Source organism: Streptococcus sp. 2_1_36FAA, from assembly GCF_000161955.2.
Taxonomy (GTDB): Bacteria; Bacillota; Bacilli; order Lactobacillales; family Streptococcaceae; genus Streptococcus; species Streptococcus gordonii.
This window is the reverse complement of record NZ_KI391974.1, coordinates 57,672-115,342: the sequence shown is the minus strand read 5'-3', so window position 1 is coordinate 115,342 and position 57,671 is coordinate 57,672. Positions and strand designations below refer to the sequence as shown.

The 57,671-nt window shown below is 39.5% G+C and carries 52 protein-coding genes and 1 pseudogene (2 of these 53 cut by a window edge); 35 read left to right on the top strand and 18 right to left on the bottom strand.

Features of this window, described 5'->3' with window-relative positions:
• From HMPREF0847_RS02980 to HMPREF0847_RS02860, 24 genes and pseudogenes are all read left to right on the top strand, one after another.
• A protein-coding gene (locus tag HMPREF0847_RS02980; RefSeq protein WP_008808714.1) for a LysR family transcriptional regulator crosses the window boundary here: on the top strand, positions 1-326 show its 3' portion. The gene continues 583 nt to the left of window position 1, outside the view; the window shows 326 of its 909 coding nt (coding positions 584-909); its start codon lies beyond the left edge, outside the window; the stop codon is at positions 324-326.
• Complete coding sequence (gene lspA, locus HMPREF0847_RS02975) at positions 323-790, top strand: signal peptidase II (RefSeq protein WP_008808713.1); 468 nt, start codon at positions 323-325, stop codon at positions 788-790. The genes HMPREF0847_RS02980 and lspA overlap by 4 nt, the downstream gene beginning before the upstream one ends.
• Positions 774-1,664 carry an RluA family pseudouridine synthase gene (locus tag HMPREF0847_RS02970; protein ID WP_008808712.1) on the top strand — a complete coding sequence of 297 codons (891 nt, stop codon included), beginning with the start codon at positions 774-776 and terminating at the stop codon, positions 1,662-1,664. Before lspA ends, HMPREF0847_RS02970 begins: the two co-directional genes overlap by 17 nt.
• 457 nt (positions 1,665-2,121) lie before the next feature.
• A complete protein-coding gene (locus HMPREF0847_RS02960) occupies positions 2,122-2,886 on the top strand; it encodes a (S)-acetoin forming diacetyl reductase (RefSeq protein WP_008808711.1) in 765 nt (254 codons plus the stop codon).
• A 256-nt stretch (positions 2,887-3,142) separates the two neighbouring features.
• Positions 3,143-4,252: a glutamate 5-kinase gene (gene proB, locus HMPREF0847_RS02955; RefSeq protein ID WP_008808710.1), complete on the top strand. Its 1,110-nt coding sequence runs from the start codon at positions 3,143-3,145 to the stop codon at positions 4,250-4,252.
• A gap of 21 nt (positions 4,253-4,273) precedes the next feature.
• Entirely contained in the window at positions 4,274-5,536 is a 1,263-nt protein-coding gene (locus tag HMPREF0847_RS02950; RefSeq protein WP_008808709.1) for a glutamate-5-semialdehyde dehydrogenase, read from the top strand.
• Between the two features lie 2 nt (positions 5,537-5,538).
• A complete protein-coding gene (gene proC / locus HMPREF0847_RS02945; RefSeq protein WP_008808708.1) occupies positions 5,539-6,345 on the top strand; it encodes a pyrroline-5-carboxylate reductase in 807 nt (268 codons plus the stop codon).
• A gap of 65 nt (positions 6,346-6,410) precedes the next feature.
• Positions 6,411-6,749 carry a zinc ribbon domain-containing protein YjdM gene (locus tag HMPREF0847_RS02940; protein WP_008808707.1) on the top strand — a complete coding sequence of 113 codons (339 nt, stop codon included), beginning with the start codon at positions 6,411-6,413 and terminating at the stop codon, positions 6,747-6,749.
• Positions 6,750-6,756: 7 nt separating this feature from the next.
• A complete protein-coding gene (locus tag HMPREF0847_RS02935; RefSeq protein ID WP_008808706.1) occupies positions 6,757-7,389 on the top strand; it encodes a Pr6Pr family membrane protein in 633 nt (210 codons plus the stop codon).
• A 260-nt stretch (positions 7,390-7,649) separates the two neighbouring features.
• A pseudogene (locus HMPREF0847_RS11325) lies at positions 7,650-7,814 on the top strand (bifunctional pyr operon transcriptional regulator/uracil phosphoribosyltransferase PyrR); the annotation flags it as partial.
• A 166-nt stretch (positions 7,815-7,980) separates the two neighbouring features.
• A complete protein-coding gene (locus HMPREF0847_RS02925) occupies positions 7,981-9,057 on the top strand; it encodes a carbamoyl phosphate synthase small subunit (RefSeq protein WP_020992634.1) in 1,077 nt (358 codons plus the stop codon).
• Positions 9,058-9,080: 23 nt separating this feature from the next.
• Positions 9,081-12,260 (top strand): carbamoyl-phosphate synthase large subunit, encoded by a 3,180-nt coding sequence (carB, locus tag HMPREF0847_RS02920; RefSeq protein WP_008808703.1) that lies wholly within the window; start codon positions 9,081-9,083, stop codon positions 12,258-12,260.
• Positions 12,261-13,143: 883 nt separating this feature from the next.
• Positions 13,144-13,665, top strand: coding sequence for a bifunctional pyr operon transcriptional regulator/uracil phosphoribosyltransferase PyrR (gene pyrR / locus HMPREF0847_RS02915; RefSeq protein WP_008808701.1), 522 nt, complete (start codon positions 13,144-13,146; stop codon positions 13,663-13,665).
• Positions 13,666-13,673: 8 nt separating this feature from the next.
• On the top strand, positions 13,674-14,957 hold the full coding sequence (locus tag HMPREF0847_RS02910) for a uracil-xanthine permease family protein (protein ID WP_008808700.1): 1,284 nt from the start codon (positions 13,674-13,676) through the stop codon (positions 14,955-14,957).
• Between the two features lie 103 nt (positions 14,958-15,060).
• Positions 15,061-15,981 (top strand): aspartate carbamoyltransferase catalytic subunit, encoded by a 921-nt coding sequence (locus HMPREF0847_RS02905; protein WP_008808699.1) that lies wholly within the window; start codon positions 15,061-15,063, stop codon positions 15,979-15,981.
• Positions 15,982-16,194: 213 nt separating this feature from the next.
• On the top strand, positions 16,195-18,450 hold the full coding sequence (locus HMPREF0847_RS02900; protein WP_008808698.1) for a CAP domain-containing protein: 2,256 nt from the start codon (positions 16,195-16,197) through the stop codon (positions 18,448-18,450).
• Positions 18,451-18,590: 140 nt separating this feature from the next.
• The gene (locus HMPREF0847_RS02895) at positions 18,591-19,334 is read left to right on the top strand and encodes a DeoR/GlpR family DNA-binding transcription regulator (RefSeq protein WP_008808697.1); all 744 of its coding nucleotides are present in this window, start codon (positions 18,591-18,593) and stop codon (positions 19,332-19,334) included.
• Positions 19,331-20,242, top strand: a complete 912-nt coding sequence (gene pfkB / locus HMPREF0847_RS02890; RefSeq protein WP_008808696.1) for a 1-phosphofructokinase — start codon at positions 19,331-19,333, stop codon at positions 20,240-20,242. The genes HMPREF0847_RS02895 and pfkB overlap by 4 nt, the downstream gene beginning before the upstream one ends.
• On the top strand, positions 20,239-22,200 hold the full coding sequence (locus tag HMPREF0847_RS02885) for a PTS fructose transporter subunit IIABC (protein WP_008808695.1): 1,962 nt from the start codon (positions 20,239-20,241) through the stop codon (positions 22,198-22,200). The genes pfkB and HMPREF0847_RS02885 overlap by 4 nt, the downstream gene beginning before the upstream one ends.
• 151 nt (positions 22,201-22,351) lie before the next feature.
• On the top strand, positions 22,352-22,726 hold the full coding sequence (locus HMPREF0847_RS02880; protein WP_008808694.1) for a DUF1149 family protein: 375 nt from the start codon (positions 22,352-22,354) through the stop codon (positions 22,724-22,726).
• The gene (locus HMPREF0847_RS02875) at positions 22,727-23,578 is read left to right on the top strand and encodes a DegV family protein (protein ID WP_008808693.1); all 852 of its coding nucleotides are present in this window, start codon (positions 22,727-22,729) and stop codon (positions 23,576-23,578) included. It abuts the gene before it with no gap.
• A 30-nt stretch (positions 23,579-23,608) separates the two neighbouring features.
• Positions 23,609-24,376: a 4-hydroxy-tetrahydrodipicolinate reductase gene (gene dapB, locus HMPREF0847_RS02870; RefSeq protein WP_008808692.1), complete on the top strand. Its 768-nt coding sequence runs from the start codon at positions 23,609-23,611 to the stop codon at positions 24,374-24,376.
• On the top strand, positions 24,373-25,572 hold the full coding sequence (locus tag HMPREF0847_RS02865; protein ID WP_008808691.1) for a CCA tRNA nucleotidyltransferase: 1,200 nt from the start codon (positions 24,373-24,375) through the stop codon (positions 25,570-25,572). Before dapB ends, HMPREF0847_RS02865 begins: the two co-directional genes overlap by 4 nt.
• The gene (locus HMPREF0847_RS02860; RefSeq protein WP_008808690.1) at positions 25,569-27,434 is read left to right on the top strand and encodes an ABC-F family ATP-binding cassette domain-containing protein; all 1,866 of its coding nucleotides are present in this window, start codon (positions 25,569-25,571) and stop codon (positions 27,432-27,434) included. The genes HMPREF0847_RS02865 and HMPREF0847_RS02860 overlap by 4 nt, the downstream gene beginning before the upstream one ends.
• A 63-nt stretch (positions 27,435-27,497) precedes the next feature.
• On the opposite strand, the gene guaA is transcribed toward HMPREF0847_RS02860, so the two are convergent.
• Positions 27,498-29,054, bottom strand: coding sequence for a glutamine-hydrolyzing GMP synthase (gene guaA, locus HMPREF0847_RS02855; RefSeq protein WP_008808689.1), 1,557 nt, complete (start codon positions 29,052-29,054; stop codon positions 27,498-27,500).
• Positions 29,055-29,197: 143 nt separating this feature from the next.
• Between guaA and HMPREF0847_RS02850 the strand changes: the two genes are divergently transcribed.
• The 9 genes from HMPREF0847_RS02850 to HMPREF0847_RS02810 all read left to right on the top strand — a co-directional run bounded on the left by HMPREF0847_RS02850 (position 29,198) and on the right by HMPREF0847_RS02810 (position 38,504).
• Entirely contained in the window at positions 29,198-29,896 is a 699-nt protein-coding gene (locus HMPREF0847_RS02850) for a GntR family transcriptional regulator (RefSeq protein WP_008808688.1), read from the top strand.
• 159 nt (positions 29,897-30,055) lie between these two features.
• Positions 30,056-30,388 carry a putative DNA-binding protein gene (locus HMPREF0847_RS02845; protein ID WP_008808687.1) on the top strand — a complete coding sequence of 111 codons (333 nt, stop codon included), beginning with the start codon at positions 30,056-30,058 and terminating at the stop codon, positions 30,386-30,388.
• Positions 30,389-30,390: 2 nt separating this feature from the next.
• Entirely contained in the window at positions 30,391-30,606 is a 216-nt protein-coding gene (locus HMPREF0847_RS02840; RefSeq protein WP_037622298.1) for a hypothetical protein, read from the top strand.
• Between the two features lie 28 nt (positions 30,607-30,634).
• Positions 30,635-32,209: a signal recognition particle protein gene (ffh, locus tag HMPREF0847_RS02835; protein WP_008808686.1), complete on the top strand. Its 1,575-nt coding sequence runs from the start codon at positions 30,635-30,637 to the stop codon at positions 32,207-32,209.
• 77 nt (positions 32,210-32,286) lie between these two features.
• The gene (locus HMPREF0847_RS02830; RefSeq protein WP_020992633.1) at positions 32,287-33,090 is read left to right on the top strand and encodes an alpha/beta hydrolase; all 804 of its coding nucleotides are present in this window, start codon (positions 32,287-32,289) and stop codon (positions 33,088-33,090) included.
• A 437-nt stretch (positions 33,091-33,527) separates the two neighbouring features.
• Positions 33,528-34,148 (top strand): tetratricopeptide repeat protein, encoded by a 621-nt coding sequence (locus HMPREF0847_RS02825; RefSeq protein ID WP_008808684.1) that lies wholly within the window; start codon positions 33,528-33,530, stop codon positions 34,146-34,148.
• A 950-nt stretch (positions 34,149-35,098) separates the two neighbouring features.
• Positions 35,099-36,247 carry an ATP-binding protein gene (locus tag HMPREF0847_RS02820; RefSeq protein WP_008808683.1) on the top strand — a complete coding sequence of 383 codons (1,149 nt, stop codon included), beginning with the start codon at positions 35,099-35,101 and terminating at the stop codon, positions 36,245-36,247.
• Between the two features lie 13 nt (positions 36,248-36,260).
• A complete protein-coding gene (locus tag HMPREF0847_RS02815) occupies positions 36,261-37,256 on the top strand; it encodes a DUF5677 domain-containing protein (RefSeq protein WP_008808682.1) in 996 nt (331 codons plus the stop codon).
• Between the two features lie 264 nt (positions 37,257-37,520).
• Positions 37,521-38,504 carry an Abi family protein gene (locus HMPREF0847_RS02810; protein ID WP_008808681.1) on the top strand — a complete coding sequence of 328 codons (984 nt, stop codon included), beginning with the start codon at positions 37,521-37,523 and terminating at the stop codon, positions 38,502-38,504.
• A 148-nt stretch (positions 38,505-38,652) separates the two neighbouring features.
• On the opposite strand, the gene HMPREF0847_RS02805 is transcribed toward HMPREF0847_RS02810, so the two are convergent.
• Positions 38,653-39,480 carry a hypothetical protein gene (locus HMPREF0847_RS02805; protein ID WP_008808680.1) on the bottom strand — a complete coding sequence of 276 codons (828 nt, stop codon included), beginning with the start codon at positions 39,478-39,480 and terminating at the stop codon, positions 38,653-38,655.
• A 117-nt stretch (positions 39,481-39,597) separates the two neighbouring features.
• Here HMPREF0847_RS02805 and HMPREF0847_RS02800 point away from each other — a divergent pair, with 117 nt between their 5' ends.
• Both HMPREF0847_RS02800 and xerS read left to right on the top strand, forming a co-directional pair.
• A complete protein-coding gene (locus HMPREF0847_RS02800) occupies positions 39,598-39,993 on the top strand; it encodes a hypothetical protein (protein WP_008808679.1) in 396 nt (131 codons plus the stop codon).
• A gap of 453 nt (positions 39,994-40,446) precedes the next feature.
• A complete protein-coding gene (gene xerS / locus HMPREF0847_RS02795) occupies positions 40,447-41,517 on the top strand; it encodes a tyrosine recombinase XerS (RefSeq protein ID WP_008808678.1) in 1,071 nt (356 codons plus the stop codon).
• 159 nt (positions 41,518-41,676) lie between these two features.
• Here xerS and HMPREF0847_RS02790 read toward each other — a convergent pair whose 3' ends face one another.
• From HMPREF0847_RS02790 to HMPREF0847_RS02715, 16 genes are all read right to left on the bottom strand, one after another.
• Entirely contained in the window at positions 41,677-42,666 is a 990-nt protein-coding gene (locus HMPREF0847_RS02790; RefSeq protein ID WP_008808677.1) for a lipoate--protein ligase, read from the bottom strand.
• A 66-nt stretch (positions 42,667-42,732) separates the two neighbouring features.
• Positions 42,733-44,436, bottom strand: coding sequence for a dihydrolipoyl dehydrogenase (lpdA, locus tag HMPREF0847_RS02785; protein WP_008808676.1), 1,704 nt, complete (start codon positions 44,434-44,436; stop codon positions 42,733-42,735).
• Between the two features lie 78 nt (positions 44,437-44,514).
• Positions 44,515-45,558 (bottom strand): dihydrolipoamide acetyltransferase, encoded by a 1,044-nt coding sequence (locus HMPREF0847_RS02780; protein WP_008808675.1) that lies wholly within the window; start codon positions 45,556-45,558, stop codon positions 44,515-44,517.
• Positions 45,559-45,970: 412 nt separating this feature from the next.
• On the bottom strand, positions 45,971-46,963 hold the full coding sequence (locus tag HMPREF0847_RS02775; protein ID WP_008808674.1) for an alpha-ketoacid dehydrogenase subunit beta: 993 nt from the start codon (positions 46,961-46,963) through the stop codon (positions 45,971-45,973).
• Positions 46,964-46,979: 16 nt separating this feature from the next.
• Complete coding sequence (locus HMPREF0847_RS02770; RefSeq protein WP_008808673.1) at positions 46,980-47,948, bottom strand: thiamine pyrophosphate-dependent dehydrogenase E1 component subunit alpha; 969 nt, start codon at positions 47,946-47,948, stop codon at positions 46,980-46,982.
• Between the two features lie 216 nt (positions 47,949-48,164).
• Positions 48,165-49,331, bottom strand: a complete 1,167-nt coding sequence (locus HMPREF0847_RS02765) for an ATP-grasp domain-containing protein (protein WP_008808672.1) — start codon at positions 49,329-49,331, stop codon at positions 48,165-48,167.
• A 12-nt stretch (positions 49,332-49,343) separates the two neighbouring features.
• Positions 49,344-50,084 carry an esterase family protein gene (locus tag HMPREF0847_RS02760; protein WP_020992631.1) on the bottom strand — a complete coding sequence of 247 codons (741 nt, stop codon included), beginning with the start codon at positions 50,082-50,084 and terminating at the stop codon, positions 49,344-49,346.
• A 49-nt stretch (positions 50,085-50,133) separates the two neighbouring features.
• Positions 50,134-50,958, bottom strand: coding sequence for an alpha/beta hydrolase (locus HMPREF0847_RS02755; protein ID WP_008808670.1), 825 nt, complete (start codon positions 50,956-50,958; stop codon positions 50,134-50,136).
• A 93-nt stretch (positions 50,959-51,051) separates the two neighbouring features.
• Positions 51,052-51,849 (bottom strand): formate/nitrite transporter family protein, encoded by a 798-nt coding sequence (locus HMPREF0847_RS02750; protein ID WP_008808669.1) that lies wholly within the window; start codon positions 51,847-51,849, stop codon positions 51,052-51,054.
• A gap of 128 nt (positions 51,850-51,977) precedes the next feature.
• Complete coding sequence (locus HMPREF0847_RS02745; protein WP_008808668.1) at positions 51,978-52,667, bottom strand: glucosaminidase domain-containing protein; 690 nt, start codon at positions 52,665-52,667, stop codon at positions 51,978-51,980.
• Between the two features lie 134 nt (positions 52,668-52,801).
• Entirely contained in the window at positions 52,802-53,395 is a 594-nt protein-coding gene (gene yihA / locus HMPREF0847_RS02740; RefSeq protein ID WP_008808667.1) for a ribosome biogenesis GTP-binding protein YihA/YsxC, read from the bottom strand.
• 9 nt (positions 53,396-53,404) lie between these two features.
• The gene (gene clpX, locus HMPREF0847_RS02735) at positions 53,405-54,634 is read right to left on the bottom strand and encodes an ATP-dependent Clp protease ATP-binding subunit ClpX (RefSeq protein ID WP_008808666.1); all 1,230 of its coding nucleotides are present in this window, start codon (positions 54,632-54,634) and stop codon (positions 53,405-53,407) included.
• A 209-nt stretch (positions 54,635-54,843) separates the two neighbouring features.
• Entirely contained in the window at positions 54,844-55,356 is a 513-nt protein-coding gene (locus tag HMPREF0847_RS02730; RefSeq protein WP_008808665.1) for a dihydrofolate reductase, read from the bottom strand.
• 145 nt (positions 55,357-55,501) lie between these two features.
• Positions 55,502-56,002, bottom strand: a complete 501-nt coding sequence (locus tag HMPREF0847_RS02725) for a hypothetical protein (RefSeq protein WP_008808664.1) — start codon at positions 56,000-56,002, stop codon at positions 55,502-55,504.
• A gap of 130 nt (positions 56,003-56,132) precedes the next feature.
• A complete protein-coding gene (locus HMPREF0847_RS02720) occupies positions 56,133-56,972 on the bottom strand; it encodes a thymidylate synthase (protein ID WP_008808663.1) in 840 nt (279 codons plus the stop codon).
• A 99-nt stretch (positions 56,973-57,071) separates the two neighbouring features.
• Positions 57,072-57,671 carry the 3' portion of an ROK family glucokinase gene (locus HMPREF0847_RS02715; protein ID WP_008808662.1) on the bottom strand. The gene runs 360 nt beyond the window's last position, so the window shows 600 of its 960 coding nt (coding positions 361-960); the start codon falls outside the window, past its right edge — the gene reads right to left on this strand; its stop codon occupies positions 57,072-57,074.

The window sequence follows — 57,671 nt, the reverse complement described above, 5'->3', positions numbered from 1 at the left end:
ACCTACCTACTGTTCGATTTACTCAAGAAAAAGATGAGTATCTCTATTATTCTGAAAACTTGGTGGATACCAGCGCTAGTTCCCAGATGTTTAATGTGACCGACCGTGCTACATTGAATGGTATTTTAGAAAGAACAGATGCCTATGCGACTGGATCAGGTTTCTTGGATAGTAATAGTGTGAATGGCATTACAGTGATTCCAGTCAAGGATGCTTTAGATAATAAAATGGTTTATGTCAAACGGTCTGAGGTTGAACTATCTCAAGTTGGAGAGGCATTTGTAGCTGTTATGAAAGAATATTTTGAGAAGAAGAGAAAAGTATGAGAAGAAAAATAACCATTCCCCTTACGATTGGCTTGCTGATTATTTTAGATCAGTTGGTTAAGTGGGCTGTTGTCAGCAATATCAAATTAGGTGAGGTCAAAGGATTTATTCCTTCAATCATGAGCCTAACATATCTCCAAAACACAGGAGCTGCTTTTTCTATTTTAGAGAATCAGCAGTGGCTTTTTACAATTATCACACTCCTTGTGATTGGTGGAGCGATCTGGTATTTGATAAAAAATATAAAAGGTTCATTTTGGCTTATCAGTGGGTTGACCTTGATTATTGCAGGTGGTTTAGGTAATTTTATTGATCGCTTGCGCCAAGGTTTTGTTGTCGATATGTTCCAAGTTGATTTTATCAATTTTGCAGTCTTTAATGTTGCGGATACCTATCTAACTTTTGGAGTTTTAATCATGCTCCTAGTCATCATAAAGGAAGAAACTAATGGAAGTGAAAGTTGAGCAGGCTGGGGCGCGTTTAGATAAAGCCGTTGCTGATTTAACTGATTTGTCAAGAAGCCTAGCTAACGAGCAAATTAAGACAGGCAAGATTTTAGTGAATGGCTTGGTAAAAAAAGCTAAGTACACTGTTAAAGAGGGCGATGTCATTTCTTACGAACTACCAGAGGTTGAGGAAGTTGAGTATGTTCCTGAGGATATTCCATTAGAAATCGTCTATCAAGATGAGGACGTGGCAGTTGTCAATAAACCTCAGGGAATGGTAGTTCATCCTTCTGCAGGTCATACAAGCGGTACGCTAGTCAACGCTCTTATGTATCACATCAAAGACCTGTCTGGCATCAATGGTGTTCTCCGGCCCGGGATTGTCCATCGGATCGACAAGGACACTTCAGGGCTTCTCATGATTGCAAAAAATGACCAAGCCCATGTGGCTCTGGCTGATGAGCTCAAGGATAAGAAATCCCTACGCAAGTATTGGGCTATTGTTCATGGAAATCTACCTAATGACCGTGGAGTGATTGAAGCACCGATTGGCCGCAGCGAAAAAGACCGCAAGAAGCAGGCTGTGACGGCCAAAGGCAAGTCAGCTCTGACGCGTTTCCAAGTCTTGGAACGTTTTGGTGACTATAGCTTGGTTGAGCTTCAGTTGGAAACAGGACGAACTCATCAAATCCGCGTTCACATGGCCTACATCGGACACCCTGTAGCTGGAGATGAGGTCTATGGACCTCGTAAGACTTTAAAAGGACATGGCCAATTTTTGCACGCGCGAACGCTGGGCTTTACCCATCCTCGAACTGGTGAAGTGTTGGAATTTACAGCTGAAGTGCCAGCAATTTTCCAAGAAACCTTGAAAAAGCTACGTCAAGAATAATCAGATTCATTCATTATTAAAATACAAAACAGTCCCTAGGAGCTTTTGAAGCTGCTTGAGGCTGTTTTTTTATATTAAAGAGGAGAAATTAATCATGTGCCAAGTTAAATTTCCCTATCACCCGAATATCTATCAATTAGAGTTTAGCCCAATCAAGCCTAATCAAGATAGTTTAGTTATGACATATCGGAACTGTGCTTTATCCCCAAATTTCATAACCAAAAAAATTAAAGTAATGCTACAAGTTCCTAATATACCTGCTACAAGATACATCATAGGATTTATCAATAATCTATAAAACTGCAAAAATTTGACACAGTTTTCACATAGTTGTATAATCGTACCATAGCTCTGACAGAAGTTTCATAATGAAATTTTTTGCCATAACTAACTTGTAAACCCTTTGCTGTTCAGCTATGAACGTGTCGCGGTATCATGGATACCAAGGAGGAATCATATGTCAAAAGTTGCTATTGTTACAGGTGCAGGTCAAGGGATTGGTTTTGCGATTGCAAAGCGCTTGGTTCAAGATGGATTTAAAGTCGGACTATTGGACTATAATGCGGAAACTGTTGAAAAGGCTGTTGCAGAGTTATCTGCTACTAAGACCTTTGCTGTAGTTGCAGATGTGTCTAAACAAGCAGAGGTAGCTGCCGCCTTCCAAAAAGTCGTTGATCATTTTGGGGATTTAAATGTTGTTGTCAATAATGCTGGTGTAGCACCAACAACACCACTTGATACCATCACAGAAGAACAATTTACACGTACTTTTGCCATTAACGTAGGTGGCGTCATTTGGGGATCTCAAGCTGCTCAAGCACAATTTAAGGCTCTTGGCCATGGAGGCAAGATTATCAACGCTACATCTCAGGCAGGTGTTGTGGGAAATCCAAATTTGACAGTCTACGGTGGTACGAAATTTGCGGTTCGTGGAATCACTCAAACATTAGCGCGTGATTTAGCCGACTCTGGAATTACAGTTAATGCTTATGCGCCAGGTATCGTGAAGACACCAATGATGTTTGATATCGCTCATGAAGTTGGTAAAAATGCTGGCAAAGATGATGAGTGGGGCATGCAAACATTCGCTAAAGATATCACACTGAAACGTCTCTCTGAACCAGAAGATGTTGCAGCAGCTGTTAGCTTCCTAGCAGGTCCTGATTCAAACTACATTACTGGTCAAACTATTATCGTTGATGGTGGTATGCAATTCCATTAAGAAATGTTCAAAAGATTTGTTCAAAACTGTGATCGATTGGTCGCAGTTTTTTACGTCATTTATAGAAAAGATTTTAGTTAGTTGAAGCTATTTTATCAAAGATAGCTTTAAAATCGACGAACATTTATTTAAGGCTCGCTGTATACCGTTCAAGTAAAATAACTTCCTTCAACCCCTCGACCGCTTCAATCACGGTCGTTTTTATTTTCCGTAAATCATGGTATAATAAGACAATCTAGCAGTGAAGGAAAAGGAAATGAAAGCAAAGCGAATCGTATTTAAAGTGGGAACTTCGTCATTGACAAATGCAGATGGCAGTCTGTCACGCGCCAAGGTAAAGGAAATTACTCGGCAGTTGGCACTCCTCCATGAGGCGGGGCATGAGTTAATCTTGGTCTCATCAGGAGCTGTTGCGGCAGGTTTTTCTTCTCTGGGCTTTAAAAAGCGACCGACCAAGGTGGCTGACAAACAGGCTTCAGCTGCTGTTGGACAGGGTTTGCTTTTGGAGGAATATACAACCAATCTTCTTTTGAAGCAAATCATTTCTGCTCAGATTCTTTTGACGCAGGATGATTTTGCAGATAAGAGGCGTTACAAGAATGCTCATCAGGCCTTGTCTGTATTGCTGAATCGCGGTGCTATTCCTATCATCAATGAAAATGACACGGTGGCTATCGAGGAGCTCAAGGTCGGGGATAATGATACACTGAGTGCTCAGGTGGCAGCTATGGTTCAGGCGGACCTCCTAGTGCTCTTGACAGATGTCGATGGACTCTACACGGCCAATCCCTCTATCGATCCAGATGCTCGTCGACTGGAAAAGATTGAGAAGATTAGCTCTGAGCTGATTGATATGGCGGGCGGTGCAGGAACGAGCAACGGGACTGGTGGTATGCTGACAAAGATAAAAGCAGCAACTCTTGCGACCATGTCTGGCGTTCCAGTCTATATCTGCTCTTCACTCAAGACTGATGCTCTGCTGGAAGCTGCGGAGAAGACCAAGGATGGCAGTCTCTTTTTGGCCCAGGAAAAAGGTCTAAAAACGCAGAAGCAATGGCTTGCTTTCTATGCTAAAAGTCAAGGGGAAATCTATGTAGACCAAGGAGCAGCCGACGCTCTCAGAAACAATGGTAAAAGTTTGTTGGTGTCTGGTCTTGTATCTGTATCGGGTAGCTTTGCCTATCAAGATACAGTAACGGTTTACGAAGAAGGTAGCGGAACTATTCTTGGTAAAGGGCGCGTGCGTTTTGGCAAGTCTGCTCTTAAAGATATGCTCAAGTCAAATAAACCTAAAGGTGTTGTCATTCATCGGGATGACTGGATTTCTCTGACACCGGAGTTAAATGATTTATTTGCAGAATTTTAGAAGACGAGGAAAGGAGAAGCTATGACCTCAACACAAGCGATTTTTGAAAAGGTTCAGAAAGTCAAGAAGACGATCAATACGGCCACAACGGCTGAGAAAAACAATGCTTTGGAAGAAATGGCAAAGCAGCTCTGGCTTTCTCGTGCAGACGTTTTGGCGGCCAATGAATTGGATATGACTGTAGCAAAAGGTAAGATTTCAGATGTGATGCTGGACCGTCTCTATCTGGATGAGAATCGGATTGCTGCCATGGCAGAGGGCATTCGCCAGTTGATTGGCTTGGAGGATCCTGTAGGGGAAGTCTTGGAAAGGACTGAGCTTGATAACGGTCTTGTCATCAGTAAAAAGCGGGTGGCTATGGGCATAATTGGTATTATCTACGAGAGCCGGCCTAATGTCACCTCTGACGCTGCGGCTCTTGCCCTAAAGAGTGGTAGCGCAGTCGTTCTCAGAAGTGGCAAGGATGCCTATCAGACAGCGCTTGCTATTGTCACAGCTTTGAAAAAAGGTTTGGCTCAGACGGCGATTTCACCAGATTGTATCCAGTTGGTTTCTGATACCAGCCGGGCTTCCGCCCAGGCCATGATGAAGGCCAAGGGATATCTGGATTTGCTCATTCCTCGTGGTGGCGCGGGTTTGATTCAGGCAGTCGTGGAAAATGCGACTGTGCCGGTTATTGAGACGGGTACTGGAATTGTCCATATCTATGTAGATAAGGATGCTGATCAAGCCAAGGCTTTGGCGATTATTGAGAATGCCAAGACCAGTCGCCCCTCTGTCTGCAATGCCATGGAAGTTCTACTAGTTCATCAAGAGATTGCAGCTGCATTTTTACCACGTTTGCAGAAGATGCTGGTGACAGATCGTGAGAAAGCGCAAGAAAACCCTGTTGAATTGCGTTTGGATGAGAAAGCAGCTCAGTATATCTCGGGCTCGCAAGCTAGACCAGAAGATTTTGATACCGAATTTTTGGACTATATCTTAGCGGTCAAGCTGGTTTCCTCGCTAGAAGAAGCGGTGGAGCATATTGAGGTTCACAGCACCCATCACTCGGATGCCATTGTGACAGAGAAGGCTGCAGCGGCAGCTTACTTCACAGAGCAGGTGGATAGCGCAGCGGTTTATGTCAATGCTTCAACTCGTTTTACAGACGGCGGTCAATTTGGACTCGGCTGCGAAATGGGGATTTCTACTCAGAAACTGCATGCCAGAGGTCCTATGGGACTGAAAGAGTTGACCAGCTATAAGTATGTCATTCAAGGGGATGGTCAAGTGAGGAAATAAAGATGAAAATTGGATTTATCGGTTTGGGAAATATGGGTGGCAGTTTAGCTCGCCTAGTTGCCCAAGATGAAAGATATAGAAGCGAATTACTACTAGCTAACCGAAGTAGGAACAAGGCTGAAAAGATTGCTACGGAAGTTGGTGGGCAGCCAGTCAGTAATGAAGAAGTTTTTTCTCAGGCAGAGGTGATTTTCCTTGGCATCAAACCAGCTCAATTTGCTGACTTGCTGGCTGAGTATCAGGAAATTCTAGAAAAACGGGATTCTCTTCTGCTGGTTTCGATGGCTGCTGGTCTGAGCTTGGAGCTATTAGAAAAATTATCACCTCGCCACCATCGTTGGATTCGGATGATGCCTAATACACCAGTAGCCGTAGGTGAGGGTGTTATTAGCTATGTCTTATCCCAGCAGGCGAATCAAGTAGACGAAGACTTGTTGCGTGAGCTTCTGTCTTCAGCTGGTCTTTTGATCAAACTAGAGGAAAAACAATTAGATGCGGCAACAGCTCTTGCCGGCTGTGGACCAGCCTTCGTCTATCTCTTTATAGAGGCTTTAGCGGATGCTGGTGTCAGAGCAGGACTCAGTCGCGATATATCGCTTGAACTGGCCAATCAAACCCTTTTAGGTGCTGCCAAGCTAAGTCAGGTTAGTGGGCAACATCCGGCTCAACTCAAAGACCAGGTCTGCAGTCCGGCAGGTTCGACCATCGTCGGGGTAGCTAGTCTGGAAGAAAATGCCTTTCGAGGAACGGTCATGGATGCTGTTCAAGCTGCCTACAAGAGGACGCAGGAATTAGGAAAAAAATCCTAATCAGTTTGTCAAAAGTTGCAGAATAGAGTATAATAAATCAGTATATTTTTAAAAGGGAGAAAATAATGAACACTTTACCAAATTGTCCAAAATGTAACTCAGAATATGTCTATGAAGATGGTGCACTTTTAATTTGCCCAGAATGTGCTTATGAATGGAACCCAGCTGAAGTCCAAGAGGTAGAAGAAGGAGTAGTAGCTATCGATGCCAATGGCAATAAGTTAGCTGATGGTGACACTGTTACCCTAATCAAGGACTTGAAAGTCAAAGGTGCACCTAAAGATCTCAAACAAGGTACACGCGTGAAAAATATCCGCATTGTAGAAGGTGACCACAATATTGACTGTAAGATTGACGGCTTCGGTGCGATGAAGCTCAAGTCAGAGTTTGTAAAGAAAATCTGAGGTAAGTATGAATCGTAGATTGATTTTTACATATCGTATCATACTCTTTTTTCTAAGCTTTCTTGGAGTATATCTTGAAATTTCCAAATATGGCTGGGGTATGCTCATGTATTATACAGTCTTGTCAAATCTTTTAGTTTTGCTTTTTACTGGTTACCTTATCTATCTCATGACAAGAACAGATGATAAATGGCAATCAGCGGGAGTACTTAGAGTCAAGGGCGGTGTGACCATGTCCATCATGATTACTTGCGTGGTTTACCATCTTTTACTGGCCCCAATTGCGACAGACTTTTATCGTCTAGAGAATTTTCTTTGTCATTATATAGTTCCACTTGCTTTTCTTTTGGATACTTTAGTTTTTGACAAAGCCCGTCAATACCGTTGGTTTGATCCTATTTCTTGGACAAGCGTCCCTTTGATTTACATGATTTTTTCACTGATTAACGGTTTTGTTCTCAAGATTGATATTCCAAGATCCAAGGACAATCCGTTTCCTTACTTTTTTCTAAATGTCTTTAAACACAAATGGCCCTATGTCATCAAGATGTGCTTAATCATCTTTGTAGCCTATCTGGTCTTTGGATTTATCTTTTACGCTGTAAAATCATTCTCTTTTTCAAAGAAGAAAGCTTCTTAAAAAGAGACAAATGATAAATTAAACACAATTTTGTGATTACCTATGCATAAAAATACATTTTTCTCTTGAATTAGTTTTTAATTTGTGATAGAGTATTAACAATTGAATAATCCTTTAATTCTATCCAGAGAGATAGACAAGGAGCAAGTAAAAAGATGGGTGGAGTGTAAGCAAGTGCGTCTTGTTTTAGCTTGCCTGATTAGATTTTTCTGAGGTCTCCTTGTATGAGGAGGCTTTTTCTGTTGTTTGAGGAGGAATGAATGAAAACAAAAGAAGTTGTTGATGACATCACCATGAATCGTGCGATTACGCGGATTACCTATGAAATCATTGAGCGCAGCAAGGACCTAAACCAAGTTGTTTTGGCTGGCATTAAGACCCGTGGGGTTCACTTGGCTTATCGCATTCAGAAGCGACTGACTCAGTGTCTTTGTTAGAATGGCTATTATTGAAGCAGTTCTGAAAGGACGACAATAATCTCGGACAGTGAGCCGGGAGTGGGTGAAGCTATGCGAAGCAATCCTACTCCCCATTATTATATTTCTTATGTGGATGGTCATAGGTGGTCTGCATCTTAGACAGGAGGGAACAATGGTAAAGAGACTTTTAATATTAGAAAATGGCATGATTTTCGAAGGGGAGGCTTTTGGAGCAGATCTTCTCGTAACAGGCGAAATCGTCTTTAACACGGGCATGACAGGCTATCAGGAATCAATTACGGATCAGTCTTATAACGGCCAGATTTTGACCTTTACTTATCCCTTAGTTGGAAATTATGGTGTTAATCGGGACGACTATGAATCTATTCTGCCGACCTGTAAGGGAGTCGTGGTCTATGAGTATGCACGACGTGCCAGCAATTGGCGACAGCAATTATCTTTGGATGAGTTCCTCAAAATCAAGAAGATACCAGGAATCTCAGGGATTGATACAAGAGCACTAACTAGGATTATACGCCAACATGGAACCATGCGGGCAACCATTGCCAACGCGAATGGTAGTATTGAGCGTTTACAAGACCAGCTTCAGTCTATCGTTCTGCCAACTGATAACATTAAGCAGGTTTCTACCAAGCAGTCTTATCCTGCTCCGGGAACTGGTCGAAACGTGGTATTGGTGGACTTTGGTCTCAAGCATTCTATCCTGCGGGAGTTAGCCAAACGCAATTGCAGCGTGACAGTGGTACCTTATGATATAAGCGCTGAGGAAATTCTCCAGCTTAATCCTGACGGGGTTATGTTGTCAAATGGACCGGGAAATCCAGAAGATGTACCTGAGGCTTTGGACATGATTCGCGGTGTTCAAGGCAAGATTCCAATTTTCGGAATTTGTATGGGGCATCAGCTCTTCTCCATGGCTAACGGTGCAAAGACGCATAAGATGAAGTTCGGCCACCGTGGCTTCAACCACGCAGTTCGTGAAATTGCGACAGGCCGAGTTGACTTTACTAGTCAAAATCATGGCTATGCAGTCAGTCGTGAGGGGTTGCCGGAATGCCTGATTGTGACTCATGAAGAAATCAATGATAAGTCTGTCGAAGGTGTGCGCCATCGGGATTATCCTGCTTTTTCTGTGCAGTTCCACCCAGATGCTGCGCCGGGACCGCATGATGCAGATTATCTCTTTGATGAATTTATGGAAATGATGGATGCCCATCAGGCTTACTAGGAAGCAAGATTGAGAGGTGCACTATGCCAAAACGTAAAGATATTCAGAAAATTATGGTCATCGGTTCTGGTCCTATCGTCATCGGCCAGGCTGCGGAGTTTGACTATGCTGGGACTCAAGCTTGCCTGTCCTTGAAAGAAGAGGGTTACAGTGTTGTCTTGGTTAATTCTAACCCAGCAACCATCATGACGGACAAGGAAATTGCGGACAGGGTTTATATCGAGCCTATCACGCTGGAGTTTGTTGCGCGGATATTGCGTAAGGAGCGGCCAGATGCTCTTCTGCCTACTTTGGGCGGCCAGACCGGACTCAATATGGCCATGGAACTATCCAAGTCAGGACTTTTAGAAGAGCTGGGAGTGGAACTCTTGGGAACTAAGTTATCAGCTATTGACCAAGCGGAAGACCGAGACCTCTTCAAGCAGCTGATGGAAGAGCTAGGCCAGCCCATCCCTGAGTCAGAAATTGTCAATACAGTTGATGAAGCGCTGGAATTTGCGGATGGCATCGGCTATCCAGTCATTGTCCGTCCGGCATTTACACTTGGAGGAACTGGCGGCGGTATCTGTAGCAATGAAGAAGAGCTACAGGAAATCGCAGGAAACGGCCTCAAACTCTCTCCAGTGACTCAGTGTCTGATCGAGCGTTCTATAGCGGGCTTTAAGGAAATCGAATACGAAGTCATGCGGGATGGTGCAGACAATGCGCTTGTCGTATGTAATATGGAAAACTTTGATCCAGTCGGCATCCACACAGGTGATTCTATCGTTTTTGCACCTAGTCAGACCATCTCAGACTATGAATACCAGATGTTGCGGGACGCCAGTCTCAAGATTATTCGAGCGCTGAAGATTGAGGGCGGCTGTAATGTACAGCTGGCTCTGGACCCGCATAGTTTCAAATACTATGTTATCGAGGTCAATCCACGGGTTTCCCGCTCATCAGCCCTTGCCTCTAAGGCGACCGGCTATCCGATTGCCAAGCTGGCGGCTAAAATCGCAGTCGGGCTCACATTGGATGAAATCATCAATCCGGTGACAGGCTCTACTTATGCTATGTTTGAGCCAGCTCTGGACTATGTGGTAGCTAAAATTCCACGCTTTCCATTTGATAAATTTGAGCAGGGTGAGCGCCGTCTGGGAACCCAGATGAAGGCGACAGGGGAAGTTATGGCTATTGGCCGTAATATCGAGGAAAGTCTGCTCAAGGCCTGCCGCTCTCTGGAGGTTGGTGTGGACCACAACGAGCTGCCTGCTCTCAGTCAAGTAAGTGACGATGAGCTGATGAGGAAGATTGTCAAGGCGCAAGATGACCGACTTTTCTATATTTCAGAGGCCATTCGCCGTGGTTACAGTCCGGATGAAATTGCTGAGCTGACCAAGATTGATGTCTTTTTCCTGGATAAGCTGCTCCATATTTTCGAAATTGAGCAGGAGCTGGCCAGTCATATAGGAGATAGCTATGTGCTTAAGAAAGCCAAGCAAAGTGGCTTTGCGGATACTAAGATTGCTGCCTTGTGGGACATGACAACCGAGCAGGTGCGTCGCATCCGACAGGAGCAGAAGATTGTGCCGGTTTATAAGATGGTGGATACCTGTGCTGCTGAGTTCGAGTCTGCGACGCCTTATTTCTACTCCACCTATGGCTTTGAAAATGAATCTGTCAAATCCAGCAAGGAATCAGTTCTGGTGCTGGGCTCTGGTCCTATCCGAATTGGGCAGGGGGTCGAGTTTGACTATGCGACGGTTCATTCTGTAAAGGCTATTCAGGCAGCTGGCTATGAAGCGATTATTATGAACAGCAATCCAGAGACTGTTTCGACTGACTTTTCTGTTTCTGACAAGCTCTATTTTGAGCCGCTGACCTTTGAAGATGTCATGAATGTCATTGAGCTGGAACAGCCTAAAGGGGTTATCGTTCAGTTTGGCGGGCAGACAGCCATTAATCTAGCAGAGCCACTTTCTAAGGCTGGTGTGAAGATCTTAGGTACTCAAGTGGCAGACTTGGATCGGGCTGAGGATCGGGATCTCTTTGAGCAAGCGCTGAAGGAGCTTGATATTCCGCAGCCACCAGGTCAGACAGCCACTAATGAAGAGGAGGCAGTAGAGGCTGCTCGTAAGATTGGCTTCCCCGTTCTGGTGCGTCCTTCATATGTCTTGGGTGGCCGTGCCATGGAAATCGTAGAAAACGAAGCTGATTTGCGTTCTTATATGCGGACAGCGGTTAAGGCTAGTCCAGACCATCCGGTATTAGTGGATTCTTACATTGTTGGGGATGAGTGCGAAGTAGATGCCATTTCTGATGGCCGGCTGGTCTTGATTCCAGGGATTATGGAGCATATCGAGCGGGCAGGGGTTCACTCAGGAGATTCCATGGCGGCCTATCCGCCACAAACCCTATCGCAGAAAGTCAAGGATACCATTGCAGACTATACCAAGCGTTTGGCTCTAGGACTGAACTGTGTCGGCATGATGAATATTCAGTTCGTCATCAAGGATGAGCAGGTCTATGTCATTGAGGTCAATCCACGGGCCAGCCGGACTGTTCCTTTCTTGTCCAAGGTGACTGATATTCCGATGGCGCAAGTAGCGACTCGTTTGATCCTTGGAGAAAGTCTGGCAGAGCTGGGCTATGAAGACGGTCTTCATCCAGAAAGTTCCATGGTTCATATCAAGGCGCCAGTCTTCTCCTTTACTAAGCTGGCGAAGGTTGACAGTCTCTTGGGACCTGAAATGAAGTCTACTGGCGAAGTCATGGGCAGTGACCGAACCTTAGAAAAAGCACTCTACAAGGCTTTTGAGGCTTCCTATCTCCATCTGCCAAGCTTTGGTAATGTCGTCTTTACTATTGCAGACGATAGCAAGGAAGAAGCCCTGCAGCTGGCACTGCGTTTTGCCAGTATTGGCTATGGTATCTGGGCAACCAAGGGAACAGCCTCTTATTTTGAAAATCACGGCCTGCACGTCCGTCTGGTAGAAAAAATCGGCAGTGATGATAACAAGGACATCCCAGCCTATATCCGCAAGGGCAAGATTCAGGCTATTATAAACACGGTAGGAACCAAGCGGACTGCAGATAAGCATGGTCAAATTATCCGCAGCTCAGCTATTGAGCACGGAGTGCCCCTCTTCACAGCCTTGGACACGGCTGATGCTATGCTGAAGGTGCTGGAAAGTCGTAGTTTCACTACAGAAGTGATATAGAGCTAGATTTTTGTGTTTCAGATTGCAGTTTGACTGTCTGAAAGTCGGAAAAGTAATCTTATACAGCAAACATTGAAAAATCATCTGTCCAAGCTTATTCTGTCCTTGAATAGCCATAATAAATAACCGTTCAAATATATGAAATTAAAAGCAAAGAAGAAGTGGGAAAGTATCCTGCTTTTTTTTGCTTTATTTTGGTTTCTAGTCACTCTCAGCCATTCTTGAAGAATTTAAACTTAGGTGAGAATGAGCTGAAAAACTGGATGGAATTAATCAATTTACTTCTTTAGATAATTTGGATATGAACAAGAATAAAATCATAACTTAAGCACTTCAGGAACCAAATAAGACTGTGACTTTTATCAATGTCAGCGACAATTATATCCCCAAAGCAGAGCTTGAATCAAATGAAAATAAAATTCCAAAAGCAATCGCGTAGCATTTTCCTGATGTCCAGGGTGGCAACATTGACAATAACAAGGAAGCTAAAGAAAAAAATCTGATGGACTTAAAGAAGAAGCACCTTCTAAAGCCACGCCAAGATATGAAGCGGAAGATGAAAAGTCTTTGCCAATCATTGATGAAAAGGAGTCTCTTAGAGCTAATAAAAAATAGACAGACATAAAAAACAAGAAAAAGAAGGAGTTCTGGGATAAATAATCTATTTTTTGCTTAAAATTTGAATTTAATTCTTGAAATTGTTTGGAAATTGTGATAAAGTATTAACAATTAAATAATCCTTTAATTCTATCCAGAGAGGTAGACAAGGAGCAAGTAGAAATTGGGTTGAGCATATACAGGTGCGTCTTGTTTTGCACACCCAACAAATTATTCTGTAGTCTCCTTGAAAAAGGAGACTTTTTTATTGGTTTAGGGGGTATTCATGAAAACAAAAGAAGTTGTTGATGATATTACTATGAACCGTGCGATCACACGGATTACTTATGAAATCATCGAACGCAATAAAGAATTGAACCAAGTAGTCTTGGCGGGAATTAAAACTCGTGGAGTTCACTTGGCTCATCGTATCCAAAAACGATTAGCACAATTGGAACAAATTGATATTCCAGTAGCCGAAATTGATACAAAACCTTTTAGAGATGACAAAAAGAGTCAGGAAGAAGATACGACTTTGATTCCTGTAGATATTACTGACCGTCAAGTGATTCTGATTGACGATGTTCTCTATACAGGTCGTACCATCCGGGCAGCCATTGACAATCTTGTGAGCCACGGTAGACCTTCACGTGTTAGCCTAGCAGTCTTAGTTGACCGAGGTCATCGGGAATTGCCAATTAGAACTGACTATATTGGGAAAAATATTCCAACTAGCAGAACAGAAGAAATCATTGTAGAAATGGCCGAAACTGATGGTCAAGATCGTATCTTAATAAAGGGAGAATAGTAATCTATATGAATCAAGAAGTAAAGTATGATGTTCACGATATGCCAAAACCAGGTTTACTTTTAGGCTTATCCTTCCAGCATCTATTTGCTATGTTTGGCGCGACTGTTCTAGTCCCAATCTTAGTAGGGATTGATCCAGCAGTTGCCTTATTCTCAAGCGGCCTGGGAACCCTAGCACACCTCACAGTTACCAAGTATAAGATACCAGCCTATATGGGATCCAGCTTTGCTTATATAGCAGCCATGCAATTACTGATGAAAACTGATGGTATCGGAGCGGTAGCACAAGGTGCTATCACAGGTGGTTTGGTCTACTTTATCGTAGCCATGATTGTTAAGTTTGCTGGAAACGCCTGGATTGATAAAATCCTACCTCCTGTAGTTGTAGGACCAATTATCATGGTAATCGGTCTAAGTTTAGCTGGCACAGCTGTTAGCGACGTTATGAATAAAACAGGAGCTAATGGTGAAAAGGTTTATGATTTGACTTATTTCACTATTGGAATGGTGACCTTGTTAGCAGTCATTCTCTTTAACATATATGGTAAAAAGATTATCGGTATCATTCCTGTCTTACTAGGTTTGATAGTTGGATACTTCTTTAGTTTAATTCTTGGTGCTATAACTGGACAAGAGATTGTCTCATTTGCAAAGGTTGGTGAAGCATCATGGTTTCATCTTCCACCAATGAGCCTTCCTTTCTTAGATTATGATGTAAAATTTTACCCTAGTGCAATTTTAACCATGGCACCTATCGCCTTTGTAACTATGACAGAACACTTTGGCCACGTCATGGTATTAAATAGCTTGACAGGAAAAGATTTCTTCAAAGATCCGGGCTTAGATAAAACTTTGACTGGTGATGGGCTAGCTCAGATTATTGCGGGGCTTTTCGGAGCACCGCCAGTGACTAGCTATGGAGAGAATATAGGAGTCATGGCGCTCAATAAAATCTACAGCGTCTATGTGATAGCGGGTGCAGCAGTCCTCGCCATCGTCATGAGTTTTGTTGGAAAAGTTTCCGCTTTGCTCCAATCAATCCCGAGTCCAGTTCTAGGTGGAATATCCATTGCTCTCTTCGGTGTAATTGCCTCAAGTGGACTTAAAATTCTCATAGAAGCCCAGACTAATTTTGATAACAAAAAGAATCTACTGATTGCCAGTGTCATATTGGTTTCTGGTATCGGTGGTCTGACCTTGCAACTGTCGGGTCTGCAAATCTCAGGAGTTGCCTTGTCAACTATCTTGGGAATCGTCCTCTATCTTGTCCTGCCAGAACCTAAAAATTAGGTCTGACATCTGATTTTTAAAACTGTTCACCATTTATTTCAATCTTGTCTTACAGAAAAAATTGAAATAGAGCTCTAATCATTATCACAAAGGAGATCTTATCATGTCATCTAACCAAATCGCTCTTAAAAATCTTGTCTCAATGGAAACTTTGTCAAACGAAGAAGTAATGGCCTTAATCAAACGAGGAATTGAATTTAAAAATGGAGCAAAAGCCAACTATGACGAACAGCATATCGTGGCCAATCTTTTCTTCGAACCTTCAACAAGAACCCACAAGGCCTTTGAAGTAGCAGAATTGAAATTGGGTTGCGACCTATTGGATTTCGATGTGAAAACCAGTTCAGTCAACAAAGGTGAAACCTTGTATGATACTATTTTGACTATGTCTGCACTCGGAGTTGACATTTGTGTCATTCGCCACCCAGAAGTAGACTATTATAAAGAGTTGGTTGAGAGCCCTACGATTACTACATCCATCGTCAACGGTGGTGATGGTTCAGGTCAGCACCCAAGTCAAAGTCTCCTAGACTTGATGACAATTTATCAAGAATTTGGACACTTCGAAGGATTGAAAGTTGCAATCGCTGGTGACCTAGATCACTCACGTGTGGCTAAATCCAATATGCAGATTCTTAAACGTTTGGGAGCAGAGCTTTATTTTGCAGGACCAGAAGAATGGAGAAGTGAAGAATTTTCTCACTATGGTGAATTTGTAACAATCGATGAAGTTATTGACAAAGTAGATGTCATGATGTTCTTGCGTGTTCAACACGAGCGCCATGATTATGAGTCCATCTTTTCTAAAGAAAACTACCACAGACTGCACGGTCTAACACAAGAGCGTTATGACCGTATGAAAGACACAGCTATTTTGATGCATCCAGCTCCAGTTAACCGAGATGTAGAAATCGCTGACCATTTAGTTGAAGCACCAAAATCACGCATTGTTGAACAGATGACGAATGGTGTCTTTGTCAGAATGGCAATTATAGAAGCTGTTCTCAAAGGTCGCCAAAAATGATAAGAAATATCCCAAAAATCAGGCATCTAGTCTGATTTTTTGATTATTTTATAAAAAAACTTACATTTGCAAATAGTCATCAAATTGTAATCAAAAAGCTATGAAAACGAAACGAATTTTATCTTTGTTTTTCACATAGACATGATAGAATAAGTCAAGCAATATGGTATGAATAAATATCGATATAAAAATTAGGAGGGTTTGGAGAGAGAAATGGAAAAGAAATTAGGAAAATCTGTTGTTGCAACGGGGATTGCAGCAACTACTTTGATTTCAGGAGTTGTAGGAAATCATGTAAATGCTGATGAGTTAACAAAACCTTCTCATCGATCAGAGCAAAATGATCTTGAAGTGACGGAGATTCAGAAAGATTTAGCGAAAGCACAAGTCGATGCCCAGAAAGAAGTTGTTGAAAAAGCTAAAGATGAACTTGAAAAGGCTCAAGAGACAAGCCAAAACACTCAAGCACAGCTTAATCAAGCAAAAGAAATCAACAAAGAAGCTAGTCCAGAAGCTGTGGCCGAAGCAAAAGCAGAAGTAAATAAAGCTGAAGCAGAAGTGAATGCAAAGCAAGCTTCACTAGACAACTCGCAAAATCAAGAACTTCCTTCAGAACAAGCAGTTCAACAACAGGAAAATGTCGTTGTCGGACAACGAACTTTGGTAGACGTTGCCGAAAGAGAATATAACGAAGCGAAAGCACCTATCGTTAGGGAAGAACAAGAACTAGCTCAGGCAAAAGCAGAAGAAGAACAAGCGAATCAAGAACTCGTAGCTAAACAAGCTAATCTTGTAGCTGTTCAGCAAAATATTGCTAATTCACCAAGTAATACAGCTAATCTTGAAAAAGCTATCCAGACAAACCAAAATGAAATCAACCAGATTCAGACTGCAATTAATCAAAAAGAAGCTGAATTGGCAAATACCCCACAAACTGAAACAACAACACAAGCTGCTAATACCTATCAAGAGCTCCTTCAAAACTTGCAAAGCCAAGGAGCAACTCAAGAAATTAGAGATGCTGCAGCTAACGCACTAGCTTTATACAAACGGTCCCAAGCTGAAGATGGGTTAACAGTTGGCAGCGACTCTACCAGCTCAGCGACTCTTGAAAATAATTTAAAAGCTGTAGAAGTTATTCGAGCAATAAATAACTATCGAGCACAGGCAGGATTACCTCCATTATATGTTGATCCATATGCAAATGTTGCCAGTCAAATTCAATCAGCCTTTTTCGAGCAAAACGGTCGCCACATGTTTAAGTATATAAAAAATGAAAATGTGGCTATCAGCTTTACACCTAAGGCATCAGTTGATTTTTGGCACAGTGAAAAAGCATTATATCAAGAGATCGCTGCGCGCTATAATTTACCAACCGACGAATCTCAGCTGGATGCCAATGATATTTATATGAAAATTGGTGCTGCTGAATTCGCAAGAGTTGGTCATTACTTGCAGATGTTGGATAATAAGGCAACTGCAATTTCTGCATCTTATAACACTATTCCTAATCAATATAGTTCAACAAATGGAACTGCAACAGTTGGTTTCCATCAAGTAGGAAACTTGAACCAACGCTTGCAAAACGGGACCTTGATGAGCCTAGCTGATTACGAAAACTTACTAGCTAGTGCACGCCAATCACGGACGAATACAAACGAAAAATATGCTGCTTTAAAAAATGAAATTGCTGCCTTAAAAGTTGAAAAAACAAATCGCGAAGTAAGAGCTGGTATTTTAAACAGTCAACTAAATGATCTCCAGTCACAATCAAATGACCAAGCGCAACTTTTAGCAAATGCTCAATATCAACTACTGAACGCTCAAGATCGTGTAGCAGCTGCTACAAGAAACACTGCTGACAAACAGTTAGCTCTTGAAAATGCAACTAGAAGATATGAAGCGGAGTTAGAACCTAAGAGATTGGCTTTAGATTTAGCAAGAGAAAAATTAGCTGCAGAAAGCTCAAAACTTGAATCTTTAAGAGCTGCTTTGCACTCAACTAAAGCGAATACAATCGAAGCAAGAAAGCAATTAATTGATTCTCAAGTTCGCTTGAAACAAGTTCAAGAAAGAGCTAAACAATTAGCTCAAGCTCCTCAACAGCTTTCTAAGGCTCGTAAGGCAGTTGCATCAGCCAAAGCTGATCTTGCCGCAAAAGAAACAAAATACAAAGCCGAAGAGAGTCTTTTGGAGCTCTATCAAGAAGTTCATGCTAGATTAGAAGCAAAACACAATCAATTAAGAGCTAAGAATGCCACGAAAGAAACTGCTAAAGATCAGCCTGTTGATGCCAAAAATGTTTATCAGGGTGAAGCAATACATCAAACACAAGATAAGTCTTCTAAAACAAAACAAAATGTATCTGCTACAGGAGTAAAGACAGATCAAATTGGAATTATAGCGGCAGTAGCTGGATTCTTTGGACTTGCTGGTGTTGCTCTTAAACGATTTAGAAGAAAATCCTAAAAAATAACAAAGAGGTTTGAGATCTTATCTCATCCTCTTTTTATAATAAATTTTTATTGATAGAAAATGATAGAATTTGCTTGACTTTGAAAAATATTGGTGTATAATGATAAATGTAAGCTGTTTCAGGAGGGAGAAGTATGCTAAAGTCTGAACGAAAACAAGTGATTTTAGAACAGTTAAAAGATCATCGAACAGTTTCCTTAGATCGTTTAGTTCATATTCTAAAAACTTCAGAATCCACCGTTCGGCGCGATTTAGATGAATTAGAAAGCGAACAGAAACTACGACGGATTCATGGCGGTGCAGAAAACATTCATTTTTTACAAGAAGAAGAAAGCAATCAAGAAAAATCTATCAAAAACATTCAATTTAAGCAGAAAATTGCAGAAAAAGCTGCCAGTCTTATTCAGGATCATGATGTTGTCTTTATCGATGCTGGTACTACAAATGAGTTATTAATACAAGCAATTCATAACCACAAAGTAACGATCGTAACCAATTCTATTCATCATGCATCAAAACTTGTTGAGCGAAATATCCCTACAGTTATTGTCGGTGGAACAGTAAAAAGATCTACAGATGCCAGTATAGGAGGGATAGCTCTTAATCAAATTGGTCAACTGAATTTTGATAAAGCTTTTATTGGAATGAATGGAATTGATGATAGTTTCTATACAACACCAGATATGGAAGAAGGAGCTGTTAAGCGAGCCATTATGGAAAACGCAAAACAAACTTATGTCTTATCAGACCCGTCAAAACTGGATCAAGTATCCTTTGTCAAAGTGGCTCCTCTTGCTAAAGCAAAAATAATTACTAATAAAATTTCGTCCATCTTGCTGGAAAAAATTAAGGAAAAAACGGAGGTGATTGAAGTATGATTTATACTGTAACATTAAACCCGTCCATTGACTATATTGTTCGTTTGGATAAGGTCCTGATAGGAAGTGTCAATCGAATGGATAGTGATGACAAGTTTGCTGGTGGAAAAGGTATCAATGTTAGCCGAGTTCTAAAAAGATTAGGTATTGATAACAAAGCAACTGGTTTTATTGGTGGCTTTACTGGTAAATTTATCACGGACACTCTTGAAGAAGAAGGAATCTCCAGTCACTTCGTAGAAGTTGAGGAAGATACACGCATCAATGTCAAGATAAAGGCAGATGCTGAAACAGAAATTAACGGACCTGGTCCTGACATTTCTAGTCTGAAATTGGAGGAATTAAAGAGTATTCTTGCTTCCCTAACTTCTGATGATACAGTAGTCTTTGCTGGAAGTAGTCCTAAAAATTTAGGAAATACTATCTACAAAGACCTGATCGGATTAACCAGGAAAACAGGAGCGCAAGTAGTCTGTGACTTCGAAGGACAAACATTGCTTGATTCCTTGGAGTTTGAGCCACTTTTGGTCAAACCTAATAATCATGAACTAGGTGATATTTTTGAAGTGAAACTCGAAAGTTTAGATGAAATCGAAAAATATGCTCGTCAAATCTTAGACAAAGGAGCACAACATGTGATCATTTCTATGGCTGGTGATGGTGCCTTGTTGGTGACTCAAGAAGGTGCATACTTTGCAAAACCTATCAAGGGGAGTGTCAAAAATTCTGTCGGGGCTGGCGATTCTATGGTCGCTGGATTCACAGGCGAATTTGTCAAATCAAAAGATGCAGTAGAAGCATTTAAATGGGGTGTAGCTTGCGGAACGGCAACTACCTTCTCAGATGACTTGGCAACAGCTGAATTTATTAAAGAAACATATGAAAAAGTTGAGGTAGAAAAACGATGAAAATTCAAGACCTATTGAGAAAAGATGTCATGTTGCTGGATTTGCAGGCAACTGAAAAAACAGCTGTCATCGAAGAGATGATTAAAAGCTTGGTTGATCACGGTTATGTAACAGACTTTGAAGCTTTTAAAGAGGGAATTTTGGCGCGTGAAGCTCTAACTTCCACTGGTTTGGGTGACGGAATCGCTATGCCTCACAGCAAAAATTCTGCTGTTAAAGAAGCAACAGTTCTATTTGCTAAGTCAAACAAGGGTGTCGATTATGAAAGTCTAGATGGACAACCAACTGATTTATTCTTCATGATTGCAGCTCCAGAAGGTGCTAATGATACTCACTTGGCAGCCTTGGCAGAATTGTCTCAATACCTGATGAAAGATGGCTTTGCGGATAAATTGCGCCAAGTGACTTCGCCTGATCAAGTGATCGAGCTCTTTGACCAAGCTTCAGAAAAAGCGGAAGAAGTTGCTGTGGTTGAACCCGCAAATAAAGGTGGAGACTTCCTTGTAGCTGTAACAGCATGTACTACAGGGATTGCGCATACCTACATGGCTCAAGAGGCCTTACAAAAGGTCGCAGCTGAAATGGGTGTCGGCATCAAGGTTGAAACCAATGGTGCCAGCGGTGTTGGAAATAAGCTAACAGCTGAAGATATTAAAAATGCTAAGGCTGTTATTATTGCTGCTGACAAGGCAGTAGAGATGGATCGTTTTAATGGCAAACCATTAATTAATCGTCCAGTCGCGGATGGTATCCGTAAGACAGAAGAACTGATCAATTTGGCTCTTTCAGGAAAGGCCGAGATTTACAAGGCTACTAATTCCGGTGGTGTTGCAGAATCTAGCAACGAAAAACTTAGTCTGGGTGGCGCTTTCTATAAGCACCTGATGAGTGGTGTATCCCAAATGTTGCCATTCGTTATCGGTGGCGGGATTATGATTGCTATCGCCTTCTTGCTGGATCAGATCTTAGGTGTACCAAAAGATCAGCTTTCTAATCTAGGAAGCTATCATGAGATTGCAGCGCAGTTTAAATCAATTGGTGGAGCAGCCTTTGGCTTCATGTTACCAGTATTGGCCGGTTACATTGCTTACTCAATCGCTGAAAAACCAGGTCTGGTTTCTGGTTTCGTAGCCGGTGCGATTGCTAGCAGTGGCGCATCCTTTGGTGGCGTTGCTTACGCTGCAGGTGGTGAAAAGACGCTTTCTTTGGTAGGCGTATCGTCTGGTTTTCTTGGAGCTCTGGTCGGTGGTTTCTTAGCTGGTGGGGTGATTTTAGTCCTTCGCAAATTACTTGCAGGTCTACCTCGCTCACTTGAAGGTATCCGTTCAATTTTGCTCTTGCCACTTCTTGGGGTATTAGTTACTGGATTCCTGATGTTGGCTGTTAATATTCCAATGTCTGCAATCAATACAGCCCTCAACGATTTCCTTGCTAGTTTGAGCGGAAGTTCAGCTGTCCTTCTTGGCCTCTTGGTCGGTGGTATGATGGCGGTCGATATGGGTGGACCAGTTAATAAGGCTGCTTACGTATTTGGTACTAGTACACTCGCAAGTACTGTTTCAACTGGTGGATCACCTGTTATGGCAGCGGTTATGGCTGCTGGTATGGTCCCACCTCTAGCAGTATTTGTGGCTACTCTCTTCTTTAAAAATAAATTCACTGAGGAAGAACGCAATTCTGGAATTACAAACATTGTCATGGGACTTTCTTTCATCACAGAAGGTGCGATTCCATTTGGTGCTGCTGACCCAGCCCGCGCTATTCCAAGCTTTATCGTAGGTTCAGCCCTTACAGGTGCTCTTGTAGGTCTTACTGGAATCAAACTCATGGCCCCTCACGGTGGTATCTTCGTTATTGGATTGACAAACAACCCAATTCTTTACCTAGTATATGTTTTGATTGGTGCAGTAGTCAGTGGTATTATCTTTGGATTCTTACGCAAACCATTGTCAAAATAAGTATAATATTGGACTTCTTCGGAGGTCCTTTTTTGTAGATAATTTTATTTATTATGAAGAAAAGGAGAATGAGCAAGAGAGAAGCAAACTATAGTCAGTGATTGAAAATTATGCTATAATTTACATAACGCAAATTTTTAGGAGAACAACAATGGAACTACAACGCGAAAAAGAATTCGTCAGCCAATATCACTTTGATGCACGTAATTTTGAATGGGAAAAAGAAAACGGAACACCCGAAACAAAAGTCGATGTCAATTTTCAACTATTGAATCATGATCAAGAAAATCAAGTAACTTCTTTGGTTGTTATTTTGAATTACATGATCGTTTTTGAAGCCTTTGTGATTAGTGGAGTGATTTCTCAAGTTAACCATATTCAAGGTCGAATCATTGGCGAACCAAGTGAATTTGATCAAGAAGAAGTAGAGCAATTAGCTAAACCTTGCTTATCAATGCTTAACCGCTTGACTTATGAAGTGACAGAGATCGCCCTGGATTTACCAGGTATTAATTTGGAGTTCTAAATGAAACTAGCTGTTATTACAGATTCCTCAGCCTACTTAAAATCGGAAGTCTTAGAAAAGGAAAATCTATTTATTCTGGATATTCCAGTTTTCATTGATGGGAAAACATACGTTGAAGGGAAAAATCTGACTGCAGAAGAATTCTATCAAAAAATGGCACTCTCTGCTGAATTACCCAAAACAAGCCAGCCTAGTATAGCTGAATTGGAAGATCTGCTTTCTACTTTAGCGGGAAACGGATATACTCACGTTCTGGGACTCTTTCTTTCTAGCGGTATTTCTGGCTTTTATCAAAACATTCAGTTCTTAAAAGATGAATTTCCTCAGTTAGAAATCGCTTTTCCAGACTCCAAGATTACCAGCGCCCCATTAGGAATCATGGTTCAATCTGCACTCAACTGGGCAGAAGCAGGACTAGATTTCAATGAAATCCTCACAAGAATTAATGTTCAGATTGACGGGACTAGCGCCTTTATCATGGTTGATGATCTGAATCATCTTGTTAAAGGGGGGCGCCTTTCAAATGGTGCTGCTATTCTAGGAAATCTACTAAGTATTAAGCCAATTCTATATTTTAATCATCATGGAGTGATTGAAGTTTTTGAAAAAATTCGGACGGAGAAGAAGGCAACTAAACGACTTATTGAACTTGTTGAGGAACGGACTTCTTCAGGAAAATATGAAATTATCGTTATTCATGCTAACGCAGTTGACAAAGCAGAGACCTTACGTCAATCTTTACTCGAAAGTAACATTAGTGCAGAGGTTTCTCTAGCAACTTTTGGTAGTGTTATTGGTACACACCTTGGAGAAGGAAGTATCGCATTAGGCTACATTCCTCTGTTTGACTAATACTCAAATCTATCAAAAAAGGAGATGCAGATGGGAATTAAAGTAATCATTGCAGGCTTCAAAGGTAAAATGGGCCAAGCAGCCTACAAAATGGTGACAGAAGATCCTGAACTAGAATTAGTTGGGTTACTGGATCCTTTTACGGACGAAAAAGAAGTGGCAGGAGTTCCTGTTTTCGACGCAAAGGAAGAATTGACTGGGCTGGAAGCCCATGTCTGGGTTGATTTTACGACCCCTAAAGTAGCTTATGAAAATACACGCTTCGCTCTAGAACAGGGATTTTGTCCAGTGGTCGGAACGACAGGTTTTACTCCTGAGCAGTTGGAAGAGTTAATCACACTATCTAAGGAAAAGAAGTTAGGTGGATTGATTGCTCCGAATTTTGCATTGGGAGCCGTTTTGCTGATGCAATTTGCAGCTCAGGCTGCCAAGTATTTCCCTAATGTAGAAATTATTGAGCTACATCACGACCAGAAAAAGGATGCACCGAGCGGGACGGCCATCAAGACAGCCGAGCTTATCAGCCAAGTTAGACCTAGCAAGCAACAGGGAGCTACTGATGAGGAAGAGTCCATAGCTGGCGCTCGCGGAGCTGATTTCGATGGCATGCGTATCCATTCGGTTCGCTTGCCAGGTCTGGTTGCTCACCAAGAAGTAATCTTTGGCAGCCGGGGAGAGGGATTGACCCTGCGACATGATTCCTATGACCGAGCTTCCTTTATGACAGGGGTTAATCTGGCCATTAAAGAAGTTATCAAACGCTCAGAATTAGTCTATGGATTGGAACATTTACTATGAGATTAGAAACTCTGCCTTCTGAATTTCAGGAGGCTTTGCCAGTATTAGAGAAGATAAAAGCTGCTGGCTTTGAAGCTTATTTTGTTGGGGGCTCTGTTCGAGATGCCCTTTTGAAACGACCTATTCACGATGTGGATATTGCCAGCTCCAGCTATCCCGAGGAAACCAAGCGTATCTTTGACCGTACGGTTGATGTGGGGATTGAGCATGGAACCGTCTTGGTTCTGGAAAATAACCGTGAATATGAGGTAACAACTTTCCGGACTGAGGATGTCTATGTGGACTACCGCAGACCTAGTAAGGTTTCTTTTGTGCGTTCTTTGGTGGAAGATCTCAAGCGGCGAGATTTTACAATCAACGCCCTAGCTTTGGATGAAAACGGTCAAGTCATCGATCTTTTCCAGGGGCTAAATGACTTGGAAAATCGGATTTTGCGGGCCGTTGGGACAGCTGCAGAGCGTTTTAATGAAGATGCTCTCCGTATCATGCGGGGCTTTCGTTTTCAGGCTGCCTTGGATTTTGATTTGGAGCAAGATACTTTCCTAGCTATGAAGAATTGCGCTCCTTTGCTGGAAAAAATTTCAGTTGAACGAATTTTTATCGAGTTTGACAAGCTACTGCTGGCTCCGTATTGGCGCAAAGGATTAGAGTCACTCTTAAAAAGCAATGCAATAGAATTTTTGCCAGATTTGAAAGGAAGTAGAGCTAACTTGGAACGACTGTTTGAGTTGGCTTCAGATTTTCGTTTTTCAGCGTCCGAGCAGGCTTGGGCAGCACTTTTGCTAGCCTTGGATGTGCAAAATGTCAAAGGTTTTCTAAAAGACTGGAAGACCTCTCGTGAATTTGCCAAAAGAGTAGCAGATATTGTTGAAATTGTGACGATTCGCTCAGAACGGGACTTGACCAAGCGTGACTGCTATGATTACGATATAGACTTATTGCTACAAGCAGAAGAACTTCGTCAGGCGCAAGGTCTACCAGTTGATTTCTCTGCCATTCAAAATCTTGATGCCAGTCTGACTATTCATAACAAGCAGGAAATGGTGGTCAATGGTGGCATGCTGATACAGGATTTTGGCTTTAAGCCCGGACCAAAACTTGGCCAAATTCTGAAAGAGTTGGAATACGCTATTGTAGACGGCCGTTTGCCTAATGATCTAGAGGCTATTTACGCCTATATCAAGGAGAGAAAATGAGCGATTTTATCGTTGACAAGCTAACCAAATCAGTAGGAGATAAGACTGTTTTTCGGGATATTTCCTTTATCATTCATGACCTGGATCGGATTGGTCTGATTGGTGTCAATGGAACAGGAAAGACAACACTGCTGGATGTCTTGTCGGGCAAGTCGGGCTTTGACGGAGATGTCAGCCCTTTTTCTGCTAAGACAGGCTATAAGATTGCTTACCTGACTCAGGAGCCTGATTTCGATGAAGAGCAGACAGTGCTTGACACTGTTCTATCCAGTGATTTACGGGAAATGCAGTTGATTCGAGACTATGAGCTGCTCCTGACGGCTTATGATGAAAGTCAGCAGTCTAGGCTAGAAGCGGTTATGGCTGAGATGGACTCGCTGCATGCTTGGGAGATCGAAAGTCAGGTCAAGACGGTCCTGTCCAAGCTTGGTCTGACAAATCTATCTCTCAAGGTTGGCCAGTTATCAGGAGGCCTTCGTCGCCGAGTGCAGCTGGCCCAGGTTCTCTTAGGCGATGCTGATTTGCTCTTGCTAGATGAGCCGACCAACCACCTAGATATTGATACCATTGAATGGCTGACCCATTTCTTGAAAAATTCTAAGAAGACCGTGCTTTTCATCACCCATGATCGCTATTTCTTGGATAATATTTCAACTCGAATTTTTGAGTTAGATGGCGGTCGCTTGATTGAATACCAGGGAAATTATCAAGACTATGTCCGTCTCAAGGCAGAGCAGGATGAACGGGATGCAGCCTTACTCCATAAGAAGCAGCAGCTATACAAGCAGGAGCTTTCTTGGATGCGGCGTCAGCCTCAGGCTCGGGCAACTAAGCAGCAGGCTCGTATCAATCGTTTCCATGATCTCAAGAAAGATTTGGCCGGTCAGACGATTGACAGCAATCTGGAAATGAACTTTGAAACCAGCCGTATCGGAAAGAAGGTTATCGAGTTTCAAAACGTGGACTTTGCTTATGACCAGAAGACTATTCTCTCTCAGTTTAATCTTTTAATCCAGAACAAGGACCGCATTGGGATTGTCGGAGATAATGGAGTCGGCAAGTCAACCTTGCTCAATCTGATTGCGGGAAAACTTCGGCCTCAGGCTGGTCAGCTCATTATCGGAGAGACGGTTCGAATAGCCTATTTCTCTCAGCAGATTGAGGGCTTGGATGAGTCTAAGCGTGTCATTAATTATCTGCAAGAAGTTGCTGAGGAAGTCAAGATAGGCAGTGGAACGACTTCCATTGCAGAACTCTTGGAGCAGTTTCTCTTTCCTCGATCTACTCATGGGACTTTGATTGAAAAGCTATCTGGTGGAGAGAAAAAACGACTTTATCTGCTCAAGCTTCTCTTGGAAAAGCCCAATGTCTTGCTTCTTGACGAGCCGACCAATGATTTGGATATTGCGACTTTGACGGTGTTAGAAAACTTTCTACAAGGCTTTGCCGGGCCAGTTATTACAGTCAGCCACGACCGTTATTTCCTAGACAAGGTAGCCAGCAAGATTTTAGCTTTTGAAGATGGAGGTGTCAGAGAGTTTTTCGGAAATTACACCGATTACTTAGATGAAAAAGCCTTTCTAGCAGAAAGCTCTGCTATTTCCCAAAAGACTGAAAAGGAAAAATCGACCAAAGTGCGTGAGGATAAAAAGCGCATGACCTATTTTGAGAAGCAGGAGTGGGAGACTATCGAGGCCGATATCGAGGCGCTGGAGGGGCGAATTGCTGAGATTGAAGCGGCCATGCAGGAGAATGGCTCTGACTTTGCTCGCCTGTCTGAACTCCAGCAAGAACTAGATGAGCAGAACGAAAAACTGCTGGAAAAATACGAGCGCTATGAATACCTGAGTGGGTTAGAGTAGAAAAGCAAAAAATCAACTTAAAAGCGTAGGACGTTTTCTTTCCTACGCTTTTTTAGTTTGATTCTATTCCCACTCTACAGTTGCAGGTGGTTTGCTTGTGATATCATAGACGATGCGGTTGACGTGGTCTACTTCGTTTACGATACGAACAGAAATTTTTTGTAAGACTTCCCAAGGAATCTTGGCAAAGTCAGCTGTCATGCCATCGATAGAAGTGATAGCACGAATAGCAATTGTGTAGTCGTATGTGCGTCCGTCTCCCATAACACCAACAGAACGAACACCTGTATTAACGGTGAAATACTGCCAAATATCGCGGTCAAGACCGGCCTTAGCGATTTCTTCACGAAGAATAGCATCAGACTCACGAACAGTTTCTAATTTCTCTTCAGTGATTTCTCCCATAACACGAATAGCAAGACCTGGGCCTGGGAACGGTTGGCGCCAGACGATTTCATCAGGCATACCAAGCTCTGAACCCAAAGTACGAACTTCGTCCTTATAAAGCGTGTTCAGCGGTTCAATCAGCTCAAACTGCATATCTTCAGGCAGACCACCCACGTTATGGTGAGACTTAATAGTCTGAGCGGTATCAGTACCAGATTCAATCACATCGGTATACAGAGTTCCTTGTGCCAAGAATTTTACATCTTTCAGTTTGCTGGCTTCGTCGTCAAAGACATAGACAAATTCATTCCCGATGATTTTGCGTTTTTGTTCTGGATCAGAAACACCAGCGAGTTTATCGAGGAAACGTTTAGCAGCGTCTGCTTTGACGATATTTAGCCCGAATTTTCCGCCCAACATTTCCATAACTTGATCAGCTTCACCCTTACGCAAAAGACCGTGGTCAACAAAGATACAGATCAATTGGTCGCCAATAGCTTTTTGCAAAAGAACGCCAACCACAGAAGAATCAACCCCACCTGATAGACCGAGAAGGACGCGCTTGTCACCAACAGTCTCACGGATTTGTTTGATCTGCATATCAATGAAATTATCCATTGACCAGTCGCCTTTGGCTCCACAGATATTTAGAGCAAAGTTGCGAAGAATATCGTAGCCAAACTCAGAATGGCGAACTTCAGGGTGGAATTGAATCCCATAAATCTTCTTAGCAGGATGTTCAATAGCTGCAAAAGGACAGTCAACAGAAGTACCAGTGCGGACAAAGTCAGCAGGGATTTCAGTTACCGCATCTCCATGGCTCATAAGAACCAATTGTTCTTCAGGTGTACTGTCAAAAAGAGGAGAAGACGTGCGAGTCAATTTAGACTGACCATATTCGCGATTTCCAGCATCACCAGCCGGCACTACCTTACCTCCTAATTTATGAGTCAGAAGTTGCATACCATAACAAATTCCCAAGATAGGAATGCCTAACTCAAAAATTTCAGGATCAATATCAAAGGAACCGTCTTCATAAACAGAGTTTGGTCCACCAGAAAGAATAATTCCGACGGGATTAATCTCTTTTACCTCTGCAGCGGAAATTTTATTACTCTTTAATTCAGAAAATACCCCAATTTCACGAATCCGACGAGAGATGAGCTGGTTGTATTGGCTGCCATAGTCCAATACGATAATTTTTTCGACATCTTGCAATTCAGATTTAGTCATCTTTTTCCTTCCCTAAAAGAAATTTATTTTTCCTTATTTTATCATAAAAGAGAGGCTTTTTCCAATGCCATGAAGTAAATGTTGACTTTTATTTCGATTGATAATACAATATTTTTAAAAGGAAATCCAAAAAGGAGATCACTATGCTCCCTGCTTATTTACAAATTCATGATCAAATCAAAAAGGAAATTGATGAAGAAGTCTGGCAAATCGGACAGAGATTACCCAGTGAGCGAGACTTAGCTGAGACTTTTCAAGTTAGTCGTATGACTCTTCGCCAAGCTATCACACTCCTTGTAGAAGAAGGAGTACTGGAACGACGGGTTGGGAGCGGAACATTTGTTGCCAGCACGCGCGTCCAGGAGAAAATGAGAGGCACTACCAGCTTTACTGAGATTATGAAGTCTCAGGGTAAAACACCTTCCAGTCAGTTGATCTCCTATCGACGAACTCTACCAAGCAAACAAGAAATCGAAAAGCTAGGAATAAACAAGACTGAAAATATTATTCGAATGGAGCGGGTTCGCTACGCAGATAAGCTACCAGTAGTATACGAAGTAGCTTCAATACCAGAAAAGTTTATTAAAAATTTCAACAAAGAAGAAATTACCAGTCATTTCTTTCAAACTCTTCAAAAACATGGTTATAAGATTGGAAAATCCCAACAAACGATATACGCCCGCTTGGCTAAGGAAAAGATCGCCCATTATCTTGGAATCCCGAGAGGTCATGCCATTTTGGCTTTGACACAAGTATCTTATTTCGAAGATGGGACAGCCTTCGAGTATGTAAAAAGTCAATATGTCGGAGATCGTTTTGAATTTTATTTAGAAAACAACTAATTTACATAATTATAATTACGTAACACCCTTAGAAATACAAGGGTGTTTTTAAAACCCGAAAAAGATGAATTTGAATTACCTTAAAACATTTGCGAAAGAAAAGTCATTTCCACTGTGAGTAACTAGAGTTTATCAGCCTTTTTTGGTATAATAATTCTTATGGAAATCGAAAAAACCAATCGTATGAATGCTCTGTTTGAATTTTATGCTGCTCTATTGACAGATAAACAGATGAATTACATCGAGCTATATTATGCGGATGATTATAGCCTTGCTGAAATAGCAGAAGAATTTGGTGTCAGCCGTCAAGCAGTCTATGATAATATCAAACGAACAGAGAAGATTTTAGAAGACTATGAAATGAAGTTGCATATGTATTCTGACTACATTGTTAGGAGTCAAATTCTGGAAGAAATCGCTGACAAATATCCTGAAGATAGTTTCTTGCAAGAGCAAATTGCAACTCTATCCAGCATTGATAACAGAGACTAATCATGGCAAGACAAGTTATCTACAAGGGAATGTCTTGCTGGTTATTGGAGTCGGAAGAACCTTTCCCTGCCAGAGTGCAAATCATCTCCCCTGATGATCTTTCTAAAGCAATGAAATTAGGATTCAGTTGCTGGGGATATCCAAATGAGATTATGAAAGAAATCTCTACCGAAGAATACGAATGTTTAAGTCGTCATGGACGATTTCCACTAAATTGATTGAAATAGAAACTAGGAGAATTACAAAATGGCATTTGAAAGTTTAACAGAACGTCTGCAAAACGTCTTTAAAAATCTGCGCAGAAAAGGAAAGATCTCAGAGAGCGATGTTCAGGAAGCGACCAAAGAGATTCGTCTGGCCCTTTTAGAGGCCGACGTTGCCTTGCCAGTTGTCAAAGAATTTATCAAGAAAGTTCGTGAGCGTGCGGTCGGTCATGAGGTTATCGACACCCTCAATCCTGCGCAACAGATTATCAAGATTGTTGACGAAGAGCTGACAACTATCCTGGGCTCTGATACTGCTGAGATTATCAAGTCGCCAAAGATTCCAACTATTATCATGATGGTTGGTCTGCAAGGGGCTGGTAAGACTACCTTTGCTGGTAAGCTTGCTAATAAGCTCAAGAAAGAAGAAAATGCTCGCCCGCTCATGATTGCGGCAGATATTTACCGTCCGGCGGCTATTGATCAGCTGAAAACACTGGGACAGCAAATTGATGTACCTGTCTTTGCTTTGGGTACAGAAGTTCCAGCTGTTGAGATTGTCCGTCAAGGTTTGGAGCAAGCCAAGGTCAACCACAACGACTATGTCCTGATTGATACGGCTGGGCGCCTTCAGATTGATGAAAAGCTCATGCAGGAGCTATCTGATGTCAAAGCGCTGGCTAATCCCAATGAAATCCTCTTAGTTGTCGATGCCATGATTGGTCAGGAAGCGGCTAATGTCGCTCGCGAATTTAACAGCCAATTGGAAGTGACTGGGGTTATCCTGACTAAGATTGATGGCGATACCCGTGGTGGTGCAGCTCTATCTGTCCGTCAGATTACTGGCAAACCTATTAAATTTACTGGTACCGGTGAAAAAATCACCGATATCGAAACCTTCCACCCAGACCGTATGTCCAGCCGGATTTTGGGCATGGGGGACATGCTGACTCTGATCGAAAAAGCCTCTCAAGAATACGATGAGAAAAAATCGCTTGAAATGGCTGAAAAGATGCGGGAAAACACCTTTGATTTCAATGATTTCATTGATCAATTAGACCAAGTGCAAGGCATGGGTCCTATGGAAGATTTGATCAAAATGCTACCTGGTATGGCTAGCAACCCCGCTCTTAAAAACTTTAAAGTCGATGAAAGAGAAATTGCCCGCAAGCGTGCCATTGTGTCTTCAATGACACCTGAAGAACGTGAAAATCCTGATTTATTGACACCTAGCCGTCGTCGTCGAATTGCTAATGGTTCAGGAAATAGCTTTGTAGACGTCAATAAGTTTATCAAAGATTTCAATCAGTCAAAACAATTGATGCAAGGTGTTCTCTCTGGTGACATGAGCAAGATGATGAAGCAAATGGGACTCAATCCAAACAATATGCCTAAAAACATGCCAGGAGGCGGTGCAATGCCAGATATGTCAGCCCTTCAAGATATGATGGGTCAAGGCGGCATGCCGGATATGTCAGCTTTGGGAGGAGCTGGTATGCCAGATATGAGTCAAATGTTTGGTGGCGGCCTCAAAGGGAAGGCTGGAGAGTTTTTGATGCGTCGAAGCATGAACAAAATGGCTAAGCAAATGAAGAAAAATAAGAAGAAGCGGAAGTAATAACAAAAAACAAGTCGCATAACTAAGTTTTATGTGGCTTGTTTTTGGAAATATCAGATTCGGATATGGAGACTAGAATGAAGCCTTTTTTGACTCAATTGATTCATCGACTTGCTAAAACCTTTCAAAAATTATTTGATAAGCTGCCTTCCCACCCTATCTCTCATCTACCTGCCAGCAAGGTCGAAATACGCCCCATTATCATGATTCCTGGTAGCTCTGCAACGGAAAATCGCTTTAATCGAATGGTTAAAAAGCTCAACCGCAATCAGCATCCACATCATAGCCTTGTCCGTATCAAAGTCTGGAATGATGGACACATGACTTACCGAGGTCATTTACGTAAAAAAGACAAACAGCCAATCTTTGTAGTTGGCTTTCAAAATAATCGTGATGGATATGAAAATATCAAGCAGCAGGCGACAATGTTTAACTCTGCCCTAACTGTTTTACGAGAGAAGTACTTTTTTAACAGTTTTAAGGCGTTGGGGCATTCTAACGGTGGTCTAGTTTTTACGGCATTTCTGCAGCAATACCTGGCAAACCATTCTGAGTTAGAGATGGAAAAGCTCCTGACTATTGGTAGTCCTTATAATCTAAATAAGAAAAACATCAATCATAGAGTTGCGATGTTAGATGACTTCATATCTAACCAAGAAAATATACCTAAGAAGTTGCAACATTTGTCAATTATGGGAATCTTTTTTCGAGACGGTGACGGAATTGTCCATAAAAGCAGTGTAGAGGCCGGGAGCTTGATTTATAAAGGAAAGATTGCTTCACACAGAGAAGTAGTCATCGTAGGCAAGGATGCCCATCACTCATCTCTACCACAAAATGAACAAGTAGTTGATTTGATCAGAGAGTTTTTATTGGAATAATGTTAAACCAAAACTGATAATAAAATGTATTACATAATTTTATTTCTGTAAAATAACTAGAAAGACACGAAACAATGAAAACAACAGACATTCTTCATAGATATTATGGTGACTTTGATCTGATAAATCAAAAATGATATGAAGACCATGAAAGTATTTTGATTAAAGCGAAGGATAATCAATAATATATATGTTTACTAATTATATTTCTCTCTTGCTTTGACAATATCTAAATTGATAACTTCTTACTTATATCTTCTAAAATAGGATATATTTTACAATCATTAAAGGATTTCAAAATGAAACAGAATAGTAGTTATTCGGGCTTTTTGCTATACTTTAGCCTAGTGGATTAAATCTATAAAGGTAGTGTTTAGCATCTTTTTGTAGAGTGATTTTATTTTACGAAGGTTGTTTATAGTTAAAGGGGAAAATAGATGGTTTCTAAAATTGATATGGCTTGGAACTTGTTTCTGGAAGGAAAAATATCAGAAGCTAAAAAGTTGGTTGAACAAGATTTTTCTATTGATGCCTGTACAAATTTTAGCCTTTTAAATTTGATGGGATATTTATTGTTAGCAGAAAGAGACTATGCCTCGTGTACCCATATTTTTGAGAAATACATTTTATTAGCTCAACAAAATGAAGATAAAGAAAATGAACACATTGGATTACATCAATTAGCGATGATCTACAGGGAGCAGGGGAATTTCCATAAGGCTTTAAAACTCATTGAAGATGAAGAGAAGATAATTGAAGAGCATTTTCCCAATGATAATCTAAAGAAAGCTGTAAATAACTACGAACAAGGCTATGTGAGATTGAAATTAAACAATCTTGATGAAGCTCTTACATTCATGAATCTGTCACTGGAACAATCTTTAGAGACTGATGATGTGATTTCTCAGGCTTGTAGCTACAGAGGATTAGGTGAGATATATTTAGCCTTGGAAGATAGAGGATTAGCCAACAGCTATTTCAAACGAGCTATAGAACTTTTCGAAAGTGTTGGAGAGTTTGAAGGGGTAAAGGAAATTGAGGAATTGATTAACGAATGAATGATTTTATATTTAGTTTTTGTTATTAATTTGCCTAAATAAAAAGTTTTAATATGCTATAAATTATGTATTTGATTAAGGGGAATAAGATGAGAGGTTGTGATAGAGATGGAATTTCTATTTATTTTAATTATTTTTATGCCTTATTTCTTTTATTTAAATTGGAAGGATAAGCCTAAACAAAAAAATAAGTCCTTTTGCTATCTTTATAAGTTTTACATGATTTACTTTCGGTATTTTATCCCTTGGAGTAGTAGCTGGTAGGGGAGAAAAACTTACGTTTGGTTTCTTTGTTTTATCTTTTTTAGGTGTAGTTCTATTTAGTTTCTATATTTTTAGTATTCTAAAAGAGATGAAGGAATTAAAGCAAATAAAAGGTAAGTAAATATTAACTAAGAGAATTAGTTAACTAGCTTAAGTAAAACATAACACGGCCATGATTCATGAGCCGTGTTTTTGGATGAATGTACATTTGAAAAATTTTTAGTGTTCACTTAAATAAAGTACATTTTCGCATGGATTGAGAGTAGTTAAAATTTCCAGTGTTCACGTGAATAAAGTACATTTTGGACCGATTTTTGTCCGAAAAAAATTTTTAGTTATCAGCCATGTAATAAAAAAACTAAAAGTTTATGTACAATTGACTTAACGATACTTAAACCATTGATACAATTGAATTAGAAGCATAAAGTACATTCTTTATAAAGTGTACTTTATTTTTGTTTTGTACATTATTCTGGAGTAGTATTTTGTATGTTTTCTAGTACATCACATCATCTGATTTAAGGAATTGATTTGTACATTTTTTACTCAAGTAACAGCAGAAGAAGTGGTGGTTCAATTGTACATTTTTTGCAACTTATTTAATCTCCTATTGAACGCAAGATATAGATTTTTATTTTGTTGATGGTATAATAAATAATACATAGTGTTATGTTATGAGGTATGAAATGAGCAACTTAAATAATAAGATATTTTCTTTGATTGAAATGAAGCGAGAAGGAAGCTACTGGGATTATAAAGAAAAGTATCATTCTAACAACGCGAAATTTATTCATGACATTATTTGTTTAGCTAATAATCTTGACAATAAAGACGCATATTTAATTTTTGGTGTTTCTGATAATGGAGAAGTAAAAGGCATAGCAGGGGATGAGAATAGAAAGAATCAGGCAGATATTATTGATTTGCTTAGAAACCAAAAGTTTGCAGGTAGAATTCCCCCGTTCGTTAAATTAGAAACTATATTATATTTTGATAAAGAAATTGATGTTTTAATAATATTTAACTCAAATCAAGTTCCTTATTATCTTGAAGAACAATTTGTTCGTGATAAAACAAAAATTTTACCAGGAGTTATATATACAAGACGACAAGATAGTAATACTCCAATAGACAGTATAGCTTCTATATATGAAATTGAACATCTGTGGCGAAGACGTTTTGGATTAGACCTTTCGCCTTTTGATAAATTGAGAAATTTTATAAAAGATAAACATTTGTGGGAAAAAAATTCAAATGGAAGATATTATAAGCCGCATCCTGAATTTACATTTGTAGAAGTTAATAATTCCGAAGATAGAAGAAGGAATGTTTTCTATGCTTATACACAAATGAATCAAAGCCATTATTTTAAAGACTATCAATTTAGATATCACCAAACTATATTATACGAAAGCGATATGGTTGTTATGGATTCAGGAAGGTATATAACCTCCACTCCAAATTTAGAAGTCCTAGACTTGGACATTGAGCAACATTCAGCACCAAATTTCTTATCATATAACTATTATACTCGTGATTCTATTGAATGGGATATACATAAATTTTTATTTGATTCAGATAACCATGAGGCTGGGATATCAAACAGAAGATTTTTAGAGGTGATTTTAATTTTTGATAATGAGTATAAAAAAGAGGAATTTAATAGATATTTAAGAGAAAATTTATCTCCTATGGATATAGAATTTATTCAAAACCTACAAATTATAAATAACGATGAACGAATGTATGAGATCGCCAAACATGAAATTAAAGTATCTAATTTTTTTAATGGGAAGTTACAAGAATATCGGCATAATTTAGATATAAAAAATTAAAAAAGGAGAAACAATGGCTGATAAATTTGAGCAGTTTTTTACTGATACACTAAATGAAATCCTCTTAGAACATGTCAAAGAATTAAAGAACCAATCTGAAATTGATGAATTTCATGAAAAATATGAGAAGGCAGATTTTTCGGAATTATTACTAGAGATGATTAACGATACTTCAAATCAAATGGTAAGAGATGCTAAGATGATAATGCATGAGAATACATTACTGTTTAGAGGAGAAGAAGCAGAAATAGTCGCAAGAATAGAGCAAAAGTGGTCTAATGCGTTCGTTACATCTGAGACCATGTATATGATGGTTCTTGAAACTGTAAAAGATTATTCTGATTATGTAAATAAAATTGATAACAAGGAGAGAGAAGAATCTATTCATAAATACACTGCCTTAAAATACATACATGGAAGAGGTCTACAACAATTTTTAGAGATAATCACTTTAATGAAAAATGGATTCGCTGATGGTGCGTATTCTAGGTGGCGTTCACTCTACGAATTAAATATTATTGCGTCATTTATTTCAAAATATGGCGAGGAAGTTGCTGAAGCTTATATTTCATCACATAATACAGAAGATCGTTATGAATGGGCAAGAGCTTGCGGTGAATTTAGTCCTAAAAAGAGATATATAAGTTTTGATGATATCAGAAAAAAAGCGAATTTTCCATCAGAATTATGGCAACAACCATACCAACTCGCTAATGAAGTGACGCATGCATCCTCACAAGGTACATTTAATAGAATAGGTGTAATAGATAGGGAAGAAAAAATAAGTATAGGACATACTGATTATGGATTAACAATACCTGGTGAACACTCTGCCATCACAATAGCGCAACTTACGTGGTTGCTTTTGACAGTTTACCCATCTGGTGATTCTGTAGTAGCTGCTGACATGATAAATAAGTGGGTAGATGTGGTAAGAGAGCAATATTTTAAAACACATGACTATATTTTTCCTAATGAACCTAAATTATGGGATAATGAAAAAAATTAAAGTCTAAAATAGGTATTTGATAGAACAAAAAGTACAAAAAAATTAAAATTATTTATATCAAAGATTCAGCAAAACACAATATATTGATTTTTTCATTTGTAAACATAAAGTTTTCATTGAAAATTACTACATGTTGTGTCACGAGTGATGATTTGACAACTATTATCGGATATTGTACAATAAAAACGTAAAGACAATCCCCTCATTCCGTTAAGGCAGACACGTTCTGACATGAGGGCTTTTATTTTACTCTAGGGAGCATATATGGAACCAAAATCTTTAAAAATCGAAGACCAACTTGACCTCTTCTATAGAAGAGGTGTTTTTATAACAGATAAAATTAAGGCCCTAGAGAAGCTTAAGCACATTAGTTATTACAGGCTTAAAGATTTCGCTAGACCTTATTCAAGTATAACAATGTACGGTGAAGTACCTGTATTAAAATATTCCAACATTACATTTGAAGATATTGTTAAAAGATATTATCAAAACAAAAATTTAAGAATAAATCTTCTTCATGCCATCGAGAAAATAGAAGTATCAATAAAAAGAAATATTTCTTTCATTTTGGGGAGTAGATATGGTGCCTATGGGTATTTAGAATTTGATAAATGGGCAAATAAAAAAGATTACAAAAAATTTGAACTAGAGCAAAAACAGTTCTATTTTAAAAAGGATTTACTTAAAACGGTAAAAAAATCGTCCCTATCAGATTTAGGTGATAAAAGAAATTTGAATACTGAAGGATTTCCAACAATTTGGATTGCAACTGAAATTTTAATGTTTGGTGAGCTGGTTCACTTAATAAAAATCATGAGTACCAAAAATCAAAATGAACTAGCAAAATTTTATAATTGTTCATTCAAAGAGCTGTTATCGTGGCTTAAATGTTTAAACTTTGCGAGGAATGTCTGTGCTCACAATGCCAACATCATTGATATCAATTTACAAACCAAGCCTATAATACGCAATGAATGGAAAGATAAATTTTTGTATACTACGACAAATAGTAATGGCAACAAAATAGTATTACATAAAGTTGCCACTATAATTTTGATTACAATTACTTTAGTAAATGAAATAAATAAAAAATATCGGTGGAAGCCTATTAGGAGTAACATCGCTACAATTTGTAAAGATTCTGATGTTCATAAAGCTGATTTGAACGCTAATATCATAGGATTTGCAAATTCGACTACAGCGTTGGATTTAGCTACATTTGCTAATGGTAGCTACTTGTTAACGTAGTTTTGTTAAAATTATCTCTGTATAATTTGTTTAATAAGTAAAAAATTAATTGAATTCAAATAGAAAGGCTCTTTTTGAATCAACCTTAGTGAGATAGAAGGCTGATATCGAGAAAGGACTAGCGTCGTCCTTTCTTTTTTTTATCTTTTTATGAAATTATTTTTCTTAATTCATCTTCTACAGAGTCTCTATGTACTTTATATATCTGAGCTGGGTTTAGTGAAAAATTCCTAGTGTTATTAACTTCATAACAATGCTTATAATCTCGTAAACCTTCAATGGCTTCGTACCATTTTGCAAATGAGCGAGTAAGAATTATTATCACTTTATCATTTTTGTCAGCAATTCTTTTTTTAATTTTTTCAAAGAGGAATTTTTGCGTAGGAAGGTAATGTTTTATTTTTCTATTACTATTTGGGGAAGTGCCTTTACCTAATTTGTCATACATACCGTTATAAGATATAGAATGGTAGGGAAAGAACTCAGCAAGTGCAATCTTTTCAGTTATCTTTTTTAAAGATTCAATAATTTCTTCATTATCTTTTTTATCATAGCCTTCAACCCAGCATTTCATTTTATTTCCCCAATATCCTAGATCACTGTCATTTGCTAATTCAAATGCGTGGAAGAATGGGTTTTCCATTTCTAGATTTTCTTTTATAGTTTGTTCGTATTCAGTTTTGTTTTTATAAGCATCATAATATTCTGTTCTGTATCCTGGGTTTAAACTTAAAATTATAATTCTTGCATTATCTATATCACCAACAAAATGTTGAGGATAAACATTTAGTCGGAGTTTGTATTTTTCTTTGGCTGCTTTCTTTGTTTCTTCATTAGCATCATCGTCTACTTTATCTACTGGGGGATATTTTTTTGAATTTAATAGCTTTTTAATATATTTTAGGTCTGCAGTAGCAACGATTATCTTCTCACCATTATATATTTCCGAAGTAGTATCTTTCCAAGGATTTTCCATCACAATAACCTCTATTCATATTTATAACACTATTTTAGCACAAACATGAATACTTCCTAAGATAAAAAGTAATAATTAATGATATAATAGTATTATAAAGCGAAAAGGATATTAAAAATGGATATTAATACTGTAATCACTTCAATCATCGCATCAGGAATTATTGGTGTCTTTATTTCAGAATATTATCAGCGTAAAACCTTGGTTAAGAAAATGAAGAGGGATTTTGTTATAGAATTTTTTAGTTGTAGATTTATGTTAAAAGATGACCATAAAGGGGATACAACTGAATTAAATAAAACGTTGGGTAAAATCCCTATTATTTTTTCAGATAATAAACAAGTGATTGCATGTTATGACAATCTCTTCACTGATAATAGCAATAAAACTTTATTAAGGTTAATTAAAGCAATGTGTAAAGACAAAAATGTAAAAATTGATATTTCCAGTTGGGATGACGACATGATTATGAGAGTATTATCTGTTACCAAGGAAGAAGATATTTTTTCATAATACATTTCATATAAATGTAAAAATTAATTATAAAAGGAGGAACTATGGCTAATAAAAGAACATTTGGCTGAGTGCAAAACTCTGGAGATTTAAGTAAGTTAAAAAAAGTGGTAAGCGTGTTTTTATTTGATTCCATAGAGTTTTATTTGAGAAACGTCACTTGGAGTGTTTTTTATTGCCAAAATGTACATTTGAAAAATTTTTAGTTTTCACTTAAATAAAGTACATTTTACAGAAGATGAACGGCTTTAAAAATTTCCAGTGTTCACTTAAATAAAGTACATAATTGAGTGTAATTGGCTTAAAAAAATTTTTTGGTTATAGTTTTTATCTGTTTTTGTAATAAGGTTGGACTATATATGCCCTCTTATATCTTTCCGAAAAACTATAATTTTCTTGAAAAACATATCTAGATATGCTATACTACTATTATAGAAAAAACGGAGAAATATGATGAGACGTGAACTGTTATTAGAAAGAATTGACAAACTCAAGGCCACTATGCCCTGGTACATTTTGGAATATTATCAGTCTAAGCTGGCGGTGCCATATAGTTTTACAACCCTATACGAATATCTCAAAGAATATGATCGCTTTTTTAATTGGGTGCTAGAATCTGATATAACGAATGCTTCGCATATTGCTGAGATTCCTCTCTCAGTCTTGGAAAATATGACCAAGAAAGACATGGAGGCCTTCGTTCTGTATCTGCGAGAGCGGCCGCTTCTCAATGCTAATACCACTCAAAACGGTGTTTCACAAACTACCATCAATCGAACACTTTCTGCCTTATCCAGCCTCTACAAATATTTGACTGAGGAAGTGGAAAACGAGCAGGGTGAGCCCTACTTCTATCGAAATGTGATGAAAAAGGTTGCTACCAAGAAGAAAAAGGAAACTCTGGCTGCTCGTGCAGAGAATATTAAGCAGAAGCTCTTTTTAGGTGATGAGACGGAAGAATTTCTTCAATATATCGATACAGAGTATCCTAAGAAACTCTCTAACCGCGCTCTATCTTCTTTTAACAAGAACAAAGAACGAGATTTAGCCATAATTGCTTTACTGCTAGCCTCTGGTGTTCGTCTGTCTGAAGCTGTTAATCTGGACCTAAAAGACATCAATCTCAAAATGATGGTCATTGAAGTGACTAGAAAAGGCGGAAAAAGGGACTCTGTCAATGTTGCTGCTTTTGCTAAGCCCTATTTAGAAGACTATCTGAGTATTCGGAGCAAACGATACAAGGCCGAAAAGACTGATACAGCCTTCTTTTTGACTGAATATCGTGGCATCCCTAATCGAATCGATGCTTCCAGTGTCGAAAAAATGGTGGCCAAGTATTCTGAGGACTTCAAGGTGCGAGTGACACCTCACAAACTTCGCCACACGCTTGCTACACGCTTATACGATGCAACCAAATCTCAAGTTCTTGTCAGTCATCAGCTAGGTCATGCTAGCACTCAGGTAACGGACCTCTACACCCACATTGTCAATGACGAGCAAAAGAATGCTTTGGACAAATTATAATTTTACATAATTTAAAATATGTAACACAAAGAAACGGTAATAACAATAAAAGAGCGAAAAATCTATTTTAGATCCTTCGCTCTTTTTGTTGTAGAAATTCAATCCAACCATTCTAATCAGATCAATAAATAAAGATTTTCCTAGAAACGTCTGAGTTTTTTAACCAACGATAGCTTCAGCAATCTCTTGCCTGCTAATTCCAGCGAAGTAGCGGCTGATATCAATCGTTTCAAGAGCTTCAAGGACATCTTCTCGTTCGTATTTAACACCACGTAACACATCCTCTACTGCTGCTACGTCTTCAATACCAAAGAAGTCTCCATAGATTTTAATATCCTGAATCTTGGATTCAACAACATTGGCAAAGATTTCTACCTTACCGCTGGTAAACTTGGTGCCACGACGCACATTGTATTCAGGTGATTTACCATAGTTCCAGTCCCAAGTTCCAAACTTGCTATCTCTGATTTGCTTAATTTCTTCCAGTTCTTTCTCAGAGAAGACATATTCTGTCATCTCTGGATATTCTTTCTTCATATAGTCCAGAAGTAGGTCGCGGAATTCTTCGACAGTAATCTTTTCTGGCAATTCATTGACAATGTTTGTCACGCGAGCACGGACGGATTTAACTCCTTTTGATTCGAATTTGTCTTTAGAGACTTTAAGCGCATTGGCCAAGACAGACAAATCAACATCAAAGAGGAGACAGCCGTGGTGCATGATACGGCCGTTGATATAAGCCTGCGCATTACCACAGAACTTCTTACCGTCAATCTCCAGGTCATTACGGCCAGTGAATTCAGCTTTTACTCCAAGCTCTGCCAAGGTATTGATAACTGGTGTAGAGAAGCTCTTGAAGTCAAAGGCACGATCTTCGCTTTCCTTGGAGATAATGGTGTAGTTGAGGTTGTTTAAATCATGATAAACAGCTCCGCCGCCGCTGATACGACGCACGACCTCAATGCCATGCTCACGAACGTAGTCACGGTTGATTTCTTCGATAGTATTTTGGTGGCGCCCCACGATGATAGAAGGTTTGTTAATCCAGAGCAGGAAAATTTCATCCTCGTCCAAAAGATGCTTGAAAGCATATTCTTCTAGAGCGATATTAAAAGCTGTATCATTTGAGTAGTTAACAATGTATTTCATAAGCTTCCTCTTTATACGATAGAGACTGGAACAATGATTTATGCCCAGTCTAATCTATCTTTTAAATTATTTTTTCTTAGGTGAGTGAACTGCCAATCCCAGTACATCAGCAAATGCTTCGTACATAACTTCTGAGAAGGTTGGGTGACCGTGAATAGTCTTAAGCATTTCTTCTACGGTGATTTCCATTTCGATGATGGTTGATGCTTCATTGATCAATTCTGCAGCTGCAGGACCGATGATATGAACACCGAGCACTTCACCATATTTCTTGTCAGCAATGACTTTAACGAAGCCTTGAGCTGCATCTGAAGCAATGGCACGGCCATTAGCAGCAAAGTTGAACTTACCAATCGCTACATCGTATTTCTCACGAGCTTGCTCTTCTGTCAAACCAACTGCTGCTACTTCTGGCAGGGTGTAGATAGCTGCAGGCGTCAGATTGAGTTTAGCAACATGGTGATTGCCTTTCAGAGCATTTTCAGCAGCAACTTCACCCATACGGAAGGCTGCATGAGCCAGCATCTTAGTACCATTGATATCACCTGGTGCGTAAATACCTGGAACAGAAGTTTCCATATACTCATTGACCTTGATACGACCGCGATCTAGTTCGAACTCGACCTCACCAATACCTTCTAAGTCTGGTACACGTCCGATAGAAAGCAAAGCCTTATCTGCAAGAATATCTTCTTTTCCTTCAACCTTGATACGGAGTTTGCCGTTTTCTTCGATGATTTCTTCCAACTTGGTTTCAGTTAGAATTGTCATACCCTTACGCTCCAAGATGAGGCGAAGGTTTTTAGAAACTTCCGCATCCATAGCTGGGACGATACGGTCCATCATTTCAATGACAGTGACTTTTGAGCCAAATGTCATGAAGGCTTGTCCAAGCTCAATACCGACAACACCACCGCCGATAATTACTAGATTTTCTGGCACTTCGTTCATTTCCAGAATATCATCGCTGGTCATAACAAGAGATGATTCCATACCTGGGACATTGATCTTGCTGACTTTTGAACCACCAGCCAAGATAATCTTCTTCGTTTCTAGCAGCTCACTGCCGTTTACAAGAACATTCTTGTCTTTAGTAATGGTACCAATTCCTTTATGAACATCTACGCCATAGCTGCGAAGAAGGCCAGCAACACCGCCAACAAGGGTATTGACAACCTTGTTTTTAGTTTCAAGGACCTTGTCCATGTCTACTGTGAAGCTTGGGTTTTCGATAATGATACCGCGATTAGCAGCGTGACCAAGGTTTTCAATGATTTCAGCATTGTGTAGGTATGTCTTAGTAGGAATACAACCACGGTTCAAGCAAGTTCCACCTAGCTCAGACTTCTCAACTAAGGCAATCTTACCGCCTAACTGAGCGGCTTTGATGGCTGAGACATAACCAGCAGGTCCACCACCAATGACTACGATGTCATATGCATCGTCACTCTTATCATCATCGTTTGAAGCACTAGCTGCAGGTGCTGGGCTAGCTTCTGGCGCTGCTGTTCCAGCTGTTGGAATGTTTTCGCCTTCTTCTCCTAAATAACCAATGACTTCCGTTACTGGAACAGTTTCTCCGTCACCTTTGAGAATGGCAATCAGGTAGCCGTCTTCCTCAGCTTCCAATTCCATGCTGACCTTGTCAGTCATGATTTCCAGAAGGATTTCCCCTTCTTTGACAAATTCGCCGACTTTCTTATTCCATTGGACAATTTGCCCTTCGGTCATATCTACGCCGGCTTTTGGCATAATTACTTCTAAAGCCATCTTTATTTCCTTTTCTAATTTCGTTTTTCACTTGCTGAGCGCTTCTTTGCTTTTGAGAATAGCAAAGAAAATAAAATCTTATACCAACATCGAAATTGGATCTTCAATCAAAGCCTTCAAGTCCTTCATAAACTTAGCTCCAGCCATTCCGTCAACAACACGGTGGTCAATGGTCAAGCCCAGACTCATAATTGGCCGGATAACAATTTCACCATTAACAACGACAGGTTTCTCAACTGTTGAGCTAACTCCGAGAATTGCTGAGTTTGGTTGGTTGATGATTGGCCCAAAGGACTGAACACCAAACATACCCAAGTTACTAATTGTAAATGTTGAATTTTGCAATTCACTTGGAGCCAATTTACCATCCAAGGTACGACCAATAACGTCTTTAAAAGCTACAACTAACTCTGACAAACTCATTTTTTCAGCATTATAGACAACAGGTGTCATCAATCCATTATCCATTCCAACAGCCATAGCAAGGTTGACATAGTTATGAGTGATAATAGTCTTGCCATCTTCTGTCAATGAAGCGTTGATGTAAGGGTGTTTCATCAAGGTCTTCACAACAGCGAGTGAAAGAAGGTCTGTTACAGTAGTCTTCTTACCAGTTGCTTCCATGATTGGATCAAGAACCTTCTTACGGAGAGCTAGCATTTCAGACATATCGACATCGTAGTTGAGTGTAAAAGTTGGCGCAGTTAGGTAAGATTCAACCATACGTTGCGCGATAACCTTACGCATTGGCGTCATTGGAATACGCTCAATCTCACCATAAGGAGTGATAGTGTCTGGAACTTCTTCCACTTTTTCAATTTGAGCAGGAGATTTGATAGTGTTGTTTTCAATATTTTCAGGAAGTAAGGCCAAAACATCCTTCTTCATGATCTTACCACGATGACCCGTTCCTTGGATTTCCTGCCAAGCAATGTTATGTTCGAGGGCAATTCGTTTTGCAAGTGGCGAAATGCGAACCACGTTTGTGTCTTTATAAGTTTCCACGTCTTCTTTGTGGACACGACCGTTTGCACCTGAGCCAGAAACGTCGTAGAGGTTGATACCTAGATCATCCGCTAACTTTCTAGCCGCAGGAGTCGCTCTTAGCTTGTCATCAGCCATGACCTCTCCAATTCTAATTATGATACTAAGGGCGTTAAAAGTCAAAGTGAAAATAGGAAACTTGACAAAGAAACTTTAGTTTCTAGGAAAGTTTATCTCTTTCACACAGACTTTAGCCCGTGTTCGAATATAAGGTATTAAGGACGAAGAGGGCGATGAAAAAATAGGAGATTGACGATGTGTTCGATGAAAACAATGCAATCTATCTTTTTTCACAGGCCTCCGTCCGAATTCAATTACAACTCTACAAGTAAGTTGGATACCAAAATATACCTCAAGTTGTTACCGTTGCCGCTATCAGGCGGTCAATCTGGTAGATTTACTAAGTCATTTATCGGTTATTATCGAACCGATATAAAAGCAACAGATAGTAGTAACTCTATTAATTTTACATAATTAATTTTATGTATGTTTATTCTTTATTGTATGTTTTACGGATGGTATCTTTGATGCTTTCAACTGTTGGTATCATTGCATTTTCTAGGTTTTGTGCATAAGGCATTGGCACATCTTCTCCTGCGCAACGGCGGATTGGTGCATCTAGATAGTCAAACGCTTCTGACTCTGAAATAATAGCTGAAATCTCTCCGATATAGCCACTTGTTTTGTGGGCGTCGTTGACAAGCACAACCTTACCAGTCTTCTTCACTGAGTTAATGATGATATCCTTATCAAGCGGAACTAGGGTACGTGGGTCCACAATTTCAACTGAAATGCCTTCTTCAGCTAATTCTTCAGCGGCTTGAACCACACGACGAAGCATTTTACCGTAAGTAACGACTGTTACATCCGTTCCTTCGCGTTTGATTTCGCCAACTCCAAGTGGGATTGTGTAGTCTGGATCAACTGGCACTTCCCCTTTTTGGTTAAATTCTGATTTGTATTCAAGAATAATAACAGGGTTGTTATCACGGATAGAAGACTTAAGCAGTCCTTTCATATCCGCAGGTGTACCTGGAGCTACAACTTTAAGTCCAGGAATGTGAGTGAACCAAGACTCTAGAGACTGAGAGTGTTGGGCTGCAGAACCAACTCCGTTACCAGCTGCACATCGAACAGTCATTGGAACCTGACCCTTACCACCAAACATATAACGTGTTTTAGCAGCTTGGTTGACGATATTGTCCATGGCAATGACTGAGAAATCCATAAAGGTCATATCGACAATTGGACGGAGTCCTGTCATGGCTGCTCCTGCTGCTGCTCCAGAGATAGCAGCTTCAGAAATCGGACAGTCACGGACGCGTTCTGGACCAAATTCTTCGAGCATTCCAACAGAAGTTCCGAAGTCTCCTCCGAAGACACCGACGTCTTCTCCCATCAAGAATACATTTTCATCGCGACGCATTTCCTCAGACATAGCAAGGATAATGGTGTCACGGAACGACATTGTTTTTGTTTCCATTTTTATCTCTTTCTCCTTAGTCTGCGTAAATATCTTCAAATGCTGATTCTAGTGGTGGGAATGGGCTTTCTTCTGCAGATTTAACAGAAGCTTCTACTGCTTCCTTAACTTGTGCTTGGATTTCTTCCAATTCTTCGGCACTTGCAATATTGTTTTCAATGAGGTACTTGCGAAGGTTTTCGATTGGGTCTTTTTGTTTCCACAATTCCACTTCTTCACGGGTACGATATTTACCAGGGTCAGATGATGAGTGACCAAGCCAGCGATAAGTTACACTTTCGATCAAGACTGGGCCATTGCCACCACGAACATGATCTACAGCTTTCTGAAATCCTTCATAGACATCAATGACATTGTTTCCATCTTCGATAAACATTCCAGGGATTCCATATGCAGCGCTACGGTGATGGATATGCTCTACATTAGTCATTTTCTTGATATCCGCAGAGATTCCATAACCGTTGTTAATGCAGTAGAAAATAACTGGCAGTTTCCAAATAGAAGCCATATTAACTGCTTCGTGGAAAACACCTTCGTTGGTTGCACCATCTCCAAAGAAGCAGACAACGATTTTACCAGTATGTTGAATTTGCTGGCTGAGGGCTGCACCGACTGCGATTCCCATACCACCACCTACGATACCATTGGCACCAAGATTACCAGCATCCAGGTCGGCGATATGCATAGAACCACCTTTTCCTTTACAGGTTCCAGTGTATTTCCCGAGGATTTCAGCCATCATTCCATTGAGGTCGATCCCTTTGGCAATAGCTTGTCCGTGCCCACGGTGGTTGGATGTGATCAGGTCATCTGCATTTAAAGCCAGCATGGCTCCAACGTTTGCTGCTTCTTCTCCAACAGAAAAGTGAGTCATACCCGGAACTTTTCCCTTTTTTACTAGTTGTGCAATTTTTAAGTCCATACGACGGATTTCTTCCATCTTACGAAACATCTCTAATAGGAGAGATTTGTCTAAAGTCGCCATATTATTGCCTTTCTAACCTACAATTTACTATTATATTTTAAACGATTATGAAAACCCTGTCAAAATTTATGCTTTTTGTCATTTCACAAAGAAAAACCAGTCTATCCATTGAATAGACTGGTTCTAGAAGTTTAATTAAAAGTTTCACAAACTTTTTATGCTAGATTAGTTTTTAGCAATTTTAAACTGTTAAATAATAGAAAGACATAATCTAGCTTAGTCTGCTTTTTTAGAGAAGTCTTCAATCATTTGCTCCATTTGATCGCGACTAGGGGTAGTCAACATATAGAGGTAGTCTCCTTGTAGCTCTGCAAAAGCAGCAGGCATGTCTTTCTTTACCTTAAAGTTATCTTTATATTTTTCCAGCAACTCTTCCTCAGCATATGCATAATTAGTTGAAGCGCGACGCGAAGTAGCAAGACAGAACTGAGGTGCCATGTGTGCAGCTGGGAAAGGCTCTCCTGCTACAATAGCCGCATATCCTTTGTAAAGATCAATTGAATGAGCAAAATTATAAACATCAATTGTAAAACCACCCGCAGGACGGTTATTGTACTCAATTGCCACATAATCATCCCCATCACGGAAGAACTCAATATGGAAAAAACGCTCTTTCATACCGAAGACTTTAACAATTGCTTCTCCGTAAGCACGGAGCTTGGGATCCATATCCTTGAGGACGTAGTAGGAATTATCCATCTTATAGATCATCAAATCTAAAGGTGTATGGGCATAGTCGAAGGTAGTTGAAAAGACAATATTACCATCTTTATCTACCAAACCATCAAATGTACAAATCTCACCTGACTGAACAAACTTTTCAAAGAAATAAACTGTTTCTTGATTCCATTCTGATTTGAAATGTTCTACGTCTTCTTTCGTCTCTAATTTAAAAGTCGCTGCTGCTCCTACACCATTATCTGGTTTAGCTATCAAAGGTAAACCAAGTTTATTAACAGCTAAGTCAACTCCTGAAATGGTCTTGACAACCTGTCCAGGCACAACAGGAACACCAGCCTTTTTAAAGAGTTTTTTCATTTCAGACTTAAATTTTGTTTTCTTCAAATCTTTTGGCTTAGCTCCAAAGACATTAAATTGTTCACGAAGCTGAGCGTCCTGCTCCAACCAATATTCATTATGAGATTCAATCCGATCAATAGGCCCATGCTTATAGAAGAGAAAGGCAACAGCTCTTTTTACTTCGTCAAGATTTTCGAGATTTTCAACACGGAAATATTCTGTCAGAGCATCTTTTAAAGGTTGATCTAATTGGTCATACGGTTCCTGGCCAATTCCCAGAACAGTAATTCCTTTGTTAGCTAATTCTACAGTAAACTGTTGAAAATTTTGAGGATAATAAGGGGATATAACGATATAATTCATAAATGACCTCCATTAAAGGTTGAGTTCGTTAAGGAAATATGGCATTTGCTTACGCCACCAGACCCAGTCATGAGCCACATCATGGCCCCACTCAGCAAACCAAGCAGGAATCTGTTTATAATCAAAAGCTCTTTTCAAAGTGTAAAAAGATGGCAATCCATCCGCCTCCCAAGCTCCATGACCGGTGCAAACAATGATATCTGCTTGTCGATAACGATCAATAAACCAGCCATCATTTTGATTCCAAATATAATCAGCTGGAGAGTTCTGATAAACAGCCTCATCGTTCCCATAATCACCTAAAAAATATCGTGCATCATAGACACCACTAAGAGCAATTACTTTATTGAAAACATCGGGATGTTGAAGGAAAAAATTCATAGCGTGATAACCACCCATTGAACATCCTGTTGTCATCATAGGATCAAACCATCCTGTTTTATGTTTAATAAAGGGAATAGCTTCTTGGATGACATAATGTTCATAAGCACGATGCATCTCAGCTCTATCGTGTGGGCTTTTCCAATCTGCTAACCAGCTTTCACTATCAACACTGCTCAAAGTAAAAAATTGTATTTTACCGGCTTCAATAAAACCAGAGCAAGCATCAATCATGCCAAAGTCTGCATATTCATTATGACTTCCACCAGAAGAAGCAAAGACCAGAACAGGAAGACCAGAATGCCCATAGCGATTAACATACATTTCTCGATTAAGATTTCCACTCCAATGACTTAAAAATTCAACATGCATAATAGACTCCTTTCTTTGATACGTTGAGATCATTTCCTATAGACTGTATTTACCACTGCTCGCTTAAAAAACGAAGGCACTCAAGTAAATGTTCTGACCAAGCAATCTCGTTATGTTCGGCACCAGCCTGGATTTTTAAAACAAGATTGTCAATATCTATGCCAGCAACTAAGAGCTGACGATAGTATTTAACAGATGAATCAATATATGCTTGTTTTATATTACCAGCCATCAAGGTTTTGTCCGTATCATCTGCCTCATCGGTTCCAACATAAATAAAGACCCGTTGATTCAGTTTAAGTGATTGACGCTTGATATAGCGATCAAAATCTTCTTGATGAAGCCAATTAGCGGATGAAAAAACACCGAGGCAACCAATTTGATTTTCATATTCAACACCCATAAACTGAGTAATATTACCACCTAAAGAGCTCCCAATCATAGCTGTATGTTTGAAATCAGATTTAGTTCTATAATTTTCATCAATAAAGGGCTTAACGACATCCATTACGAATTCAGCATACTCACTGCCTTTACCACCGAAAGAAACGCCTGGAATGTTCATTTCTTTATACTTCCACGCCGAGTATTCATTCATTCGATTGACTCCATCATTATCAATTGCGACGACAATCATTTTTTCTAAATCAGGATTGCGTTTGATAATTGGAATAATCTTCCAGGAATGACCGCTGAAAGACTCTTTACTATAAAGAACATTTTGTCCATCATGAAAATAAACAACAGGATAACTTTTTTCAAGATCCTCTGAGTAATTTTTCGGCAATAAGACTCGAACTCTACGTTTTGTCTGGCTATATGGGACAAGAAGTTCATGAGTTTTCATATCTAGGTAAAAATAAGATTTGTTCATTATCTGAAAACTTTCTATTTCCAATAAATTTTATCTATTATAACACAAAAAAAGAAAAAAAGTCAGGTTTTCCTGAACTTTTTTTAACTAAATCTAATCAACGTACGTTTCTTCGTCTTTATTCATCCAAGCATATGGAAGACCAATCAACAGACCACCACCAATTACATTACCAATAAATGTAATGCTGAAATGTCTTAAAACATTGAAAACATCAAATCCTTGGACCTGACTAACAATCTTATTAAAAGCAATCAATGAGAAAGAGGCAAAGTTTGCAGCCAAGTGTTCGTTAGTCAAAAACACGAACATATATATAGCTGAAATTACGATCCACATTTTTGCTGTAGAGCTCTTAATCAATAAGAATGATAAAATAGCAACATTTACAAAAATGTTAGCCGCAATAGCTTCAAATAAAACTACACTATTACCTCGGCTAAGCTTGTTTGCAACAACTGTCCCAACGAAGGCATCCAGTGTCAATCCAGCATAAGCTACTGTTTGGTTGAAAATCCAACCAATAATTGCCGCTCCAACAAGATTAAAGAAAGTACAGTACAGTAAAATCAGCAAGGCTTTAGAAAATTTGATTTTTTTCAAAAAAGTTCCTGCAGTCAAGTACATCATGTTTGATGTTGTTAACTCAGCGTTTAAGAAGAGGATATATACCAATCCCCAAGCAAATATGAACGGAAACAGGAGGCGTCCAGAGCCTGGTACTATTTTGTTAATAACGTCTGCAGCAATCGCTCCTGCAGCAGTACTCAAAGTTAAGAAAGCCCCAGCATACATAGAACGAACAGCATACTTTGCCTTACTACTATCAAATAAGGCTTCCTTCTTCTGACAAGCAAATGCAACTTTTGTGATAAATGACGATTCTGCCATACTAATTTCCCCTTAAAAAATATTACGACCATTATATCATAAAATGAAGAATTACGAAATCGTTTTCTTGAATTTTAAGAGAAAAAAAGAATTAGGATCTTTTCCTAACTCTTTTCCTACTTTTTCGTTTAACGGTTCGCCCAAGCGACGTCTTCGTCCAATATTTCTTGACTAGTATACTGCTGACGATAAATATTATAAACAAGATCGCCACTGTATGCTTGCTGATAACTGGGAGTATCATATTGAGTCAAGTTATACTTTTCAATAATATAATTTAATTTTGCATTATAACTTGAATCCGTTGCATAAACACCAGTTAAAGCCGCTGTTGCATCTTGATAGCTAGTTGTGTTACTCTTCCATGCATTCGCATAATAACCTTGGCGAAGAATTGCTACGTAATCTTGTAAAGATTCATAATAACTTGGGTAAGAACGGAATTCTGCATCAATATTATATGCATTACCTTGACCATCATCTTCCCAAGTAAGCATTGTAGCAGACTGGCCACCGTAGTGTCCTTTTACACCAAAGAGGTTATAGTGAGGCGCTGAAGCTAAGCCTGAGCGACCTGAATTACTTTCAAGAATAGCTTGGGCGATCATTACTGAAGCGTATAAGTCATTTTCCTGACCCAATTGACGAGCTGATTCAGCTATCTGAGAAATAAATACTTCAGTTGGATTATAGTATTGAACTGTTTGTTCTTCGTTAGCATCGACTGACTTTGTATTGTTTGCTAGTAAAGCACTAATCATAACGGCAGACATAAATACTGTCATCACTGCTAAAAGTGCACTCATTTTCTTCTTCATAGTCTTAACTCCTAAAAAATACTACAATAATTGTAGCATAATAAATAATGACATAAAATGCGAATTGATTACAATTTCATGACAGTTTTGCTTTTTCTTAGTAAAAAAACAGAAGGACTCTTCTGTTTTTTTTGTTATTCATTCACTTTTTCTAAGATAGCATTCCAAGATGCATCTATACCAGTTTTATCAACTGATGAAAAAAGGATAAATGTATCAGCTGGATCAAAATTTAGTTTTTTCTTGATTGCCGATTCATGTTTGTTCCATTTCCCACGAGGAATTTTATCTGCTTTTGTTGCTACAAGAATTACAGGGATTTCATAGTACTTCAAAAATTCATACATTTGAACATCATCCGCACTTGGATCGTGTCGTAAATCAACTAAACTGACTACAGCTCGCAGATTCTCTCTGCTGGTCAGGTATTCTTCAATCATTCTTCCCCATTTAGCACGTTCAGTCTTTGAAACCTTAGCATAACCATAGCCAGGAACATCAACAAACCGAAGTTTATTATCAATATTGAAGAAGTTTAACAATTGAGTTTTCCCAGGTTTCCCAGATGTACGCGCTAAATTTTTACGATTAAGCATCGTATTAATAAAACTTGATTTACCAACATTAGATCTACCAGCAAGAGCGATTTCTGGAATATCATCTTGAGGATAGTGAGATTTATTAGCCGCACTCAGCAAAATTTCTGCATTATGTGTGTTAATTTCCATATTTTGACCTCAAGCAGTCTCTAAAATTGGTTTATCCGTACCATCAACGGCTTCCTTTGTAATTCTGACAAGTTTCACATTTTCTTTACTTGGAACTTCAAACATAACATCCATCATGGTTTCTTCGATGATAGAACGTAGACCACGGGCCCCAGTTTTGCGCTCAATGGCCTTGTTCGCGATTTCCTGTAAAGCATCATCATCAAACTCTAGTTTAACATCATCGTAAGACAAGAGAGCCTGGTATTGTTTAACCAAAGCATTCTTTGGCTCACGAAGAATACGAACCAAGTCATCTACAGTCAGTTGTTCCAGAGCAGCAAAAACAGGCAAACGGCCAATTAATTCAGGAATAATTCCAAATTTTTGAATATCTTCAGCAATAATAGCCTGCATGTAGGACTCGTTTTCATCGATAGCTTTGTTATTTTGACCAAAACCAATAATTTTCTCGCCCAAACGTTGTTTTACAATTTCTTCAATCCCATCAAAGGCACCACCAACGATGAAAAGAATATTTTTGGTATCAACCTGAATCATTTCTTGCTGCGGATGTTTGCGACCTCCTTGAGGCGGAACACTTGCTACAGTACCCTCGATAATTTTTAAGAGAGCTTGCTGTACTCCTTCACCTGATACATCGCGCGTGATAGAAACATTTTCACTCTTTTTAGCGATCTTATCAATCTCATCTACGTAGATGATTCCTCGTTCTGCACGTTCAATATTGAAATCAGCCGCCTGTAAAAGTTTTAAAAGGATATTTTCAACGTCTTCTCCGACATAACCAGCCTCTGTTAAAGCTGTCGCATCAGCAATAGCAAAAGGCACATTTAAACTTCTAGCTAAGGTCTGAGCAAGAAAAGTCTTCCCAGATCCCGTTGGACCGATCATTAAGATATTTGATTTTTGTAATTCAACATCATCTTCTTCGCGACTGTCATGAAAATTAATACGCTTGTAGTGATTATATACCGCTACAGCTAGCGCTCTTTTAGCACGTTCTTGACCGATGACATAATGGTTTAGAATATGCAATAATTCTTGAGGTTTTGGAACCTCTGACAAGTCAGCTAAGACTTCTTCGGCTAATTCTTCACGGATAATTTCTTGTGCTAATTCTACACACTCATTACAAATAAAAGCGTTATTACCCGCAATAATCTTTTGAACCTCATCTTGGTTCTTCCCACAGAATGAACAATATACCATCATCTCTTCATTACGATTGGTAGGCATAATACTAGTCTCCCTTTAAAATATATTCGTCAAATTTAAAATAAAGTCATATAAAAAGCGTGAATACTATTCACTAAATTTGTAAAGGCATTAAGCAAAAATAAAATGGACAAGCCATACCGCCTCTTCCGAAAAGTCTGTACGGAACAAACAAGGCAAATGGCGCACAAAAAGGCCGTAAAAACCCCAAAAACACTTCTTTCCACTTTTTATGAACCCTTTCTTTCTAGAATCTTCACGGTAAAATCATAGGCATTCTTGTCATCTTTAGGATGAAACTGGCTACTCACTTCTCTAAATGCTCTTAAGTCAAAATCCTTTGGAAAATAAGTATCACCCTCAAAACAAGCATGAATTTCAGTTTTAATAATTTCATCTAAATGATGCTGAAATAAGGAAAAAATTTGACCACCGCCAATGATATAAAGATTTTTCTCCTGTTCCTCATACCATTTTAAAACAGAAGGCAAGTCGTGAAATATTAAGACAGATTCATTTTCAACAGTATAATTCGGATCCTTAGTCAGAATAAGACTTGTCCGGTTTGGTAAAACACGCTGATCCATACCATCGAAAGTCACTCTTCCCATTAAAATAGCATGACCAGAAGTAATTTCTTTAAAGTGCTTTAACTCTGCTGGTAAATGCCAAGGCAAGGATTGATTTTTTCCAATCAGCTCATTTTGATCTTGTGCCCAAATCGCCGCAATCTTTTTAGTCATTTCATAATCCTTTTAATTGATATCTCTATTCTATCAAAAAATATAAAAAAAGACTTGATTGGACTACCACTTCTCTTCATTTATTTCCAAGCGAAAACAGATAAAAATTCGATAACCATTGAGGTTATCGAATTAAACTTTTGATTTAAGATTTATTTTTTTTCGCCTTCATAAATAGAATGTAAACTACCAAAAGAGCTAAAACTCCAAATGCAGAAATATATAATACTGTAGAATCCGATCTTTTATGTTCAACAGAAGCGGTCTCCGTCTCCGAATTATCAGTATTAGGATCTACATCACAAGCATCTCTCTTTTTTGACTTTTCCTCTGTAGCAGTCTCTTCACCACTTGTTTGATTTTGTTTGTTTTTGGGCCCCTTTCCATGGCAGCGAAGAGCAAGAGATTGCCGTTTCTCTCTTAAAGTCTTCTTGTGGTTTCGAGATTCAATCTGTTTCGAACCATCAAGCACTTCAACTGAAGATTGCTCTCTCTTCTCTACTCTCCAGTGATTTAAGCGAGCTTGATCATCAGCTTTGACTTCTGCTACTTGGAAGAATAAGACAAGAATTGCAAGCAAAGCGATAGACAATACAAGAACCCAAGATTGTTTTGGTCTATGCATCTTTAAAAAACCAGCTATCATATTAGCACCTCCATGGGTAAGCGTTTGCAAAAGTTATATCTATTGTCATTATAACACTTTATATCTTTCCTGCAATTATCTGCTACGAAAGAAAAATCCCACCGAAAAACTTCGGTAGGAATTATTGAAATTAAATTGCTAAATCAAATTTGAGCTGAGGTTTAACCGGATCATAGTCTAATAACTCAAAATCTTCTGCTTTAATATCGAAGAAATTGGTCCCGTCAGGCACATTTAGAACGAGCCGTGGCTGACAGTCGCTAGGTTCTCGACGCAACAGCTCCTCCGCCTGCTCGAACTGATTGTCATAGATGTGTAAGTTATTGATAAAGTAAAAGAACTTGCCTACCTTCCAGCCAAAATGCTTGGCAATCATCATCTGTAAAGCCACATACTGCATAGCATTAATATGGTGAGCAACTAGCATATCATTCGAACGTTGAGTCAGAGTCGCATCCAGATAAATGTCTCCATCTACACGTCGAACGTCAAACATGGTTTGAAAAGCACATGGAAGCAAGCCATCTGTTTCTTCAAAAGCTTCATAATCCCAGAGAGAAATAATGTTGCGGCGATTCCAAGGATTAGCTTCCAGCTGTTGGAGAATTATATGGATAATATCGTGCTTTTTAACAACCGCTCCGTAGCGTTGGCCTATTGTACCTGTAGCGCCAACTTCCCAGTCATTCCAATAGTGAACATTGTACTTATCGTTGAGCAATTCCAGACTATTAGACTGGTCTTGATAAATCCAGAGTACTTCCTTGATGGCAGACTTAATGGCAATAGGGCGCAGAGTCGTGATCGGGAATTCTCCTTTACTCAAATCGTACTCAGCAAAAGAACCAGTGATGTATTTGGAGTTAGCCACATTTCCATCCTTGTATCGTGGACGGGCATTTTCAGAGAATACTCCTTCTTTTAATATTCTTCTAATATTTTCTTTAAAAATCGTATCAGCTTTTGTCATTAGATCTCCTTCAACAGTAAACAACTTCTAGTATTATAGCAAACTTCCCATAAAAACTCTCCCACAGAGTCTGCAGGAGAATAAAAATGAATTTTAAAATTATTGAAGAACCAAGGATGCTGCACCGATAACACCAGCATCATTTCCTAGAGTTGCCAAAGCTAATTTTGTTGATGTACGAACCTGAGGGAAGGTATTTTCGTCATAAACTTTTTGAATTCCCTCTAACAAGAAAGGCCCCGCAGCTGATACACCGCCACCGATAACAATCGTAGATGGATTAAGGATTGATCCAATATTCGCGCAAGCAATTCCTAGGTAACGAGAGAAGTTTCTATAAACGATAAGGGCTAACTCATCTTCTTCTTTCGCTAAATCAAAAACTGTTTTAGCTGTGACGTCTTCTCCATTATCGATGAGTTTCTTTAATTCAGCCTCACCAGCGTACTCATCAGCATACCGACGAGTTAAATTGACAATACCTGTCGCAGACGCAACGGTTTCCAAACAGCCCTTCTTTCCGCAAGTACATGGAATTGGCTGATCAAAATCAACAGTAATATGCCCAAGCTCTCCTGCTGCACCAGCAACGCCATGGAGAAGTTTGCCTTCAGCAACAATACCGCCACCTACACCGGTTCCTAAGGTCATAAAAACAACATCAGGCTGATTTTCTCCAGCTCCCATCCAGCGTTCCCC

What these genes read in the sequence shown, in the direction of transcription:
- lspA (WP_008808713.1), top strand. Translation starts at nt 323, where the DNA reads ATGAGAAGAAAAATAACCATTCCCCTTACGATTGGCTTGCTGATTATT.
- HMPREF0847_RS02970 (WP_008808712.1), top strand. Translation starts at nt 774, where the DNA reads ATGGAAGTGAAAGTTGAGCAGGCTGGGGCGCGTTTAGATAAAGCCGTT.
- HMPREF0847_RS02960 (WP_008808711.1), top strand. Translation starts at nt 2,122, where the DNA reads ATGTCAAAAGTTGCTATTGTTACAGGTGCAGGTCAAGGGATTGGTTTT.
- proB (WP_008808710.1), top strand. Translation starts at nt 3,143, where the DNA reads ATGAAAGCAAAGCGAATCGTATTTAAAGTGGGAACTTCGTCATTGACA.
- HMPREF0847_RS02950 (WP_008808709.1), top strand. Translation starts at nt 4,274, where the DNA reads ATGACCTCAACACAAGCGATTTTTGAAAAGGTTCAGAAAGTCAAGAAG.
- proC (WP_008808708.1), top strand. Translation starts at nt 5,539, where the DNA reads ATGAAAATTGGATTTATCGGTTTGGGAAATATGGGTGGCAGTTTAGCT.
- HMPREF0847_RS02940 (WP_008808707.1), top strand. Translation starts at nt 6,411, where the DNA reads ATGAACACTTTACCAAATTGTCCAAAATGTAACTCAGAATATGTCTAT.
- HMPREF0847_RS02935 (WP_008808706.1), top strand. Translation starts at nt 6,757, where the DNA reads ATGAATCGTAGATTGATTTTTACATATCGTATCATACTCTTTTTTCTA.
- HMPREF0847_RS02925 (WP_020992634.1), top strand. Translation starts at nt 7,981, where the DNA reads ATGGTAAAGAGACTTTTAATATTAGAAAATGGCATGATTTTCGAAGGG.
- carB (WP_008808703.1), top strand. Translation starts at nt 9,081, where the DNA reads ATGCCAAAACGTAAAGATATTCAGAAAATTATGGTCATCGGTTCTGGT.
- pyrR (WP_008808701.1), top strand. Translation starts at nt 13,144, where the DNA reads ATGAAAACAAAAGAAGTTGTTGATGATATTACTATGAACCGTGCGATC.
- HMPREF0847_RS02910 (WP_008808700.1), top strand. Translation starts at nt 13,674, where the DNA reads ATGAATCAAGAAGTAAAGTATGATGTTCACGATATGCCAAAACCAGGT.
- HMPREF0847_RS02905 (WP_008808699.1), top strand. Translation starts at nt 15,061, where the DNA reads ATGTCATCTAACCAAATCGCTCTTAAAAATCTTGTCTCAATGGAAACT.
- HMPREF0847_RS02900 (WP_008808698.1), top strand. Translation starts at nt 16,195, where the DNA reads ATGGAAAAGAAATTAGGAAAATCTGTTGTTGCAACGGGGATTGCAGCA.
- HMPREF0847_RS02895 (WP_008808697.1), top strand. Translation starts at nt 18,591, where the DNA reads ATGCTAAAGTCTGAACGAAAACAAGTGATTTTAGAACAGTTAAAAGAT.
- pfkB (WP_008808696.1), top strand. Translation starts at nt 19,331, where the DNA reads ATGATTTATACTGTAACATTAAACCCGTCCATTGACTATATTGTTCGT.
- HMPREF0847_RS02885 (WP_008808695.1), top strand. Translation starts at nt 20,239, where the DNA reads ATGAAAATTCAAGACCTATTGAGAAAAGATGTCATGTTGCTGGATTTG.
- HMPREF0847_RS02880 (WP_008808694.1), top strand. Translation starts at nt 22,352, where the DNA reads ATGGAACTACAACGCGAAAAAGAATTCGTCAGCCAATATCACTTTGAT.
- HMPREF0847_RS02875 (WP_008808693.1), top strand. Translation starts at nt 22,727, where the DNA reads ATGAAACTAGCTGTTATTACAGATTCCTCAGCCTACTTAAAATCGGAA.
- dapB (WP_008808692.1), top strand. Translation starts at nt 23,609, where the DNA reads ATGGGAATTAAAGTAATCATTGCAGGCTTCAAAGGTAAAATGGGCCAA.
- HMPREF0847_RS02865 (WP_008808691.1), top strand. Translation starts at nt 24,373, where the DNA reads ATGAGATTAGAAACTCTGCCTTCTGAATTTCAGGAGGCTTTGCCAGTA.
- HMPREF0847_RS02860 (WP_008808690.1), top strand. Translation starts at nt 25,569, where the DNA reads ATGAGCGATTTTATCGTTGACAAGCTAACCAAATCAGTAGGAGATAAG.
- guaA (WP_008808689.1), bottom strand. Translation starts at nt 29,054, where the DNA reads ATGACTAAATCTGAATTGCAAGATGTCGAAAAAATTATCGTATTGGAC.
- HMPREF0847_RS02850 (WP_008808688.1), top strand. Translation starts at nt 29,198, where the DNA reads ATGCTCCCTGCTTATTTACAAATTCATGATCAAATCAAAAAGGAAATT.
- HMPREF0847_RS02845 (WP_008808687.1), top strand. Translation starts at nt 30,056, where the DNA reads ATGGAAATCGAAAAAACCAATCGTATGAATGCTCTGTTTGAATTTTAT.
- HMPREF0847_RS02840 (WP_037622298.1), top strand. Translation starts at nt 30,391, where the DNA reads ATGGCAAGACAAGTTATCTACAAGGGAATGTCTTGCTGGTTATTGGAG.
- ffh (WP_008808686.1), top strand. Translation starts at nt 30,635, where the DNA reads ATGGCATTTGAAAGTTTAACAGAACGTCTGCAAAACGTCTTTAAAAAT.
- HMPREF0847_RS02830 (WP_020992633.1), top strand. Translation starts at nt 32,287, where the DNA reads ATGAAGCCTTTTTTGACTCAATTGATTCATCGACTTGCTAAAACCTTT.
- HMPREF0847_RS02825 (WP_008808684.1), top strand. Translation starts at nt 33,528, where the DNA reads ATGGTTTCTAAAATTGATATGGCTTGGAACTTGTTTCTGGAAGGAAAA.
- HMPREF0847_RS02820 (WP_008808683.1), top strand. Translation starts at nt 35,099, where the DNA reads ATGAGCAACTTAAATAATAAGATATTTTCTTTGATTGAAATGAAGCGA.
- HMPREF0847_RS02815 (WP_008808682.1), top strand. Translation starts at nt 36,261, where the DNA reads ATGGCTGATAAATTTGAGCAGTTTTTTACTGATACACTAAATGAAATC.
- HMPREF0847_RS02810 (WP_008808681.1), top strand. Translation starts at nt 37,521, where the DNA reads ATGGAACCAAAATCTTTAAAAATCGAAGACCAACTTGACCTCTTCTAT.
- HMPREF0847_RS02805 (WP_008808680.1), bottom strand. Translation starts at nt 39,480, where the DNA reads ATGGAAAATCCTTGGAAAGATACTACTTCGGAAATATATAATGGTGAG.
- HMPREF0847_RS02800 (WP_008808679.1), top strand. Translation starts at nt 39,598, where the DNA reads ATGGATATTAATACTGTAATCACTTCAATCATCGCATCAGGAATTATT.
- xerS (WP_008808678.1), top strand. Translation starts at nt 40,447, where the DNA reads ATGAGACGTGAACTGTTATTAGAAAGAATTGACAAACTCAAGGCCACT.
- HMPREF0847_RS02790 (WP_008808677.1), bottom strand. Translation starts at nt 42,666, where the DNA reads ATGAAATACATTGTTAACTACTCAAATGATACAGCTTTTAATATCGCT.
- lpdA (WP_008808676.1), bottom strand. Translation starts at nt 44,436, where the DNA reads ATGGCTTTAGAAGTAATTATGCCAAAAGCCGGCGTAGATATGACCGAA.
- HMPREF0847_RS02780 (WP_008808675.1), bottom strand. Translation starts at nt 45,558, where the DNA reads ATGGCTGATGACAAGCTAAGAGCGACTCCTGCGGCTAGAAAGTTAGCG.
- HMPREF0847_RS02775 (WP_008808674.1), bottom strand. Translation starts at nt 46,963, where the DNA reads ATGGAAACAAAAACAATGTCGTTCCGTGACACCATTATCCTTGCTATG.
- HMPREF0847_RS02770 (WP_008808673.1), bottom strand. Translation starts at nt 47,948, where the DNA reads ATGGCGACTTTAGACAAATCTCTCCTATTAGAGATGTTTCGTAAGATG.
- HMPREF0847_RS02765 (WP_008808672.1), bottom strand. Translation starts at nt 49,331, where the DNA reads ATGAATTATATCGTTATATCCCCTTATTATCCTCAAAATTTTCAACAG.
- HMPREF0847_RS02760 (WP_020992631.1), bottom strand. Translation starts at nt 50,084, where the DNA reads ATGCATGTTGAATTTTTAAGTCATTGGAGTGGAAATCTTAATCGAGAA.
- HMPREF0847_RS02755 (WP_008808670.1), bottom strand. Translation starts at nt 50,958, where the DNA reads ATGAACAAATCTTATTTTTACCTAGATATGAAAACTCATGAACTTCTT.
- HMPREF0847_RS02750 (WP_008808669.1), bottom strand. Translation starts at nt 51,849, where the DNA reads ATGGCAGAATCGTCATTTATCACAAAAGTTGCATTTGCTTGTCAGAAG.
- HMPREF0847_RS02745 (WP_008808668.1), bottom strand. Translation starts at nt 52,667, where the DNA reads ATGAAGAAGAAAATGAGTGCACTTTTAGCAGTGATGACAGTATTTATG.
- yihA (WP_008808667.1), bottom strand. Translation starts at nt 53,395, where the DNA reads ATGGAAATTAACACACATAATGCAGAAATTTTGCTGAGTGCGGCTAAT.
- clpX (WP_008808666.1), bottom strand. Translation starts at nt 54,634, where the DNA reads ATGCCTACCAATCGTAATGAAGAGATGATGGTATATTGTTCATTCTGT.
- HMPREF0847_RS02730 (WP_008808665.1), bottom strand. Translation starts at nt 55,356, where the DNA reads ATGACTAAAAAGATTGCGGCGATTTGGGCACAAGATCAAAATGAGCTG.
- HMPREF0847_RS02725 (WP_008808664.1), bottom strand. Translation starts at nt 56,002, where the DNA reads ATGATAGCTGGTTTTTTAAAGATGCATAGACCAAAACAATCTTGGGTT.
- HMPREF0847_RS02720 (WP_008808663.1), bottom strand. Translation starts at nt 56,972, where the DNA reads ATGACAAAAGCTGATACGATTTTTAAAGAAAATATTAGAAGAATATTA.